Genomic DNA, 57,125 nt, shown 5'->3' on the forward strand with positions numbered 1-57,125 from the left:
TCGAGTAGAGCGCGAGCGTCTGCTCCAGCGCCTTGTAGACGCCGATCTCCATCAACAGCAGCGCGACGACGACGTTGAACACCAGCCACACCACGCGGCCGGGATGCGAGTGGGTGAGGCGGGAGAAGAAGTTCGACCAGGCGATCGAGCCGGCATAGGCGTTGGTGACGTTGATCTTGACCTGCGACAGGATCACGAACGTGCCGGTCAGCGCCATCGCGAGATCCGGCTGCGACAGCACGTAGCGGAAGGCTTCGAGATACATGTTGGCGGGCTCGGCCGCGTGTTCGGCCGAGACGCCGTGGCTGAGCGCGAAGAAGGCCAGGAACGAGCCCGCCAGCAGTTTCAGCGCGCCGAGCACGATCCACCCGGGACCGGCGCTCAGCAGGGCGATCCACCAGGCCTTGCGCGAGGTGCGGCGGTCGCGCGGCAGGAAGCGCAGGAAGTCGACCTGCTCGCCGATCTGCGCCACCAGCGCGAACACGACGGAGGCCGCGGTGCCGAACAGCAGGAGATCGAGGTTGCCTGCGGGATCGCCGTGATCGCCGGCGAATTTGCGCCACTCGGTGAACGAATGCGGATTGGCCCAGGCGATCGCCGCGAACGGCATGATGTGGAGGATGATCCACAACGGCTGGGTCCAGAGCTGGAAGCGGCTGATCAGCGTGATGCCGTAGATCACGAGCGGAATGATTACGACTGCGCTGATCAAATAGCCGATCGGCCGGGGAATGCCGAAGCACATGTCCAGTGCGCTGGCCAGGATCACGGCCTCGATCGCGAAGAAGATGAAGGTGAAGGAGGCGTAGATCAGCGAGGTGATGGTCGAACCGATATAGCCGAAGCCGGCGCCGCGGGTCAGCAGATCGATATCGATGCCGCATTTTGCGGCGTGGTAGGCGATCGGCAGCCCGCAAAGGAAGATGATGACGCTGACGACCAGGATCGCGGCGGAGGCGTTCATCGCGCCATAGTTCAGCGTGATGGTGCCCCCGATCGCCTCCAGCGCAAGGAAGGAGATCGCGCCGAGCGCGGTGTTGGCGACGCGGGCGGCGGACCAGCGCCTGGCGCTCTTGGCGGTGAAGCGCAGCGCGTAGTCTTCCAGCGTCTGGTTGGCGACCCATTGATTGTATTGGCGCCTGACGCGGTCTATCCGCTGCCGCCCTGCCACTCGTTCTTACTCCTGGTCCACGATGCTCTGATCGCGGGCAAATCCCGTACCAAAAACCTACGTCGCTATTTTGCGGTGCAGTATACGCGATCTCACGTATCAGTGCGGTGCACAAAAGTAAGCAATCCTCGCCTCATCAATAAGCGTTCTCGAACCAGATGGGGTGCTCATGTCAGACGAAACAAAACCAGGACTGCAGTCTCCGCTTCGGCGCAAGCTCTTGATGGGAATGGCCGCTTTGCCGGCCGTTTCGATGCTGGGCCGTCCGGCATTTGCCGATGTTCCTGCAACCTCCGCGGTCAACACCACGGGTCTTGCAGTCACCGATAGCGAAGTCACGGTCGGTATCCTGCACTCGGTGACCGGCACCATGGCGATCTCCGAGACCGGATCGGTCGAGGCCGAGAAGCTCGCGATCGAGCAGATCAACGCCGCCGGCGGCGTGCTCGGCCGCAAGATCAAGTTCATCCAGGAAGACGGCGCGAGCGACTGGCCGACCTTCGCGGAAAAGGCGAAGAAGCTCCTGGTCAACGACAAATGCGCCGCCGTGATGGGCTGCTGGACCTCGGCCTCGCGCAAGGCGGTGCTGCCGGTGTTCGAGCAGTACAACGGCATGCTCTACTATCCGACCTTCTATGAAGGCCTCGAGCAGTCCAAGAACGTCATCTACACCGGCCAGGAGGCGACGCAGCAGATCATCGCCGGCCTCGACTGGGTCAACAAGACCAAGGGCGCCAAGAGCTTCTATCTGCTCGGCTCGGACTACATCTGGCCGCGCACCTCGAACAAGATCGCGCGCAAGCATATCGAGAACCACCTGCAGGGCTGCAAGGTGGTCGGCGAGGAATACTTCCCGCTCGGCTCGACCCAGTTCAACTCGGTCATCAACAAGATCAAGCTGACCAAGCCTGACGTGATCTACGCGATCATCGTCGGCGGCTCGAACGTCGCGTTCTACAAGCAGCTGAAGGCGGCCGGCATCGACCTGTCGAAGCAGACGCTGCTGACGATCTCGGTCACCGAGGACGAGATCGACGGTATCGGCGGCGAAAACATCGCCGGCGCCTACGCCTGTATGAAGTACTTCCAGTCGCTCGACAACGCCAACAACAAGGCGTTCGTGCCCGCCTTCAAGAAGATGTGGGGCGAGAAGACCGTGATCGGCGACGTGACGCAAGCCGCCTATCTCGGCCCGTGGCTGTGGAAGTTGACGGTGGAGAAGGCAGGCTCCTTCGACATCGACAAGATCGCGGCGGCGTCGCCCGGCGTCGAGTTCAAGGGCGCGCCGGAAGGCTACGTCCGGATCCACGAGAACCATCACTTGTGGTCAAAGACCCGCGTCGGACGCGCCAAGGCCGATGGCCAGTATGAGCTGATCTACGAGACCGCCGATCTCGTCGAGCCGGATCCGTTCCCCAAGGGTTACCAGTGAGGCGGCGCGCCTAGCGCGCCACCCTCAACCTCAACGCATCGCGGCGTGGACGTTACCCGCCCACGCCGCGGATCGGACGCCGCTGCGTCGCGGCGCACGCCGGTGGACTGCCCTTGGACTGGAGGATCAGATGTTCGGCGACTATTCGATCGGTGATCTCGGCGCCATCCTTGCGATGCAGGGATTCGCCGGGCTCATCCTGTTCTCCGTCTACGTGCTGATGGCGCTGGGGCTTGCCATCATCTTCGGCCAGATGGGCGTTATCAACATGGCCCATGGCGAGTTCATGATCCTCGGCGCCTACGTCACCTGGATGACGTCGAACACGGTGCAGCACATCGCGCCCTGGCTGTTTCCCGGCTACTTCTTCATCGCGATGATCCTGGCGTTCATCGCGTCCGGCGCGCTCGGCATGCTGGTCGAGTGGGCGCTGATACGGCATCTCTACAAGCGTCCGCTCGACACGCTGCTGGCGACCTGGGGTCTCAGCCTGATCCTGCAACAGGCCTATCGCTCGATCTTCGGCGCGCGCGAGGTCGGCGTCGAGCTGCCGGAGTGGATGATGGGTTCCTGGCAGGCGACCGACTCGATCCAGATCCCGATCAACGGCATGTTCGTGATGGCGCTGACCATCCTGATCACGATCGCGGTTGCCTACGTGCTGTTCTGGTCGAGCTGGGGCAAGCAGGTGCGCGCAGTGGTGCAGAACCGCGTGATGGCCGGCGCCGTCGGCATCAACACCGAGAAGGTCGACCGCTACACCTTTGCGCTCGGCTGCGGCATCGCCGGCGTCGCAGGCTCGGCCTTCACCATGATCGGGTCGACCGGGCCGACCGCCGGCCAGCTCTACATCGTCGATACCTTCCTGGTGGTCGTGTTCGGCGGCGCCGCGTCGCTGTTCGGCACCATTGCCTCGGCCTTCTCGATCTCGCAGACCCAGTCGACGCTGGAATTCTTCCTGTCGGGATCGATGGCCAAGGTGATCACGCTGCTCACGATCGTCGCGATCCTGATGGTGCGTCCGCAGGGGCTCTTCGCGCTCAAGGTCCGCAAATAAGAACAACAGGCAGGTCATGATCATCAACTCGCGCTTTTTCAATCGCTCTGAACTGATCGGCTTTTTTGCGCTCGCGGTGCTGTTGTTTGTCATCCTGCCGCTGTCGCTGGATATCTTCCGCCTCAACCTGGTCGCCAAATACCTGACCTACGCCTTCGTCGGCATCGGCCTCGTGCTGTGCTGGGGCTATGGCGGCATCTTGAGCCTGGGGCAGGGCGTGTTCTTCGGCCTCGGCGGCTACTGCATGGCGATGTACCTCAAGCTCGAGGCGTCCTCGGTTGCCAACACCAAGATCCAGTCGACGCCGGGCATTCCCGACTTCATGGACTGGAACCAGATCACGCAGCTTCCGCTGTTCTGGAAGCCGTTCCACAGTTTTCCGCTCACGGTGCTGGCGATCTTGCTGGTTCCCGCCTTCTTTGCGCTGATCATCGGCGCGGCGATGTTCAAGCGCCGGGTCGGCGGCGTGTATTTTGCGATCATCACGCAGGCCATCGCCGCGATCCTCACCATTCTGATCGTGGGACAGCAGGGCTACACCGGCGGCATCAACGGCATCACCGATCTGCGCACACTGCACGGTTGGGACATCCGCACGGATCACGCCAAATTCATTCTGTACTTTGTCGAGGTTGTGTTGCTGTTCGGTTGCATCGTCGCCGCGCAGTTCATCCGCCTGACAAAACTCGGGCGCATCCTGGTGGCGATGAGGGAGCAGGAGGACCGCGTGCGCTTCTCCGGTTACAGCGTCGCCAATTTCAAGATCTTCGCGTTCTGCGCCGCGGCGGTGTTTGCCGCGATCGGCGGCGCCATGTTCACGCTCGAGGTCGGCTTCATGTCGCCGTCCTTTGTCGGCATTGTGCCGTCGATCGAGATGGTGATCTACACCGCGGTCGGTGGCCGGATGTCGATCTTCGGTGCGGTCTGGGGCGCGCTGCTGGTCAATTTCGCCAAGACCAGCCTCTCGGAGTCCTTCCCGCAGCTCTGGCTGTTCGGCCTCGGCGCGCTGTTCATCGCGGTCGTGCTGGCGTTCCCGAACGGGCTCTCCGGCATCTGGGCGGACCACGTCCAGCCGCGCATCGAGCGCCTGCTGGCATCGCGAAGATCAAAATCGGCGGCGCTTGTCGCCGACGGCGCACCGGCTGAGTGAGGAGGAACCATCATGCTCGTCGGTCATCAGCCCAAGGACTTCCTGCTCGCGGTCTCCGGCCTCACCGTGTCCTTTGACGGCTTCAAGGCGGTGAACGATCTCTCCTTCTATGTCGAGGAGAACGAGATCCGCGTCATCATCGGCCCGAACGGCGCCGGCAAGACCACGGTGCTCGACCTGATCTGCGGCAAGACCAGGGCCACATCAGGCTCGATCCAGTTCCGCGGCCAGGAGCTGACCAGGCTGCGCGAGAACGAAATCGTGCAGGCCGGCGTCGGCCGCAAGTTCCAGACGCCGTCGGTGTTCGAGGATCTCATCGTGTTCGAGAACCTCGAAATCTCCTATCCGCGCGGCCGCACCGTGTTCGGCTCGCTGGCCTTCCAGCGCGATGATGCGGTCAAGCAGCGGGTCGAGGAGGTCGCCGAGATGATCTTCCTGAAGGATCGCCTCAACACCTATGCCGACCAGCTGAGCCACGGCCAGAAGCAGTGGCTCGAGATCGGCATGCTGCTGATCCAGGACCCGGACTTGCTGATGCTCGACGAGCCGGTCGCCGGCATGAGCGTGTCCGAGCGCGCCAAGACCGCCGAGCTGCTCAACCGCATCATCAAGGACCGCTCGGTGCTGGTGATCGAGCACGACATGAAGTTCGTCGAGGACATCGCCCACAAGGTCACCGTGCTGCACCAGGGACAGATCCTGTCCGAGGGAACCATGGAGCACGTCAAGAACGATCCCAAGGTCATTGAAGTTTACCTGGGCCACTAGCCCATGATCCCGGAAAGTGGCGTCCGGTTTCCGGACAAGATCATGGGCACGAACTAAGGAGCGCGTCGATGCTGGCAATCAATGATCTTCACGTCGCCTATGGCCAGAGCGAGGTGCTGCACGGCCTCAACGTCTCAGTCGCGCCCAACGAGATCGTTGCGATCATGGGCCGCAACGGCATGGGCAAGACCACGCTGATGAAGTCCCTGATGGGCATCCTGCCGGCCAAGAGCGGCAAGGTGACGATGGACGGCACCGAGCTCGGCACCATGAAGAGCTACGAGCGGGTCGCGAAGGGCCTCGCCTATGTACCGCAGGGCCGCATGATCTTCTCAACCATGACGGTGAAGGAGAACATCGAGACCGGGCTCGTGGTGTCAGGCGGTTCCGAGGTCCCCGGCGATATCTACGAACTGTTCCCGGTGCTGCTCGAGATGAAGGGCCGCCGCGGCGGCAATCTCTCGGGTGGGCAACAGCAGCAGCTCGCGATCGCCCGGGCACTTGCGACCAAGCCGAAGGTGCTGCTGCTGGACGAGCCGACCGAGGGCATCCAGCCGTCGATCATCAAGGACATGGCGCGCACCTTGAAGCGGATCCGCGACGAGCGGGGGCTATCGATCGTCGTCTCCGAGCAGGTGCTGAGCTTCGCGCTCGACATCGCTGACCGCGTGCTCGTCATCGAGAACGGCGAGATCGTCCGCGACGATCCGCGCGACAGCGTCGATGCCGCACAGATCTCGAAATATCTGTCTGTCTAACCAGTAACCCAAGGGGAGCAAGCGATGCCAGATACACTGATCAAGGTTGATCTCAGCAAGTCCGCCTATGAAAACGACAAGATCCACAACCGCTGGCATCCGGAGGTTCCGATCGTCGAGTGGGTCAGCCCGGGCGACGATTTCATCATCGAGACCGTCGACTGGACCGGCGGCTTCATCAAGAATAACGACTCGGCCGACGACGTTCGCGACATCGACCTGTCGATCGTGCACTTCCTGTCGGGCCCGATCGGCGTCAAGGGTGCCGAGCCCGGCGACCTCCTGGTTGTTGACCTGCTCGACGTCGGTCCGCTCAAGGAGAGCCTGTGGGGCTTCAACGGTTTCTTCTCCAAGCAGAATGGCGGCGGCTTCCTGACCGACCATTTCCCGCTGGCGCAGAAGTCGATCTGGGACATCAAGGGTCTCTACACGTCGTCGCGCCACATCCCCGGTGTGAACTTCGCCGGACTGATCCATCCCGGCCTGATCGGGTGCTTGCCCGATGCGAAGATGCTGGCGGCCTGGAACAAGCGCGAGGCCGAGCTGATCGCGACCAACCCGACCCGCGTGCCGGGCCTCGCCAATCCGCCGTTCGCGCCGACCGCCCATGCCGGCCAGGCCAAGGGCGATGCCAAGGCCAAGATCGGTCTCGAAGGCGCGCGCACCGTGCCGCCGCGCGAGCATGGCGGCAATTGCGACATCAAGGACCTTTCGCGCGGCTCGAAGATCTATTTCCCGGTCTATGTGCCGGGCGGCGGGCTCTCGATGGGCGACCTGCATTTCAGCCAGGGCGACGGCGAGATCACCTTCTGTGGCGCCATCGAAATGGCCGGCTGGTTGCATATCAAGGTCGATATCATCAAGGACGGCGTAGCGAAGTACGGCATCAAGAACCCCGTGTTCAAGCCGTCGCCGATCACGCCGAACTACAAGGACTATTTGATCTTCGAGGGCATCTCGGTCGACGAGGCCGGCAAGCAGCACTATCTCGACGTCCACATCGCCTATCGCCAGGCCTGCCTGAACGCGATCGAGTACCTGAAGAAGTTCGGCTACTCCGGCGCCCAGGCCTATTCGATCCTCGGCACCGCGCCGTGTCAGGGCCACATCTCCGGCGTGGTCGACGTGCCCAATGCCTGCGCCACGCTGTGGCTGCCGACGGAAATCTTCGACTTCGACGTGATGCCGTCGTCGGCGGGACCGATCAAGCACATCAAGGGTGACATCCAGATGCCGATCTCGCCCGACAAGTGATCCTTCAAGTGATCCCTGCGCGAAGGATGCGGGACGGCTGCGTATTGGCCGCCTCGCATCCATCGCCGGATGTCACGCACGACTGCGCAAGGATTAAGGAAATGCCGATCTACGAATATCTCTGCAACGACTGCGGTCCCTTCACCGACATGCGGCCGATGGCCGAATGCGACCTGCCGCAGGACTGTCCGCAATGCGAGACGACGTCGCCGCGCGTGATACTGACCGCGCCGGCGTTCTTCTGCATGCCCTCGGACAAGCGCAAGGCGCACGCCACCAATGAGCAGAGCCGGCACGCGCCGAAGACGCTCGATCAGTACAAGGCCGCGCACGGGCCGGGCTGCGGCTGCTGTTCCACCACGGGCAAGAACAAGCCGGCACGGCTGATGACCAAGACCAAGAGCGGGGCAAAGGGCTTTCCGACCGCGCGTCCCTGGATGATCAGCCACTGACGGCGTGGCTGGTCGTCAGGCCTGCTCGGCGACCTTCAACGCTTCGGTGCGGATCTCCTCGACCAGCCGTTCCTTCAGGGCGACGAATTCCGGCGTGGTCTTGATCTTGTAGGAGCGGGGATGCGGCAGATCGACCGTAATCTCGGCCTTGATGCGGCCGGGGCGCGCGCTCATGACGATCACGCGGCTGCCGAGGAAGATCGCTTCCTCGATGTCGTGCGTCACGAACAGCACGGTCTTCTGGTCGCGTTCCCAGATCCCGAGCAGCATCTCCTGCATCAATGCCCGCGTCTGGTTGTCGAGCGCGCCGAACGGCTCGTCGAGCAGCAGGATCTTCGGATCATTGGCCAGCGCCCGGGCAATCGCCGTGCGTTGCTGCATGCCGCCCGACAACTGCTTGGGCCAGTGATTTTCGAAGCCGGATAGCCCGACCCGGCGAATGAAGGCGTCGGCTATCTCGTGGCGCTCGGCTTGCGGAACACCGCGCTCGCGCAGGCCGAAGGCGATGTTCTCGCGCACGGTCAGCCAGGGAAACAGCGTGTAGGATTGGAACACCATGCCGCGATCGGCGCCGGGGTCCGTGACCTCGCGGCCATCGAGCGTGACCCGCCCGCTGGTCGGCCGGTCGAGCCCGGCGATGATCCTGAGCAGGGTGGATTTTCCGCAACCCGACGGCCCGAGAATGGTGACGAAGTCGTTGTCGCCAACATCGAGGCTTGTCGGCTCGAGCGCTTTGGTCGGCGCATGGCCGGCGCGGGCGGGGAAGGTTCGCGAGACCTGATCGATCCTGAGCGCGGTCATGCAAGCTTCCACGGGAACAGCCAGGCGTTGAAGGCCTTGAACAGGAAGTCGGAGATCAGGCCGATCAGCCCGATGACGATGATGCCGAAGATGATCTGGCCGGTGTTGAGCAGTGCCTGGCTGTCGGTGATCATGTGCCCGATGCCCGACGACGAGCCGATCAATTCGGCGACGATGACGTAGGTCCAGGCCCAGCCCAGCACCAGCCGGAGGATCTCGGCAATCTCGGGGGCTGCGGAGGGCAGCAGCACGCGGCGGATGATGCCGCGGTCGCGGGCGCCGAGCGTGTAGGCGGCTTCGACCAGGTCGCGTCTTGTGGCGCCGACGGTCACCGCCACCATCAGGATGATCTGAAACACCGCGCCGATGAAGATCACGAGCAGCTTTTGCAGCTCGCCGATGCCCGCCCACAGGATCAACAGCGGGATGAAGGCGGAGGCCGGCAGATAGCGCGCAAAGGACACGAAGGGTTCGAGGAAGGCTTCGATCGGCTTGTAGGCGCCCATCAGCACGCCGAGCGGCACCGCGATCGCGGCGGCAAGGGCAAAGCCGCCGACGACCCGCCAGATCGTCATCCCGATATCGAACAGGAAGCCTTGCTTGGCGATCAGCTCATAGCCCTCCTGCACCATGGTCAGGGGATTGGCGAGGAATGTCTTCGACACGTGGCCGCCGAACGTGGCCCAGGACCACAGGGCGACGAACAGCACGAAGAACGCGAGGCCGTAGGCCACGCGCTGCTTCGATGTCGTGGGCTCGAGAGGACGCATCACGGTATCCAGGCGAATCTCATGCGCCAGTCCCGCCTGCAGTGCCGCGAGGCGGGGCCGGCCGAAATGATTGTTGCGTTACTTGATGAAGCTTGCGTCGTAGATGTCGTCGACCTTCGGCGCAGCCTTGATGATGCCGACCTCGAGCAGCAGCTCGGCTGCATCCTTGTTGAAGGTGAGGAAGTCGCCGGCGAAGAATTTCTGGTTGGCGGCCTTGTCCTGCCAGCGCAGGTATTTTGCCGAGTTGCCGAACTGCTCGCCGGACTGCTTCACGTCTGCGCCCATGATCTCGTAGGCCTTGGCCTGATCCTTGGCGATCATGTCCAGCGCCTCGAAATAGCTGTCGGCGAGCGCCTGGGCCGCCTTCGGATTGTCGGTCAGGAATTTTGGCGTGCAGCCGAACGTATCCATCACCATCGGATAGTCGAGCGTGGTCGCGATGATCTTGCCCTTGTCGGGCGCCGCGCGCACGGTCGACAGATAAGGCTCGTAGGTCATCGCGGCATCGTTCTGACCGGAGACGAAGGCCTGCGCGGCGGCAGCCGGCTCCAGATTCACCACGGTGACATCCTTCACCGTGAGGCCATTCTTCTTCAGCATCCAGGCCAGCGCGAAATAGGGCGAGGTGCCTGGCGCGGAGGCGGCGACGGTCTTGCCCTTCAGGTCCTTGATCGCGACGACGTCGTTGCGCACGGCCATGCCGTCGGCGCCATAGCTCTTGTCGAGCTGGAAGATCTGCTTGGTCGCGACGCCATTGGCATTCCAGGAGATCCAGGTCTCGACCGTCGTGGCGGCGCACTGGATGTCGCCCGAGGCAATCGCGAGATGCCGGTCCTTCTGCGGGATCTTCTTCAGCGTCACGTCGAGGCCGTTCTTCTTGAAGATGCCGGCCTCCTTGGCGAGCGTCAGCGGTGCGAAGCCGGTCCATCCGGAGATGCCGACGCCGACCTTGACGTCATCGGCGAGCGCGGCGGTGGACGCGAGCAAAGCTGCGACTGCGGGCAATAGCTTGAAGGAACGCATGATTGTCGACTCCTTGAACGACGGATTGAAGCCTGTTGATCTCTTCACGTCAGTGATCTCCTCACGTCAGTGATCTCTTCACGTCAGTCGCGGCGGATTGCCGCATGAGACGCGTCTGTGAATAGTTGCCCATGATGCATTGCATGAATTATGCCGCGCAAGATGTTCTCAGCCTCCCGTGAAGCGAGCTACCAGCCGGTGCGTCTCGCCCGGATAGTGCAGCCGCACCGCGGTCAGCGTCCGTGCGCTGCGCCAGGTATAGCGATCGATCACGAGGCAGGGCGCGCCGACCGCGATGTCGAGTGCCTTGGCCGTGCGATCGTCGGCAACGACGGCGCTGATTGTGTGCTCAGCCTCGGTCCACGGCACATGATGCAGCAGCCATGATCCCGGCGGTTCGCGTGCAAAGTCGGCCGTTGCGGCCTCCGGCACGGTGGCGAGATCGATCAGCCTGTCCTCGACGGCGAACGGCACATTGTCGGCGCTGTGCCGGCAGGCGATCGCGACCACCTTGCCGGCCTTGCTTGCACCGAGCCGGGCGCGATCAGCCGATGTGGCGGTGCGCCGCCGGCAATCGATCAGCTGATAGCCATAGCTGCGCCCGAGCGCGGTGATCTCGGCTCTGATGTCGGCGATCTTGAGCACCGCCGACAGATGCTGCGGACGGCGCACGAAGGAACCGGCGCGGCGGCGGCGCTCGATCAGGTCGGCCTGCGCCAGCTCCGACAGCGCCTTGCTCACCGTCATTCGCGAGCAGTGATAGCGCGCCATCAATTGATGCTCGAAGGGGATGCGATGACCCGGCGGCCATTCGCCGGTCAGGATCCGCGTCTCGATGTCGAGCCGGATCCGCTTGTAGAGCGTCGGCTTGCCGGCCGTATCAGGGCGGGCCCGATCGGAGGCGAGACTCATGCCACGAGCCTCCGGATGCTTGCATTGAATTGCTCGCGCGCCCTGGCACGCAGCCGGTGCCGTCCGCCCGCGACCACCTTGTCGCCGCCGGCCCAGACGCAGTCGATCGCGTCGGCTCCGGCCGCAAACAGCCAGCCGTCGAGAACGGCATCGTCTGACCGTCCGGCCAGGGACGGATGCGCGGTGTCGAGGGTGACGATGTCGGCCCGCGCGCCGGGGACCAGCCCAGTCCTGGTTTGTGCCAGCGCCTGCGCACCGCCTGCGAGCGCGTGATCGAGCAGCGCGCGGCCGGTGGATGCGCCGGGACGCCCGGAGAGCACATTGCGCTCCCGGTGCTTCAGTCGCTGGCCGTACTCGAGCTGACGCAGCTCGTCGGCGACTCCGACCAGCACGTTGGAATCGGTTCCGATGCCGAACCGGCCGCCTGCGGCGAGGAATTCGCGCGCCGAAAAGATGCCGTCGCCGAGACTCGCTTCGGTGACCGGGCAGAGGCCGGCCACTGCGCCGCAGCGGGCGAGCGCAACGACTTCCTGATCCGTCATGTGGGTCGCGTGAATCAGGCACCAGCGCTGATTGACGGGCGCATGTTCGAGCAGCCATTCCACCGGCCGCTGCCCGGACCAGGCGAGGCAATCCTCGACCTCGCGCACCTGCTCGGCAGCGTGGATATGGATTGGGTCTGGCCCGGCGAGCGGGATGATCGCCGCAAGTTCATCGGGTGACACCGCACGAAGGCTATGTGGCGCGATGCCGATATTGGCGCCGGGCAATTTTCGGATCACCTCGCGCGAGGCTGCCATCAGCGCGGCGAACTGATCGACCGAGCAGATGAAGCGACGCTGACCCGCATGCGGCGCTGCGCCGCCAAAAGTGCTGTGGGCATAGAAGCTCGGCAGCAGCGTCAGCCCGATGCCGGAGGCCTCAGTGGCTTCAGCAATGCGCACTGCCATCTCGGCAGGATTGGCATAAGGCGAGCCGTCGCGATCATGATGCAGATAGTGAAACTCGCCGACGCGGGTAAAGCCCCGCTCGAGCATCTCGACATAGAGCAGGGTCGCTACGGCCGCGACGTCGTCCGGCGTCATTTCCAACGCAAAGCGATACATCGTCTCACGCCAGGTCCAGAACGTATCGGTGGTGTCGCCGCGCAGCTCGGCGAGGCCGGCCATGCCGCGCTGAAAGGCGTGGCTGTGCAGGCTCGCCAATCCCGGAACCGCCACTTGGTGACGTTCGTCGCCGGCGGTCGCCGCCACGCCCGGCGTCACCGAAGCGATCGTGCCGCTGGCGACGGCGACCTGCACGTCACTGGCCCAGCCCGAAGGCAGCAGCGCGAATGCGAAATGCAGTCGTGTCATTTTTCCACGCCGGCTGGACAGAACCGGCACACGATTATATGTCTAGACATATAAGTCAAGCATCCCACCTCGAGGGGACGATCGCATGGCAGAGCGTTTCGACCGCATCTGGCACAACGCCCGGCTCGCCCCGATGCGCGGCGATCGCGCCGATCTCGGCGAGATCGAGCGGGGCCTGATCGCGGCGCGTGACGGCCGCATCGTCTATGCGGGCGCGCAATCGGATTTTCCTGTGGATGCGGACGCCATTCAACGGATCGATTGCGGCGGCCGCTGGATCACGCCCGGGCTGGTCGATTGCCACACCCATCTCGTCTTTGGCGGCAACCGCGCGCATGAGTTCGAGCTTCGCCTAAAGGGCGCGAGCTATGAGGAGATCGCGCGCGCGGGCGGCGGCATCGTCTCGACCGTGGCGGCGACGCGCAAGGCGACCGAGGCGGAGCTTGTCGCCGGCGCACTGCCGCGGCTCGACGCGCTGGTCGGCGAGGGCGCAACCACCGTCGAGATCAAGTCCGGCTATGGCCTGAATGCCGAGACCGAGATGCGGCAGCTGGCCGCCGCACGCAGTCTCGGCCAGCTGCGGCAGGTTGCGATCCGCACGTCCTTTCTCGGTGCGCATGCGCTGCCGCCCGAAGCCGATGGCGACAAGGATCGCTACATCGATCTGGTCTGCAACGAGATGCTGCCGGCCGTGGCCAAGGCCGGTCTTGCCGATGCCGTTGACGGCTTCATGGAGGGCATTGCATTTTCCGGAGAGCAGACGGCGCGGGTGTTCGAGGCGGCGCGTACGCTCGGACTACCCGTGAAGCTGCATGCGGATCAACTGTCAAATCTTGGCGGTGCAGCGCTCGCCGCAAGATTCTCCGCGCTATCAGCCGATCATCTGGAGCACACCGATGAAGCCGGCGTCGCCGCGATGGCAAAGGCGGGGACCGTCGCGGTCCTGCTGCCCGGCGCGTTCTACTTCATTCGTGAAACGCAGAAGCCGCCGGTCGAGCTATTCCGCGCCCACGGCGTGCAGATGGCGCTGGCGACCGACTGCAATCCCGGCAGCTCGCCGCTCACCTCGCTCTTGCTCGCGATGAACATGGGCGCAACGCTGTTCCGGATGACGGTCGCTGAATGTCTCGCCGGCGTGACGCGGGAAGGAGCGCGCGCGCTCGGCATGCTCGCCGAGACCGGCACGCTCGAAGCCGGCAAATGGTGCGATTTCGCGATCTGGGACATCGAGCGCCCGGCCGAACTGGTTTACCGCATTGGCTTCAACCCGCTGCACAGCCGGGTGTGGAGGGGACAATGAGTGACCGCGATGCGCCTGTCGTCGTGACACCCGGAACCGTCGGCCTGGACGTGCTGGCGCGAGTGCTTGCGGGCGCGACCATCGTGCTCGATCCGTCGTGTTGGCCGCGCGTCGAGGCGGCTGCGGAGATCGTGGCGAAGGCCGCGCGTATCGATGTTCCCGTCTACGGCATCAATACCGGCTTCGGGAAGCTGGCGTCGACGCGCATCGCGCCTGATCAAACAGCACTGCTTCAGCGCAACCTCATCCTGTCGCATTGCTGCGGGGTCGGGCCAGCGACGCCCGAGCCGATCGTCCGCCTGATGATGGCGCTGAAAGTGATCTCGCTCGGCCGCGGCGCGTCCGGCGTGCGCCGCGACGTCATCGAGCAGTTGCAGGGCATGCTGGCGCGCGGCGTTGATCCGCTGGTGCCGCAGCAGGGCTCCGTCGGGGCCTCCGGCGATCTGGCGCCGCTCGCCCATATGACCGCGGTCATGATCGGGGAAGGGCAGGCAGTCGTGGACGGCAAGGTCGTGCCGGGCCGCGAGGCACTTGCGGCCGCCGGTCTCGCGCCGCTGACGCTTGGTCCCAAAGAGGGGCTTGCGCTGATCAACGGCACACAGTTTTCGACCGCGTATGCGATTTCCGGCCTGCTGCGCGCGCATCGTCTGGCGCGTGCCGCGCTGGTGACCGGTGCGCTGTCAGTTGACGCGGCGATGGCGTCCACGGTGCCGTTCCGCCCGGAAATCCAGGCATTGCGCGGCCATGACGGGCAGATCGCCGCGGCAGCTGCCTTGACTGCGCTGCTCGACGGCAGCGACATCAGGCAATCGCACCTCGAAGGCGATGAGCGGGTGCAGGACCCTTATTGTCTGCGCTGCCAGCCGCAGGTCGCGGGCGCGGTGCTCGATCTGCTCGCGCAAGCCGCGCGCGGGCTGACCATCGAGGCCAACGCCGTGACCGACAACCCGCTGGTCCTGGTTGAGACCGGCGAGATCGTCTCGGGCGGCAATTTTCATGCTGAGCCGGTGGCGTTCGCAGCCGACCAGATCGCGCTCGGTCTGGCTGAGATCGGCGCGACCAGCGAGCGGCGGATCGCGACCCTCGTCGACCCAGCCCTGAACTTCGGTCTGCCGCCGTTCCTGACGCCCGAGCCCGGCATCAATTCCGGCTTTATGATCGCCGAGGTGACGGCGGCGGCGCTCTATGCCGAGAACAAGCAGCGCGCAATGCCGTGCTCAATCGACTCCACGCCGACCAGCGCCAATCAGGAGGATCACGTCTCGATGGCCGCGCACGCCGCGCGCCGGCTGTCCGACATGGCCGACAACCTTGCCGCCATCCTCGGCATCGAGCTCCTGGTCGCCGCGCAAGGCATCACCTTGCGCGCACCACATTCGACAAGTGCGCCGCTCGCGGCCGTCATCGCCGCGTTGCGCGAGCACGTTCCGGCGCTCGCTGCTGATCGCTACATGGCCGACGATCTCGCCAAGGCTGCGGCGCTGATCGAGGCCGATACGTTACCGGCCACGGCGATCGCCGCCCTTTCAGCTGATCCGTTTCCAAGACTTGCCTAGAAGACTTGCCTAGAAGACTTGCTTAGCCCACAGGAACATCCGTCATGAACCGCCGACTGGATAACGAACGTGTCATCCGTGCTCCCCGCGGCCCCGAGATCAGCGCGAAGAGCTGGCTGACGGAAGCACCGCTGCGCATGCTGATGAACAATCTGGATCCAGATGTCGCCGAGCGTCCGAGCGAGCTTGTGGTCTATGGCGGCATCGGACGTGCGGCGCGCGACTGGGAGAGCTTTGACCGGATTGCCGCCTCCCTGCGCAAGCTCGAAGGCGACCAGACGCTGCTGGTGCAATCCGGCAAGCCGGTCGGCATCTTCCGCACCCATGCGGATGCGCCGCGCGTCCTGATCGCGAATTCGAACCTGGTGCCGCATTGGGCAACGCTCGATCATTTCAACGAGCTCGACCGGCAGGGCCTGATGATGTTCGGCCAGATGACGGCGGGGTCATGGATCTATATCGGCAGCCAGGGGATCGTGCAGGGGACCTACGAGACGTTTGTCGAGGTCGGGCGCCGGCATTATGGCGGCAGTCTCGCCGGCAAATGGATCCTCACGGCGGGCCTCGGCGGCATGGGCGGCGCGCAGCCGCTCGCCGCGACGATGGCGGGCGCCTCGATGCTGGCGGTGGAATGCCAGCCGAGCCGCATTGAGATGCGCTTGCGCACGGGTTACCTCGACCGCCAGGCGACGACGCTCGATGAAGCGCTGGCGATCATCGCTGACGCGGCCAAGAGCCAAAAGCCGGTTTCGGTCGGCCTGCTCGGCAACGCGGCCGAGATCTTTCCCGAACTGGTGCGCCGCGGCGTGCGGCCGGACATCGTGACCGACCAGACCAGCGCGCACGATCCGATCAACGGCTATCTGCCGAAGGGGTGGACGCTTGCCGAGTGGGAAGCCAGGCGCGCCGCCGATCCGAAGGCCGTGGAAAGCGCAGCCAAGACCTCGATGGTCGATCACGTCCAGGCCATGCTGGATTTCCACGCGCAGGGAATCCCGACGCTCGACTACGGCAACAATATTCGCCAGATGGCGAAGGACATGGGCCTGAAGCAGGCGTTCGATTTTCCGGGCTTCGTTCCGGCCTATATCCGTCCGCTGTTTTGCCGCGGTGTGGGACCGTTTCGCTGGGCGGCGCTGTCAGGGGATCCCGAGGACATCTTCAAGACCGATGCCAAGGTCAAGGAACTGATGCCCAACGACAGCCATCTGCACAATTGGCTAGACATGGCCAAGGCGCGCATCAAGTTTCAGGGGCTGCCGGCGCGAATTTGCTGGGTCGGCCTCGGCGACCGCCATCGTCTCGGCCTTGCCTTCAACGAGATGGTGGCGCGCGGCGAACTCAAGGCGCCGATCGTGATCGGCCGCGACCATCTCGACAGCGGCTCGGTGGCGAGCCCGAACCGCGAGACCGAGGCGATGCGCGATGGCTCGGACGCGGTGTCGGATTGGCCGTTGCTCAACGCTCTGCTCAACTGTGCGAGCGGCGCGACCTGGGTGTCACTGCACCATGGCGGCGGCGTCGGCATCGGCTACTCGCAGCACGCCGGCATGGTGATCGTTGCCGACGGCACGCCGGAGGCGGCGCGCCGCCTCGAGCGCGTGCTGTGGAACGATCCGGCGACCGGCGTCATGCGTCACGCCGACGCCGGCTATGAGACCGCGGTCGAATGCGCCCGGGCCAATGGGCTTGATCTGCCGAGCTTGCGCGCCTGAGTCGACGTTGGCGCGAAGCGGGGTTCTCGCCAAGCATTTCAATCCGCCGAGAGCGGTTCGCCGGTCAGCGACCAGCTCTCGCCATCGAATGTCGCAATCCGCAGCGTCCGGAACGGCGTGTAGTCGCCGGGCCGGGTGCTGATCGAGATGCCCGGCAGCATCATCGGCAGCCGCTCGCCGTTCAACGAGGTCGCCTCCTTGATCAGGTTCTCGCGGGTCAATTGATTGCCGCATTTGCGCAATGCCAACTCCACTGCATGCACGTTCATGTAGGCGACCAGCACGGAATAGTCGTCCGGATTGGCCGAAGGTGCGTATTTTTTCAGGAAATCCTTGTAGGCGTTGACTTCGTCGTCCTTGGCCCAGGCCGGATCGCCCGGCTGCTTGAGAAACTGCGTGGTCACCAGTCCTTTCGACGCTTCGAGGCCCGCCGGCTTCAGGATGGTGTCGACCGACGCCGTCGAGCCGCCGATCACATGCAGCGGCTTCCAGCCGAGCTCATAGACCTTGCGGATCGATTGCGCGGCGGCCTTCGACGACGACTGCTCGATCAGGGTGTCGACGCCGGCGGCCTTGAGCTGGACGATCTGCGAGTCGATCGTCGGGTCGGCGAGTTCGTAGGAGGCCTGGGCGACGATTAACTCGGCCTTGGGGCCGAGGCCGGCGCGGAGGCCCTTGAGGTAATCCTTGCCGTAGTCGTCATTCTGGTAAAGCACGCCGATCCTGGCGTCGGGTTTTGCGGCCAATATGTACTTGGCGACGACGCGGCCTTCGGTTTCGAAGTCCGGATAGAGCGGGATGGTCCACGGGAACGCCTTGGGATCGTTGAAGCGGCGTCCGCCGGCGGTGATGAAGAGCTGTGGCACCTGCTTGCCGTTGAGGTATTTCTGGATCGCGACGTTGGGCGCGGTGCCGATCGTGCCGACCTCGGCCAATACGCCGACGTCCTCGATCAGCTTGCGCGATTGCTCGACCGCCTTCGGCGCGCTGTAGGCATTGTCGAGCTGCGTGAAGTTGATCTTGCGGCCGTTAATGCCTCCTCGTGCGTTCAACATCTCGAAATAGCCGACCACGGCGCGCCCGGCGCCCGCGCCGAAAGCGGAGGCGGGGCCGCTCAGCGGCGTCGACTGGCCGAGCTTGATCTCGGTGTCGCTGGCGCCGGGACCATAGGCCTTCTGCGCGTCGGCAGGTGCCGCCAGCAGGCCGGACAGCGCGACGGCCGCCAGCGCCCGGGTGATGATGGGGTTCAAGGTCGTTCCTCCCTGCAATTCGTTTCTTGTTGCAATCGATCTGCGCTAGCGCAGCAGCTCGCGGGCGATCACCACGCGCTGGATCTGGTTGGTGCCTTCAAAAATCTGGGTCAGCTTGGCGTCGCGCATCATGCGCTCGACCGGATAGTCCATGGTGTAGCCGTAGCCGCCGAAGATCTGGACGGCGTCGGTCGTCACCTTCATCGCCATGTCGCTGCCGACGCATTTGGCCATGCTGGCGAGCACATTGAGGCGCTTCCAGTCCCCGGCATCGCCGGCGCGGGCGCATTCATAGACCAGTGCGCGGGCAGCCTCGATCTGCATGGCCATGTCGGCGAGCATGAACTGCACGCCCTGGAACTCGGCGATCGGCTTCTTGAACTGCTTGCGCTCCTTGGCGTAGGCGATGCAGGCATCGAGCGCGCCCTGCGCCAGGCCGACCGACTGGGCGCCGATGGTAGGGCGGTTGAGGTCGAGCGCGCGCATCGACGCGCGAAAACCCTTGCCTTCCTCGCCGACGAGATTCTCGGCCGGGACCCGGACATTGTCGAAGAAGATCGGCGTGTTGGGGGCGCCGCGAAACCCCATCTTGCGCTCATGGCGGCCGAACGAGACGCCCGGCATCTTTTTCGGCTCGACGATGAAGGCGCTGATGCCATCAGCGCCGGCGCCGTCACTGGTCCGCGCCATCACCACGATATAGTCGGCGACGACGCCGTAGCTGCACCATTGCTTGCGGCCGTTGAGGACGTAGCTGTCGCCGTCCTTCCGGGCGCGGGTGTTGAGCGCGGCGACATCGGAGCCGGCCTGCGGCTCGGAAATCGCGATCGCGGTGACGATGCCGCCCTCGGCGATGATGGGCAGATATTTCCGGCGCTGCTCTTCCGAGCCGAAATGCAGCAGCGGCATGATGAACATGGTGTTGAGTGCCGCTATCGACGCGCAAGCGGGCGAGACCTTCGAGATCTCCTCCCGCGCGATGCAGGCCATGGTCAGATTGCCGTTCGGGCCGCCATAACGCTCCGGCACCCAGAGCTGCATCAGTCCCATCTCGCCGAACAGCTTGACCAGCTCAAGCGGGAAGCGGTCGGTCTCGTCGATCTCGGCGGCGATCGGCGCCACGTGCCTGGCGACCATCCTGCGCACGTTGTCACGGAATGCGACCTGCTCCTCGGAAAAACTCATACGGAACTCCCCGTTTTGTTTTCTTTGCCGGAAGCCAAAAAGGGACTTCCATTGAATGGGTGATCCATTTAATAATTCACCGCATGAGCACCAAGTCAAGCCCTCGCGCGCCGCAGCGCCCTCGTACCGCCTCGCCGAACCGGCGGGAGCGGGCCACCGATCTTCGTGCCGCGGGCTCCGCGGCCGCGCCGACCTTCAAGCCGATCCACACCAGGCGGACGTTCGAGGAGATCTGTGAGCGCATTCGCGAGCAGCTGGCGCTCGGCGTGCTGAAGCCCGGCGACAAGCTGCCGGCCGAGCGTGAGCTGGCGCAGCAGCTCGGCGTCAGCAGGAACGTGCTGCGCGAGGCGCTGCGCAGCCTCGAGATGGCCGGCGTGCTGCGGCTGCAGAAGGGCGTCAAGGGCGGCGCCTTCATCCAACAGGGCGATACGCGCCGCATGAACGAGGTCATGCGCGACATGCTGAGCCTCGGCACGATTTCGGTGCGGGAGTTGTCGGAGGCGAGGGTTCATGTGCTCGACCTCGTGGTGCAGCTGGCCTGTGCGAATGCGCGGCGCGTCGACCTCGACGCGCTCGAAGCCAATATTGAGCGGACGGAGCTCGCTACGAAGGAGGGCCGGCTGCTCGATCGGGTCGAGTGTTCGCGCGAGTTCTACAAGCTGCTCGCGGCGTCGACCGGCAACAAGGTGATCGCGATGATCGTGGATTCCGTCACCGAGATCCATATGCGCTTCGTCTATGCCAAGGTCGCCTCGAGCGGGGTCGCGATGGCGCGGCTCGCAGAGAAGCGGCGGCAATTCCTGGCGGCGCTGAGCGAGCGCGACGTGGCGCTGGCGAGCCGGCTGCTGCGGTCGCACCTCGAATCCGTGCAGCGCATGCTGGAGCAGGATCCGGGCGCGATGTCGCTTCACGTTGCCTTGGCGGACGTGCAGCCGGGGATGCGCCGGTAGCGCGCCGGGCCGGCAGAACAAATCAACGCTCAAACAGCAATAACAAGGGAGGAAAACGTGTCCAATTACGCCAAGTATGAATGTCTGACGGTCGAGGTTGTGGACAAGGTCGCAACCGTGACCTTGAACCGTCCGCAGGCCCGCAATGCCATCAATCAGAAGCTGATCCGCGAACTGCGGACGATTTGGGACGATCTTGCTGACGACCATGCCGTCAATGCCGTGGTGCTGACCGGCGCCGGCGACTTCTTCAGCGTCGGCGGCGACGTGAAGGCGATGTCGGAGCGGCCGGGCGGCGACGTACTCGAAGAGGGCGAGGTGCACGATCCCATGATCAGCCGGCGCGGCGTCACCCGCCAGCTCGAGCTCGACAAGCCGATCATCGCGGCGATCAACGGCGACGCCATCGGACTTGCTGCGACTCATGCATTGCTCTGTGACATCACGGTGATGGCCGAGGACGCCCGGATCGGTGACACCCACGTCTCGCGTGTCGGTCTGGTCGCGGGCGACGGCGGCACGGTGATCTGGCCGCTGTTGATCGGCATCAACAAGGCCAAGGAATTCTTGATCCGCGGCACGCTGCTGAAGGGCAGGGAGGCGGAGCGGATTGGGCTGGTCAATCACGTCGCGCCGCGCGCGGAGGTGCTGGCCAAGGCCCGCGAGATCGCGGTCGAGCTCGCGAACGGTCCGACCTGGGCCATTCGCTGGACCAAGCTGTCGATCAACCAGATCGTCAAGGAGCGCGTCAATATGCTGCTGGAGGCCTCGATGGCGCTCGAGCAGGTGACATTCGAGACCGCCGACCACAAGGAAGCGACCATGTCGTTCAAGGAGAAGCGCAAGCCCAGGTTCGGCCAGGTATAGCCTGGGCGATGGTCGCGACCGAACCGTCGGGAGACGACGTCACAGGGATGCTGCGTGACTCCTTGCGTGGCTTCCTGGATGAGCATTGGCGCACACGTGGCCAGGCTGCCTCTGCCTCACCGGAGGACGTCGCGGCGATCTGGCGCAGGCTCGTCGGGCAGGGCGTCGCAGCGCTCGGCGCCGAGGGTGGCGAAGGTGGGCTCGCCGAGATACTCGTCGTCATGGCGGAGCTTGGCCGCGCCGGATGTCCGGCGCCGATGTGGTCCGCGGCGCTCGCCAATCTTGCGGTGTCCGGGTCGCAGATCGCTGCTGCCGTCGACTTGCTGGAGCGGCTGCATTCCGGCAAGGCGATTGTTGCCTTCTCATTCGCCGCGCTGGATCCCGATCCCGGCGCGGGCTCGATCCAGGTTGCGGGCCTCAACGCAACAGGAGTGCTCCGCTTCGTCGAGGCTGCGGCAAGCGCGACGCATCTCCTGGTCGCTCTCGATCAGTCTCGTTTCGCGCTGATCGACCTCGGCGCTCCCGGCGTCGCGTGCGTCGCGACCCGGGCGATGGGCGCGTCAGCGCTCTACGAGATCAGGCTGAGCGCTGCGCCGGCCACGCTGATTCCGCTCGGTCCGGTCGATGCCGGCGATCTCCGCCGCAAGGGCAAGGTGGCGTTGATCGCGCGCGCTTATGGTGCCGCCCGGCGCGCGTTCGATCTGGCGGTGGACTATGCCAAGGAAAGGCATCAGTTCGGGCAACCGATCGGAAAATTCCAGGCCATTCAGCACAAGCTGGCAAACGGCCTGATCGCGCTCGAGGGCGTCAGGTTGATCCTGGAGCATACCGCCAGATTGCATGATGCTGGCGACGACGACTGGCGCTACTTTGCCGATTGCGCATCGGCATTCTCGGGCGATGCGTTGCGGCGGGTTTCGCTGGAGACCCAGCATATTTTCGGTGCGATCGGCTATGCCGAGGAGCACGAGGCGCCGGCCCATTTCAAGCGGGTGCACCTCGATACGATCGCGCTTGGCGGCGCGGCGGATGCGAAACGCCGGCTGGCGGCACGGCTGCTGGACGCGCGCGGCGCTGGGCTGCCGCAATACGACCTCGGGTCGGCCGGCAATGCGTTGCGCGAGCAGGTCCGGCTTTGGCTCGAGCAAAATTGGACCGGAAGCCGGAAGAATGCGTTCGACCAGAGGCCATTCGCCAAGCGCGAGTTCGATGCGAGCTTCGCCCGCGACATCGGTGAGACCGGGTGGATCGGCCTCGGATGGCCGCAACAATTCGGCGGCCAGGCGCGCTCTCCGCTGGAGCAGATCGCCTTCATGGAGACGATGGAGCGGGGCGAGGCACCGCGGATCGGCGCGGCGATCCAGGCCAACGCGCTGATGATGTTCGGCACGCCGGAGCAGCAGCAACAATACCTTCCGGAAATCCTGCGCGGCGAAGCCATGCACGGCATGGGTTACAGCGAGCCGCAGGCGGGCTCCGATCTGGCCGCACTGCGCACCAGCGCTATCCGGGACGGCGGCCACTGGGTGATCAACGGCCAGAAGATCTGGACCACCACCTGGTGGGGCAAGTACATGTTCCTCGCCGCGCGGACCGACAAGGATGCGAGGCCGCCGCACGCCGGGATCAGCATGTTCATCGTGCCGATGGATGCGCCGGGCATCACGATTCGTCCGTCGGTTACGATGTATGACGGCACGTTCGCCAACATCTTCTACGACAACGTCCGCATTCCCGCCGAAAACCTCGTTGGCGAGGTCAATGGCGGCTGGAAAGTGCTGGCTGGTGCGCTGGCCTTCGAGCGGGGGTTGGTTGGTGGCGGAATCGTTCTGAAGGTCGCCCATGCTTTCGAACGATTGCGTGCGCATGTCATCGGCGATCGGTCCCTGGCGGATGACCCGATCGTCCGCAACAGGATCGCGACCTTGGCGTCCGAAATCGAGATCGGTCGTCTCTTGATGATGCATTGCGCCGAGCTCGCCGCCGATGGTGTGACGCCGCCGGAATATGGCGCTATCAGCAAGGTGTTCTCCGCTGAGCTGATGGAGCGCTTCGGCGAGGCTGCGCTCGACATTTTCGGCATGCGTGCCGCGCTGTCCGAGCAGATGCCGGGCGCGATCGACAATGGCCGCTTCGAGCAAAACCTGCGGCATTCGCTGATGTGGGTGATCAGCATCGGGACCAACGAAATTCAGCGCAGCCTGATCGCGCAGCGCGCGCTCGGATTGCCGAGGTAGGAGAAATCGGATGCAGAAGGATAGCGACGGGGCGCCGCTTGCCGGTGTGCGCGTGCTGGATTTTTCCATCATGGTGGCGGGGCCCTATTGCGCGCGGCTGCTTGCCGACGTCGGCGCCGAGGTCATCAAGATCGAGCCGCCTGAGGGCGACGACATGCGGTTGCGGACGCCGCTGCGCGAAGGCCACAGCACCTATTTCGGCCAGCTCAATGCCGGCAAGCGCAGCCTGGCGCTGGACTTGAAGAACGCCGATGCCATCAAGCTCGTGCATCGCATGGTCGCGGAGGCGGACATCGTCGTCGAGAATTTCCGTCCGGGGGTCATGGACCGCCTCGGCCTTGGCTACGAAGCGCTTCGCGAGATCAATCCACGGCTGATCTATTGCTCGATCTCGGGCTATGGACAGACAGGCCCCGCTGCCGAGCGTGCGGCCTATGCCATGATCGTGCATGCCGAGAGCGGATTCGATACCTCGCTGATGCGCTATGCCGGCGACCGGGAGCGACCGGCGGCCGGGGCGATCTTTGTCGCCGATATCCTCGGCGGCATTTTCGGCTATTCCGCGATCCAGACTGCGATGGTCCAGCGTGCGCGCACCGGCAAAGGGCAGCGCGTCGACGTGGCATTGATGGATTGCATGCTGAACCTCTTGGTCTACGAGCTTCAGGAGGCGCAATTCCCGATCCACTCACCGCGTCCGACCTATGGCCCCGTGCGCACGCGCGATGGCGATATCCTGATCGCCCCGGTCACGCCGCGCAACTTTGCGGCGCTGTGCGAGGTGACAGGGCAGGATGAGCTCGTGAACGACCCGCGCTTTGCGAGCATTCCGGCGCGCGGCGCCAACTGGACCGCCATGATGCAGGTGATCGAGCAATGGACCGAGCGCCACACCATCGCCGAATGCGTTGCGGCGCTGGACCGCGCCGGCGTTCCCTGCGCCGAATATCGCGCACCCGGTGCAGCGCTGAGCGATCCTCATTTGCGCCAGCGCGGCGTATTCGGGACGGTTGCGGACGGTGCCGGCGAATTCGTCGGCGTCAATGCGCCATGGCAGATGTCCGGGGCCGATACGCCGATCGGGCGTCAGGTTCCCGGGATCGGTGCGCAGCGGGACGACGTGTTGTCCCAGCTTCTTGGATTGTCGCCCGACGAGATCGCAGCACTCGCCGCTGCGGGCACATTTGGCAAGGCGCCGGCCTAGGCCGGCAGGGACCGGCGATTTCAGGTCTCGGACGGCGCGTCCGGCGGCGGAGCCTTCGCGATCGCCAGCAGGCATTTCAGGAAGTGCGAGCGGTCTTCCTTGCGCAAGGGAGCCAGCATGATCTCTTGCAGCGCAGCTGCGGCCGGAATGACGGCGAGAAGCGCTTCCTCGCCCTTGGCCGTGATCTGCACCTGAAGCGAGCGGCGGTCGTCCGGATTGTCCTTCTTCGCGACCAGCCGGCGCGCAACCATCCGCTTCAGCATTTCGCTGAGCGTGTTGCGGTCGCAGCTGATCCGCTCCGCCAGCACGGACGGGGTAAGCGGGCCCAATTGGTACAGCGCCATCAGCACGCCAAACTGCCGCGGCGTGATGTCGCTCTGGCGCGTCATGCTTTGGTAAAGCCCGTCGTAGCGGGCCTCCAGCAGCCGCAGCAGAAATCCGACGCCGCCTTCCAGTTGCCAGTTGCGCGCAACATCTGCGGCCGAGCTCGTCTTCATTGCCTTGTCGGCTGCCATGCCGTCGTTGGACTCCGATTTGCGAATTCGCGTTAGCCGTTAGCAGCTTGGCTTGACGTCCTCAACCCTGCGGTGAACCGCCGCCCGAGTCAGTTCGCAGGGCGATGCAATGGCCCTTGTCAGCCATTCGGCAATGTAGTACGTATACGTATCAAATGCGATGCGAAGACATCGTCTGGGGAGGTCGGTCTTGGACCTGCGTGAGCTGCTCTCTATTCCCTATCTGCTGGAGGCCGAGGCGGTCGAAACCGAGCCGGGGCAGTGGCGGGTTCGTCTCGCCTATCCCGAGCTCCCGGGGTGTACGGCCGAAGCGGACGTCGTCGAGTACGCTCTACGGGAGCTTGAGCGGCGACGCATCGAACTGATCGTCGGCCTCGTGGAGGAGGGCAAGCAGCCTCCCGTTCCAAGAAGGCCGCTCACTGCATCCGATCCGCTTTGGTCCGCTCAGGATCTCGGACTGTCTGACCGCGTCGCCGCGCTTCTCGGCGGTGCGGCGGGCCCGACCAAACGCAATTGAAGGAGGCACACCCATGCTCTCGCGCGAAGACAATGAACGCCTAGTGAGGGTCGGCAAGGGCACGTCGCTCGGCGATCTCTTCCGCCTGTACTGGATCCCCTTCCTGCCGTCGGCGGACCTCGCCAGGGACGGGCAGCCGAAGCGTATCCGGTTGCTCGGCGAGGATCTGGTCGCCTTCCGCGACACCGAGGGGCGTGTCGGGTTGGTCGACCAGGCGTGCCCGCATCGCGGCGCGCCGCTGATCTTTGGCCGAAACGAGGATTGCGGGCTGCGCTGCGTCTATCACGGCTGGAAGTTCGACGTCACCGGCGCGGTGATGGACATGCCGGCTGAGCCGGTGCGCAGCCGCCTCAAGGAACGGGTGCGGATCAAGGCCTATCCCTGCAAGGAACGCAACGGAATGATCTGGACTTATATGGGTCCCGACCAGGCCGAACTTCCGCCGCTGCCGAACCTCGAATGGAATCTGGTGCCGGCAGAGCAGGTGCACATTTCGGTTCGCGTTCAGGAGTGCAACTGGCTGCAAGCGGTCGAAGGCGAGATCGACTCGGCGCATGCGCCGCTGCTGCATGGACGGCTCGATGCCCAGGGCACGACGAGCGCCTGGATCCAGAAACGCGACCTGCGCCCGACCTTCGAATGCATCAAGCAGGACTTTGGCATGAGCATCGCGGCGCGGCGCAACTACGACGCCAACACGCTGTATTGGCGCGTCAACCAGTTCATGCTGCCGTTCTATACGCTGGTGCCGCCGCTGTCGCCCTTCCCGGATCTGAGCGGGCACGCCTGGGTGCCGATCGATGACGAGAACACGCTCTGCATCATGTTCTCCTATCATCCGTCGGAGCCGCTGCTGGAGAAGACGCGGCAGGTCTTTGCCGAAGGACACAAGGGCCGCGAAAGCGGCCACGCCAGCCGCCACGCCCTGGTGCAGCACCCGGTGACGGTCCCATACGCGGGCTACTGGACCAAATACAATCCGCAGAACGGCTTTCAGTTCGACCACGAGGCGCAGCGGACCACCTGGTTCTCGGGCCTGCCGGGTCTGTGGGTGCAGGACGGCGCCTGCCAGAGCGGCGTCTCGCCGATCTTCGATCGCTCCAAGGAGACGCTCTGCTCGAGCGACACCGGCATCGCGATGACGCGGCGCTTCATTCTCGAAGCGCTTGGTGCCTATCGCGATCACGCGATCAAGCCCAAGGGCGTCTCGGACCCCGACGTGTTCATGGTGCGGGCGGTGTCGTTGCGGCTGCCGCCGGAGGATTCCTGGGTCGATGTCGCCGCGCCGTTTATGCGGGCGAAGCTTGGCGCCGATTTCGGCTACGAGCTGTGAGCGCATCCCGCCATGGCTGACGCGACGCAGGACGTGCTCGTCAAGCGCATCGGCTATGAGGCTGAGCGGATCAATTCCTACGAGCTGATCGCCCGGGCGAGCGGCGAGCTCGTGCCGTTTACGGCCGGCAGCCACATCGATCTGCATTTGCCGAACGGCATGATCCGCAGCTACTCGCTGGTCAACGACCAGCGCGAACGGCAGCGCTATGTCATCGCGGTCAGCAGGGATGGTGAGAGCCGGGGCGGCTCCAGCTTCGTCCACGACTGCATCAAGGCGGGAGATATCCTCAGGGTATCTCGACCACGAAACAACTTCTCGCTTCGCGAAGAGGCCGAGCACTCGATCCTGATCGCGGGCGGCATCGGCATCACGCCGCTATTGTCCATGATGCGACGGCTGGAGGCGCTGGGACGCCGCTGGGAGCTGTTCTACGCCGCAAGGACCCGCGCCGCCGCCGCGTTTCTTGACGAGCTCGCTGCGCTTCGACCGGATGTCCATTTGAACATGCATGTCGATTTCGATGACGAGCGATCGGGACGCGTCTTCGACATCCCGGCCATCGTCAAGAACGCACCGGCTCACGCGCATCTTTACTGCTGCGGCCCGGTGCCGATGCTCGAAGCATTCGAGGCGGCGACCGCCGATCGTCCGGCCGGTCACGTGCATGTCGAGTATTTCCAGGCGCGCGAAGCTCCGGCCACAGAAGGCAGCTTCGACGTCAGGCTCGCGCGGAGCAATCGCACCATTGCGGTCGATGCCGGCAAGACGATCCTCGATGCGCTGCTCGATGCCGGAATTGCGGTGAACTACGCCTGCGCTGAGGGGGTCTGTGGCACCTGCGAGACGGGCGTGCTCGAGGGCATCCCCGATCATCGCGACCAGTTCCTGAGCGAGGAAGAGCACGCGACGAACAAGAGCATCATGATCTGCTGCTCGGGTGCCAGGTCCCGCACCTTGGTGCTCGATCTCTGAAAGCAACGACGTAGGGGTGAAAACAGTGAAATATCTTTCGCGTATAGTCGGAATATCGCTGCTGGCCGTTTGGGCCAGTTCTTCCGCATCGGTGGACGCTGCGCGCACCTTGAAGATCGGCGTGCTCAACGACGCGTCCGGTCCTTACTCGGACAATGCCGGCGAAGGGTCGGTCACATCAGCGAAAATGGCCGCCGAGGATTTCATGCGGCTTCATCCTGATATCAAGGTCGAGATCGTTTCGGCCGATCACCAGAACAAGGCGGACGTCGGAGCTGCGATTGCGCGCCGCTGGATCGACCAGGAGAAGGTCGATGCGGTCGCCGACGTGCCGAACTCGGCCGTTGGGCTCGCCGTCAACGAGGTCGTTCGCGGCACCAAGGCGGCGCTGATCGCATCGAGCGCGGCGTCCTCGGACCTGACCGGGAAATTCTGCTCGCCCAACACGGTCCAGTGGACGTTCGACACCTGGGCGGCCTCGCATACGATCGGCGCCTACCTCGTCCGTCACGGCGGCAAGAAGTGGTACTTCATCGCGACCGACAATGCGCTCGGCAAGTCGATGGTGCGCGACGGCACGGCGGTGATCGGCATTGGCGGCGGCACCGTGCTCGGGTCGGTCAATGTGCCCATCAACAATGCCGACTATGCCTCGTTCATTCTGCAGGCCGAAGGTTCGGGCGCGGATGTGATCGCGTTCGCAACGGCAGGCGGCGACACGGTCAGCCTGATCAAGCAATCCGCAGAATTCGGGCTGAAGCAGAGCGGGCGGACCTTCGCGGCGCTGCTGACCACCACCAACGATGTCGAATCCAGCGGGCTTGCGGTCGGGGAAGGGCTGATCATCACCCAGCCGTTCTACTGGAACCTCAACGATGCCAGCCGGGCCTGGTCGGCCAGGTTCAGCGAGCGGCAACATGGACAGTCGCCGACCGCGTTCCATGCCGGCGTCTATTCTTCGGTGCTGGCCTATCTGAACGCGGCGCTCGCGGCAGGCGCCAACGATGCCCAGGCCGTGATCCGCAAGCTGAAGGAGACGCCGATCGATGACGCCTTGTTCGGGCCGGTTGTCGTTCGCGCGGACGGCCGCGCCATTCACAACATGTACATCTTCAAGGTGAAGAGCTCGACTACGTCGAAGAGCAAGTGGGATCTGCTGGAGCAGGTCGGCGTGCTGTCGGGGCCCGAGGCGTTTCGGCCGCTTGATCAGGGCGGCTGCTCGCTCGTCGAACCATCGAAGAGCAATTGAACGTTTGCGGCGAACTAGATCAATACCTCTCAAACCGTCGGATGTCCTGATGTTGGATCAGCTTGAAGCCGAATTCCCCGAGCACACGCCGCGTGCGTCCAATGCGCCAAGGGCGCTTCAGGGCATTCGAGTCGCCGATTTCTCCCATTTCATCGCGGGACCGTTTGCCACCATGATCCTGGCCGACATGGGCGCCGAGGTGATCAAGATCGAGGCGCCCGGCCGCGGCGACGATTTGCGTCGCTATCCTCCGCTGCATCCCGGTCTCAAGCACGGCGCGCCGTTCCTCTGGACCAACCGCAACAAGCGCAGCGTCGCGCTCGATCTCAAATCCCCCGAAGGCCTGAAGGTTGCGCGTGAGTTGATCGCTACGGCCGACGTCGTCGTCGAGAATTTCTCGGCCGGGGTCATGGCGCGGCTGGGGCTCGATTACGAGAGCTGCCGCAAGATCAAACCCGAGGTCATCTATTGCGCCGTATCAGCCTATGGACGTGACGGGGCGTTTTCGGACCGGCTCGGTTTTGATCCGATCGCGCAGGTCGAGAGCGGCTTTGTGTCGATGAACGGCTATGCCGACCGCGAGGGCGTGCGGGCGCTGTCGCCGGTGATGGATATCAGCACCGCGATGATGGCGAGCAATGCGATCCTCGGCGCCCTGTTCGCGCGCGAGCGCAGTGGGCAGGGCCAGGCCATCGAGGTATCGTTGTTCGAGAATGCGGTCCTGATGACCGGGTACGCGACCATGCAGTCGCTGTTCAACGATGCCGATCCGAAGCGAAGCGGAAACACCAGTCCCGACACCTGCCCATCGGGCGTGTTTTTGGCCAGCGATTGCTCGTTCTACATCAATTGCGGCAATGACAAGATCTTCCAGCGCTTGATGTCGCAGGTCCTCGGGCGCGAAGACCTCGCCGTGGCCGATATCTATGCGACGGGCCCTGACCGGATCCGCCGGCGTGAGGAATTGTTCGCGATCCTTGGTGACGCGTTCGGCAAGCAGCCATGGTCACACTGGCAATCGCGGATGCGGGCGGCCGGTGTCCCCTGCGGCCAGCTGCGCACCGTCGGCGAGGCGATCCGCTCACCCGAAGCGAGGGAGCGGGCCATCGTCACCCGGATTCCGCACGAGACGGTCGGCTGGGTACCGAATGTGAACCTGCCGATCCGTTATTCGCGGACGCCGATCGTCGATCCGGTTGCTGCGCCGGCGGTCGGACAGCATACCGAAGGCGTGCTACGCGAGCTGCTCGGCTATGACGAGGCACAGATCGCGCGTCTCGCCGCGAGCGGAGCTTTCGGCAGCCAGCCGTCGCAAGAGGATGCCAAAGAGGACGTCAAAGCGTGACGGCGCGAGCGCGAGACGAGCGGACGCTGCGGGGGCGTGTGGCCGTGATCGGGATCGGCGAAACCGAATATTATCGCCACGGCGCCTCTCCCGATCCCGAATTCAAGCTTGCGCTGAAAGCCATTCTGGCGGCTTGCACGGACGCCGGGCTCGATCCCCGCGACATCGATGGCTTTTCCTCCTACAGCGACGATCGCAGCGAGGCGTCACGGCTAGCGGCGGCGCTCGGCACGCACCGTTTGCGGACGGCGACGATGCAATGGGGCGGCGGAGGCGGCGGCTGCTGCGCGGCGGTTGCCAATGCGGCGGCCGCGATTGTCGCGGGCCTGGCCGATTGCGTCGTGGTGTTCCGATCGCTGGCGCAGGGTCAATATGGCCGCTTCGGGCAGGCGGCCGGGATCCACACCGTGTCGGGCGAACGCTCCTATTTGATGCCCTACGGGGTGCTGGCGCCGCCTCAGCGCTTTGCGATGCGCGTCCAGCGCTACATGCACGAGCACGGCGTCCGGCAGGACGCCATGCGAGCGATTGCGCTCGCCTCCTATCATCATGCCCAGGCCAACCCGCGTGCCGTGATGTATGGCAAGCCGCTCGATCCCGGGAAATACGATGCCTCGCGCTGGATCGTGGAGCCGTTTCATCTCTACGACTGCTGCATGGAGAATGACGGCGCGGCGGCCCTGGTGCTGGTATCGGCCGAGCGCGCCGGCGATTTCAGGTGCAAGCCGGCCTATCTGCTCGGTGCGGCCTTTGGCTCCGGACATCGTGCGGCCGCGACGGCGCACAACGCGCCGCTCTATGCCACCGCGAGTTTCGACACAGTGGCGCCTGATCTTTACCGGATGGCCGGGGTAGGGCCGTCCGATGTCGGCGTCGTCCAGGCGTATGAGAATTTCACCGGCGGCGTCGTGATGGCGCTGGCAGAGCATGGCTTCTTCCGCCCGGAGGACGCCAACGACTTCCTGACATTCGAGAGTCTGATCGCGCCGTCCGGACGGCTGCCGCTCAACACCAGCGGCGGCAATCTCGCCGAGTGCTACATGCACGGCTTTGAGCTCGTGCTGGAGGCCGTTCGGCAGGTGCGCGGAACGTCGACGAGCCAAGCCCGCCGCAGCGACGTCGCAATGGTCATTGGAGGTCCAATGGTGTCACCAGCGAGCAACCTCATTTTGGGTTCGGAGGCCACCTTATGAGTAATCCGAGCGCAGGCTATCTTCCGGCGGGCCTGCCAATTCCGGTCGCAGAGCCCGATGGTCTGTCTGCGCCCTATTGGCAAGGATTGCGTCAGGGCAAGCTGCTGGTTCAACGCTGCAGCCACTGCAATACGTGGCAATTCGGACCCGAATGGCTCTGCCATCGCTGCCAAGCCTTCGACCCGGCATGGACGGAGGTCGAGCCGCGCAGCCGGATCTTCAGCTGGGAGCGCGTGTGGCATCCCTCGCACGCGGCGCTGAAAGGGCATGGACCTTACATTGCGGTGCTTGTCGAGCTGCCTCACGCCGGGGGAATCCGCATGGTCGGCAATCTGCTCGGCGATCCCGCGCAGAAGGTCATGATCGGCGCTGATGTCGATGGGGTCTTCGAACATCACCTGGACTCGAATCCCCCATATTCCTTGCTGCAATGGCGCCAGCAACAGGTTTCCTCGACGTGACTGTCGCGTCTGCCCTCGATGCGGGAAATCGATCGCAGGTCTACCGGAGATAGATGGTTCTCGAACCGTTGCACCTATGATCAGGTCTTAAGACATCCACTTGCCCGGTTTCGCGTCAGCTCCGCTGACAGGATGAGCGGCCGGGGTCCTTGTCTCGCGGCAGATGTCATGCAATCTTGCGCCGCCGGCAAAGCTGTTCGAGAGCAACAAGAACAATAATCCCTCTCGTCCCTCCAACTCTGTTGAGGGCCTGATCATGTCGAACCTTACCCAAACGACGTCCGCTCCGTGGCGGATAGGAGTGCTGTTCTCGCGGACCGGTTTCATGTCGGTGATCGAGGAGACCCAGTATCAGGGCACGCAACTCGCGATCGAGGAGGTTAATGAGGCCGGCGGGGTCTGCGGCCGCGAGCTGGTTCCCGTTGCCTACGATCCCGGCTCGGATTCCGCCGCCTATGGCCATTACGCCAAGCGGCTGATGGTCGAGGACCAGGTCAGCACGATCTTCGGCTGCTACACCTCGTCGAGCCGCAAGGCCGTGCTGCCGGTGGTCGAACGGCTCAACGGCCTGCTCTGGTATCCGACGCTTTACGAAGGGTTCGAGGCGTCGCCCAACGTCATCTACACCGGCGCCTCGCCGAACCAGAACAGCCTCGCGCTGTGCCGCTATCTGATGGATACGTTCGGAACGCGGTTCTACTTCGTGGGCTCGGACTATATCTATCCGCGCGAATCCAACCGCGTGATGCGCGAATTGCTCAAGGCCAATGGCGGATCGGTGGTCGGCGAGCGTTATGTCAATGTCTATGCGCGCTGGCAGGACTTTGTGCCGATCATCCAGGACATCAAGCGCGTCAGGCCCGACGTGATCTTCTCGACTGTCGTCGGCGAAGGCACCGTGTTTCTCTATCAAGCCTACGCCAATGTCGGGCTCGATCCGAAGCAGGTGCCGATCGCCAGCCTGACCACGACGGAAGCCGAAATTGCGGCCATGGGCTTCGACGTCGGCGCGGGGCACGTCACGGCGGCATCTTATTTCCAGGGCGTCGAGGGCAGCGCCAACAGCGCATTTGTGCAGCGCTTCAAGAAGCGGTTCGGCGCCGACGTCTCGACCAACATGTGCGCCGAATCGTCCTATTTTCAGCTCCATCTGTTCGCGAAGGCGCTCGAACAGGTCAATTCGCTCGACACGGAAGTGCTGCGCTCCATGGTGTTCGGCACCAGCTTTGATGCGCCGCAAGGGGCGGTGACAGTCAACCCGATGTCGGGGCATACTGATCTGTGGACCCGGATCGGGCGTGCCAATCGCAACGGGCAGTTCGATATCGTCAGCCAGTCGAAGGAGCCGGTGCATGCCGATCCGTTCCTGATCGGATACGGTCGTGCAACGCAAACAGGAAGCGTCCAATGAACGAAATGTCGCGTAAGCCGACGCTGAGCCGAGACGTCGGCGGGCGCAAGACCATGGTTCAGGAACTTGCCGATCTGTCGGCGGTGGTGGTCGCGCCGGTCGACGATCAGGTCGGCATGTTGCTGCGCGAACTGCAGCGGTTCCGGATGCGGGTGCGGCAGGTCTGGCCGATGCCGGAAAGCGTGCCCGCCGATGCCGACGTGGTGTACTGCGAATATTCACCGGATCTGGCGCGGCGACTGCCATGGATTCCGGGCGATGCGCGCTCGGCGCTGGTCGTGATCCTGCCGGCGACAGAGACCGTTCATGCCGACGCGCTGTGTCATGCGACGCCGAACGCCATTTTGCCGCGGCCGTTCACGCAGAATGCGGTGTTGTCGAGCCTCGTGCTGGCGCGCAGTCAATTTGGTTATGAGCGGCGGCTCCGCAGCAAGATCGAGAAGCTTGACGACAATCTGCGTTCGATGCGCACGGTGGAACGCGCCAAGGCCATTCTGATGGCGACGCGGCAGATGCCGGAAACCGAAGCCTATGGCTTCATCAGACGACAGGCGATGGATCGTCGTGTGTCGGCAAGCGCAGTCGCCGCGGCGATTGTTGACTCGTTCGAACTGCTTGGCTACGATCATCAACAGTAAGCCCCAATAGCGGGGCCGGCGGCGACAGCGCCGCCTTCGACACAACCGGCAACAAAGCCCTCCCAATGCTCGCGTAAGCGCGCATCGGGAGGGCTTTTTGTTTTTTTCAGTCCTGAAGGGAGCTAGGGATGAGCATTTCACGGCGGACTTTGCTGAGGAATACCGCGGCGCTTGGCGCGTTTGCCGGCGCCGGACTGCCGCACATCTGGATCAAGAACGCCGACCTCGCTTACGCCGCCGGCGGCGAAATCAAGGTCGGCGTGCTGTTCTCGCTGACGGGAACGACCGCGATCATCGAGGAATCGCTCAACAAGGCTACGCTGCTCGCGATCGAGGAAATCAACGCCGCCGGCGGCATCAAGGGCAGCAAGATCGTGCCGATCGTCGAGGATCCTGCGTCCGATCCCGCGACCTTCTCGGAGAAGGCCCGCAAGCTCGTCGTCGGCGACAAATGCGTCAGCGTGTTCGGCTCCTACACTTCGGCGAGCCGCAAGGCGGTACTCCCGGTGTTCGAGCGGCAGAACAATCTCTATTGGTATCCGACGCTCTATGAAGGCCGCGAGTGTTCGAAGAACGTGATCTACACCGGGGCGGTGCCGAACCAGCAGCAGGACGAGTTCGTGCCCTGGCTGGTCAAGAAGTTCGGCAAGAAGTTCTATCTGATCGGCTCCAACTACATCTATCCGAAGGAAGAGAATAACTACTGCAAGAAGCTGCTCGAGAAGCTTGGTGGCGAGGTCGTCGCGGAAGAATATGTGCCGCTCGGCCATTCCGAATTCTCTTCCGTCATCAACAAGATCCGCTCGACCCAGCCGAACGTGATCTTCTCGACTGTGGTTGGCGATTCCGTGGTCGCGCTGCATCGCCAGTATCGCGCTGCCGGCCTCGATCCCGAGAAGATGCCGATGGCGAGCCTCACCACGTCCGAGAATGAGGTCGCGGCGATGGGCGGTGAGGCTGCCGCCGGCCACTTCACCTCGGCGCCGTACTTCATGGTGCACAAGTCGCCGGAGAACGAGAAGTTCGTCGCGGCCTACAAGAAGCGCTGGGGCGCCGACAAGGTCACGCATTTCGTGTCGGAGGCCTGCTACTTCCAGACCTATTTGTTCAAACAGGCGGTCGAGAAGCTTGCGACCAGCGACCTGACGCCGCCGAACATTCGCGACGCGGTCAAGGGCGAGGGAATGATTGCGCCGCAGGGCAAGGTCCAGATCGAGCCGGAGAACCTTCACACCTGGCTATGGCCGAAGATCGCCCAGGCGAAGTCGAACGGCCAGTTCGAGATTCTCGTCGAATCCAAGGAATGGCTGAAGCCGGTGCCTTACGCGGCCTATCCCGGGCAGTCCTGCACCGAGAAGGGCCTGGTCGAGAAGAGCTGACAACCGGGGCTGACCAAGGCCGTCGGCGTGCGGCGCCGGCGGCCGGCGTCCCGCAGCAAATGCGCCTCTCGCATGCATGCGTGCGAGGGGCAGGCGCACCAAACGAACATTGAAGAGCGGATCCCGACGTGGACCAATTCATCGAACAAATCGTCACGGGCCTGAGCATCGGGTCGATCCTGCTGCTGGTCGCGCTGGGACTGTCGATCATCTACGGCTCGATGGGCATCATCAATCTCGCCCATGGCGAGTTCGTGATGCTCGGTGCGTACGCGGCCTGGGTGTTTCACACCTATTTCGGGTGGAGCCTGCTGACGAGCCTGGTCCCGATCTTCCTCGTGGTTGCCGCGTTCGGCTGGGTCATTGAGCGCTACGTCCTGAGCCTGCTCAACAACCGGCCGCTGGATACGATTCTTGCGACCTGGGGCGTCGGCATCATGCTGCAGCAGGCGGTGCGGCTGATGGTCGGCAGCGAGTTGCGCTACGTGCAGCTGCCGCCGGCGCTGTCCGACAGCATGAACGTGTTCGGTATCCCGATATCGTCGTATCGGGTGTTCCTGTTCGTGGTGTCGATCGCGCTGTTCATGGCGACCTGGTTGCTGATGAACCGCACCACGGTCGGGATGAAGCTGCGCGCGATCATCCAGGACCGCTCGGTCGCCGCCTCGTTCGGCATCAACGCCAAGCGGGTCTATGCGCTGACGTTTGCCTATGGCGCCGGGCTTGCGGGCCTGGCCGGCGCACTGGTGTCGCCGCTCAAGAGCGTGTCGCCCGATATGGGCACCGGCTATGTGGTCGATGCCTTCATGGTGGTCGTGCTCGGCGGCGTGCAGAGCCTCGCCGGCACCGTGGCGAGCGCCTTCATTCTCGGCGAACTCTCCGGCGGCATTGCCTTCCTGCAGAACGACACGGTGGCGAAGGCAATCGTGCTGCTCGCCATCGTCGTGCTCATCCGTTTCCGCCCCGAAGGGCTTTTCACCGCACGCGTGCGGGCCTGAGACAGATCGCTCATTCATGCCGTCGAATGTGACTACCTCCAGCGGATTGCAGCGCCTGATCGCGCAGCTTGCCCCGCTGCTCATTGTCTGCGCGCTCGTGATCGCGCTGCCGGTGCTGCTCAACAATGACTTCCTGCTCAACAAGGTCGCGCGCTATCTGGTGCTTGGCATCCTCACGGTGTCGCTCGGGCTGTCCTGGGGCTTCGGCGGCATCCTGAACCTCGGCCAGGCGATGAGCTTCGGGCTCGGCTCCTACGCCATGGCGATGGCGCTGAAGCTCAAGACCGTCCCCGTGCATACGGGGGCGAGCGGACTGCCGGACTTCATGGTCTGGAACAATGTCGCGCACCTGCCATGGTTCTGGGAGCCGTTCCGCTCGCTGACCTTCGCCATCGCGGCGGGCCTGCTCGTGCCGGCACTGGTTGCGGCGGCGCTCGGCTGGTTCATGTTCCGCGGACGTGTGACCGGCGTCTACGTCTCGATCATCACGCTCGCCACCATGGTGGTGATCAATCTCGTGATCATCGACCAGCAGAGCTATACCGGCGGCTTCAACGGGATCACCGATCTCGCCCAGCTCGAGATCTTCGGCGTCGCGTTCGATGCTTATGGCCGCGCGACCTACTATCTCGTGGCCGGCTGCGTGCTGCTCAGCCTGCTCGTCGCCTTTGCCTTCACGAAGTCCAGGGCCGGCCTGATCGTGCAGGCGATCCGCGACCATGAGAGCCGGGTGCGTTACTTCGGCTACGACGTCGCGCTCTACCAGATCTTCGTGTTCGCGCTGTCGGCCGCGATCGCGGGGCTTGCCGGCATGCTCTACACGGTGGTGATGGAGTTTGCCTCGCCGACCTTCCTTGGCGTGCAGATTTCGCTGTCGGTGGTGGTGTGGTGCGCGGTCGGCGGCCGGCAGAGCCTGGTCGGTGCGTTCCTCGGCGCGGTGCTGGTGGCGGGCATGCAGGGGGCGCTGTCGGAATCTGCGGCTTTCCTGGAAACCTGGACGCTGGTGATGGGCGCGCTGTTCGTGCTCGTGGTGCTGTTCCTGCCGAAGGGGCTCGCCGGCCTCGCCCAGGTCGTCGTGCGCTGGATCGTGCAACGCCGGCAGGCCACCGGCCGTGGTGTTGCGCAAGGCGTCGGCCAGACGGAGGGCAGCACATGACTTCCCATCTCGAACTCCGCGACATCTCGGTCAGCTTCAATGGCTTCAGGGCGATCAATGGCCTCAACATGAGCGTCCGCAAGGGCGAACTGCGTTGCCTGATCGGGCCGAACGGCGCGGGCAAGACCACGGCGCTGGACATCATCTGCGGCAAGGTCAAGCCGAGCGGCGGCACCGTCAGCTTTGACGGCACCGCGCTGCAGGATCTCGAGGAATACGAGATCGCCCGCGCCGGCGTTGGCCGCAAGTTCCAGGTGCCGAGCGTGTTCCGCGAGCTCTCGGTCTCCGAGAACCTTGAAGTGGCCCGGGCCCACCACACCTCCGTGTTCGGCAATCTTCGCTGGAATGTCGGCAATTCCGGGCGCCCGGACGTTGAACGTCTTGCCGAACTGGTCGGGCTCACCGAGCAGCTCGACCGGCCCGCCGCCTATCTGTCGCACGGCCAGACCCAATGGCTCGAGATCGGCATGCTGGTCGCCCAGGACGCCGAGCTGATCCTGATGGACGAGCCCACCGCGGGCATGACGGCACAGGAAACTCGCAAGACCGCCGAACTGTTCGCGCGGCTGAAGGGCAAGCACACGCTGATCGTGGTCGAGCATGACATGGGTTTCGTCAAGGCGATCGGCGACATCATCTCGGTGATGCATATGGGCCAGATGCTGGCCGAGGGCACCGCGGCGGAGGTCGAGGCGCATCCCGAAGTGCGCCGCGCTTACCTCGGATCGGGAGGCATCAGCCATGCTTGAGCTGACCGACGTCGACGCCTTTTACGGCAACAGCCGCGCCCTGCAGGGCATCAACCTGATGGTCGGCAATGGCGAGTTCCTCTCGGTGCTCGGCCGCAACGGCGTCGGCAAGACCACGCTGATGCGCAGCATCCTCGGCCTGATGGACCGCGTCACCGGACGGCTGTCGCTCGACGGCGCCGACATCTCGCCATTGCGGACCTATCAGCGCGCCAAGGCCGGCATCGCCTATGTGCCGCAGGGACGCGGCATTCTGCCGCGCTTCACTGTGCGGGAGAACCTGACGCTCGGGACCTTCGCTGCGAAATCGGCCAACGGCATCGAGGAGTGGGTGCTCGAGCTGTTTCCGGTTCTCAAGGACTTTCTCAATCGCTACGGCGGCAATCTCTCCGGCGGCCAGCAGCAGCAGCTTGCGATCGCGCGCGCGCTGCTCGCCCAGCCCAAGGTCATCCTGCTGGACGAACCGACCGAGGGCATCCAGCCGAACATCGTCGAGCAGATCGAGGACGTGATCGTCCGCCTCAACCGCGAGCGCGGCATCACAGTCGTGCTGGTCGAACAGAATGTCGCGTTCGCGCGGCGTGCGTCTCACCGCTTCGCGCTGCTCGAAAAGGGACGCGTCGTCGCCAAGGGCGCGATCGGTGAGCTCACCGATGATCTCATCCAGCTGCACATGGCTGTGTAGCGGGAACTATGGTTCAAGAAAGGGAGTCGAGACATGTTGCATGGAGACATATCGAGCAGCAAGGACACGGTCGGCGTCGCCGTGGTCAATTACAAGATGCCACGCCTGCACACCAAGGCGCAGGTGCTGGATAACGCGCGCAACATCGCCAACATGGTCGAGGGCATGAAGCTCGGCCTGCCGGGCATGGACCTGGTGATCTTCCCGGAATACTCGACCCACGGCATCATGTACGACTCCAAGGAGATGTACGAGACGGCATCGTCGGTGCCCGGCGAGGAGACCCGCATCTTCGCGGACGCCTGCCGCAAGGCGAAGGTCTGGGGCGTGTTCTCGCTGACCGGCGAGCGCCACGAGGAGCATCCCAACAAGGCGCCGTACAACACTCTGATCCTGATGAACGACAAGGGCGAGATCGTCCAGAAGTATCGCAAGATCATGCCATGGGTGCCGATCGAGGGCTGGTATCCCGGCGACTGCACCTACGTCTCGGAAGGGCCGAAGGGGCTGAAGATCAGTCTGATCATCTGCGACGACGGCAACTATCCGGAGATCTGGCGTGACTGCGCCATGCGCGGCGCCGAGTTGATCGTCCGCTGCCAGGGTTACATGTATCCGGCCAAGGAGCAGCAGATCCAGATCTCGAAGTCGATGGCCTGGGCCAACAATTGCTACGTCGCGGTCGCCAACGCCTCGGGCTTCGACGGCGTCTATTCCTATTTCGGCCATTCCGCGATCATCGGTTTCGACGGCCGCACGCTCGGCGAGTGCGGCACCGAGGACAACGGCATCCAGTACGCCCAGCTCTCGGTATCGCTGATCCGCGACGCCCGCCGCAACATGCAGTCGCAGAACCATCTCTTCAAGCTGATGCACCGCGGCTATACCGGCCTGATCAACTCCGGTGATGGTGATCGCGGCCACGCGGTCTGCCCCTACACCTTCTACAAGAACTGGATCACGGACCCCGAGGGCACGCGGGAAATGGTCGAGGCCATGACCCGCCCGACTGTCGGCACCGACGAGTGTCCGATCGAGGGCATTCCGAACCAGAAAGTCGCGCATCGCTAGGCGACATCGACGATCGGCGCCGGCGCTGTGTTTCGCGCCGGCGTGGTTCGAGGCAACGGCGGGCATTTCCACACAGGGGAAGCGGGGGCGATATCATGAGCAGTCAATCCAATAGCGGGCTGGTTCATCAGACCGAGGGCCAGATCGACGACCTTCTCGGTCACGAGTTCGAGCACGAGCCGGTGCCGATGGGCGCCCGGCGCAGCGCCTTCTCGGTGACCATGGTGTGGCTGGGCTTTCCGATGATCATCACCGGCGCGATGACCGGATCGCTGCTCGTGCTGGGCATGGGGTTCAAGAATGCGCTGGTAGCGATGATCGTCGGCAATTTGATCATGTTCGCCTATGTGGGCGCGCTCGGCCTGATCGGCACCCGGCGCGGCATGAACTTCGCGCTGATCGCGAGCATTGTGTTCGGCAAGAAGGGCTATGTGCTGGCGTCGGGTCTGCTGTCGACGCTGCTGCTCGGCTGGTACGCCGTGCAGACCGGCATCACGGGCGCCTTGATCTCCTCGACCTACGGCCTCAATTACGTGGCCATGACCATCGTTGCCGGCGTGCTCTATATCGGAATCACCTTCGTCGGCGTGAAGGGCTTGCACTATATCGGGCTGGCGTCGGTGCCGCTGTTCGTCGTGCTCGGCCTTTGGGTCGCGGCCGACGCCGCCTCGACCACGACATCAGCGGCGATCTTTGGCTATGCCGGCAATAATGGCGTGGCCAGCATGTCGATGGGCGTCGGTCTCACGGTGGTGCTCGCGCTGTTCATCGACGCCGGCACGGTGACTGCGGACTTCAACCGCTGGGCGCCGAGTGCGCGATCATCACTGTTTGCCACATTCAGCGCGTTTCCGTTTGCCAATCTGGTGGCGATGCTGGTTGGCGGCGTGATGACCGCGGCGCTCGCCGTGCCAAACGCCAATCCGTTCGGCGTCGACAACATGTTCGGCTACATGAACGGCAAGCAGCTCACCTGGCTCAGCATCCTCGCGTTCATCTTCCTCTACGCCAATCTTGGCTCGGTCTGCTCGCACTGCCTGTATAATGCGGCCACCGGCTGGTCGCGCATTCTGGGCACCAACATGCGCTTGATGGCCGTGATACTTGGCGCCATCGGCATCGTCGTTGCGGCTGGCAATGTCTGGGCGTTCTTCATCCAATGGCTGTCGCTGCTCGGCATCCTCGTGCCGCCGATCGGTGCGATCATCCTGGTCGACCAGTACCTGTTGCGCGCCGGTGCGCGGGCGGACGTGGACTGGCGTGCGAAGCCGTTCATTGCCTGGGGCATCGGGTCGCTGTGCGCCTTTGCAGTTGAAAACCTGATGCCGGGGCTGTCCACTGCGATCTCGGCCGCGCTGGTCGCCGGCATCGTGTACGGGGCGATCGCACGGGTGGAGCCGTCCGCCGAAAAGGTGGCGCGTCCCGCATAAGCGACAGGCTCGATTAAGCAAAAAGGATGCATCAATGAGCGTCGACTATCAGATCTACGATCTCGGCAATCTGACCTTGCAGCGCGGCGCGACCATCCGCGACTGCAAGCTCGCCTACAAGACGTTTGGCCAGCTCAACGCGGCCAAGGACAACGTGATCGTCTATCCGACCTGGTACTCCGGCCAGCACTACGACAATGAATGGCTGATCGGGCCGGGCATGGCACTCGATCCGGCAAAATACTTCATCATCATACCCAACATGCTCGGCAACGGCCTGTCGTCATCGCCGAGCAACACACCGGAGCCGTACAACGGGCCGCGTTTTCCGCAGGTGACGGCCTATGACAATGTGCGCGCCCAGCACCGGCTGGTGACCGAGCAATTCGGTATCAAGCACATCCGTCTGGTGGTCGGTTGGTCGATGGGGGCACTGCAGACCTTCCATTGGGGCGCGCTCTACCCCGATATGATGGACCTGCTGGCGCCGTTCTGCGGCTCGGCCAAATGCTCGCGCCACAACTACGTGTTCCTCGAGGGCGTGAAGGCGGCGCTCACTGCGGATGCCGCGTGGAAGGAGGGCTGGTACACCGACAAGCCGGCCCGCGGCCTGCGCGCAGCCGCGCGGGTCTATGCCGGCTGGGGCTTTTCGCAGGCCTTTTATCGCGAGCAGCTCGACATCAAGACGCTGGGCTATTCGTCGCTGGAGGATTTCCTGGTGGCGTTCTGGGAGGGCTTCTTCTTGCCGAAGGATCCCAACAACCTGCTCACCATGCTGTGGACCTGGCAGAACGGTGACATCAGCGCCAACGAGATCTACAAGGGCGACTTCAAGGCCGCGCTCAGGGCGATCAAGGCCAAGGCCTATGTCATGCCGGGGCAGACCGATCTTTACTTCCCGCCCGAGGACAGCGAGATCGAAGTGGCGAACATGCCGAACGCCAAGTTCGTGCCGGTGCCGTCGATCTGGGGGCATTTCGCGGGCGGGCCGGGAACCAACCCGGTCGATGTCGCCTTCATCGACACCAAGCTCAAGGAATTGCTCGCATCGTGAAATCGAACGGTTGCCTGCGCGATCATGGGAGGGGTGAGCTTGTCCAATCCCGCTCTGCTGCTTGACCAGTACCGCATCCGGGAGGAGCCGTATTACCGGCCGCTCAAGGATGAGGTCGAACTGTTCGGTGCAGCCTATGCGAACCGCATGCCGGTGATGCTGAAAGGCCCCACCGGCTGCGGCAAGACTCGGTTCATCGAATACATGGCGTGGCGGCTCGGCCGCCCGCTCATCACGGTCGCCTGTCACGAGGACATGACGGCGGCGGATCTGGTGGGGCGATGGCTGCTCGATGCACAGGGTACGGTGTGGAGCGACGGGCCGCTCACCACCGCCGTGCGCCTTGGCGCGATCTGCTACCTCGACGAGATCGTCGAGGCACGCCAGGACACCACCGTCGTGATCCATCCATTGACCGATGATCGTCGTGTCCTGCCGCTGGAAAAGCGTGGCGAACTGATCCACGCCCATTCCGACTTTCAGCTCGTGATCTCCTACAATCCGGGTTACCAGAGCGCGATCAAGGATCTCAAGGAATCCACCAAACAACGTTTTGCGGCGCTGGATTTCGGGTATCCCGACCGGTCGGCGGAGACCGAGGTGGTGTCGCGCGAGGCCGGCATCGAGCCGAACCTCGCCGATCTCCTGGTCAAGATCGCCCAGCACAGTCGCAACCTGAAGGGCCAAGGTCTCGACGAGGGCGCCTCGACCCGGATGCTGGTCAATGCCGGCCGGCTGATCGGATGCGGCATCAGCCTCGAAAAGGCGTGCGAGACCACGATTGTCGTTCCCTTGACAGATGATGCGGACACCAGGAACACGTTGCGCGACGTGATCTCGGCCTCTGCGTGAATGGAAGCCGGCAGGTGGCGGTCGCGCAAATCAGTTCGCTCGATGGCTTCCGGTCCGGACGCCGGCTTGCGGCACTGTTGCGCGGTCACGACGAGATCGCCGCGGCAGTGCAGGCGGCGCGCGCCACATTGCAGCCCGTCGTTTCGTTCGATCATCTCGCGGCCTGGGACGAGGCTGTGCACGGCCTGTTCGCGGTCAATCTCGGCGCAGCCGTGGTGCTCGGCTATCTCAGGCTATCGGAACGGTGGCCGGTGCAGCGACCGGCCGACGACCTGGTCGCGATCGGCCGTGCGGTCAGCGACATCGGCCGCAGCGCCGGAAGCCGCGTCGCTCACGCACTGCTGACTGAGCTGTCCAAGGTGCTGCCGCGGCTTGCGGGTGCTGGAGAGCTCACCGCGGTTCTCGCTGCGTTCGGTCAACTCGCAGATACCGGGCCGGAGTCGGCCGGCCTTGCGATCGTTCGGCTGGAGCTGTTTCTGGCGCAGTCCGGCGGCGAGGCGTTCTCCGCCTGGGTCTCCGCCGGCTTGCGCGCGAGCGGCGGCCGCGCGGCGCGGCGGCGGGCCTATTTCGCGCTCGAGGATCCGCTGTCGGCGCGGCTGTTCGCAGCCGGGCGGACAGGGGATGATTTTTCGCGGCTGGAGAAGCGTCTCGCGGCGACAACACTAGCGTTGTGGAACAGAAAATCACGTTTCCGCAAATTGGCCGTTGCACCGACGCCGGTGCCGCGGCGGACCTCGCTCGCCGCCGGCTTCATCGGCCTGCCGGAGACGTTTCCCGGCTTCGAAGGCGAGGGGGCGGACGCGCTCTATCTCGCAGCGGTCGCGCACGCCGGGGCGCATCTGGTGCATTCCACCGTCCGCTTTCCGGTCGGGCGATTGAAGGCGCTGCAGATCGCGCTGGTCTCGCTGATCGAGGATGCCCGGGTCGAGACGCTGGCGCTTCGTGAACTGCCCGGCCTGCGCCGGCTGTGGCTGCCATTTCACACCGCGACGCCATCCGGCCAGGCGACGGCGGCCGGGCTGATGACGCGGCTGGCGCGGGCGCTGATCGACCCGGATTATCAGGATTCGGATGCATGGGTCACCAAGGGACAGCAGCTGTTTGCCGCCGCCGCCGACCGCTGGACCGATCCTGCCATCAGCCGCGAGATCGGCGGACTTCTGGGCAATGACATCGGGCAGATGCGGCTGCAGTTCAACGCCAAGAGCTATGTCGTCGAACCCACCTACCGCGACGACAATCTGGCGCTTTGGGATTTTGGCGATCAGCCGGACAGCCCGGCCGAGACCATCGAGCTCGCGGTCGATTCCGTGCGGATCGAGCGGCGCGATGATCCAGCCGCACAGTCGGCCGACGACGACGCCAAGCCGGACGAGGCGCTGCGTGCGAGGGCCGGCGCGGCCACGCTGCTGGACGGATTTCCGGCCGCAACCTATCCGGAATGGGACTATGCCGCGCGCGCCGAGCGGGCGGACTGGACCACCATTCTGGAGGCTGATGCCGCCGTTTCCGCGAAGCCGTTCGATCTGCCGGCGGACACGGACACGATGCGCTGGGTCACGCGCTTGACCCGCGATGCGTCGATTGGCCGCCGCATCCGCCACAAGGGCCAGCGCGACGGCGAGGCGCTCGACATCGATGCGGCAGTCGCCGTGACGATCGAGCGACGTGCCGGCAACACTGGCGAGCCCAGGGTCTATCAGCGCGATGCGCCGGGACCGCGCGATCTCGCCATCCTGCTGCTGATGGATCTGTCGCAATCGACCGCCGACCGCGATCGCCGCGGCCGGACAGTTCTCGACGTCGAGCGTAAGGCAGCCGCGATCATGGCGACGGCGGTCGAGGCCGCCAATGACTCGATCGCGGTGCATGGCTTCAGCTCCGACGGCCGCGAACGCGTGCGTTATCTGCGCATCAAGGACTTCGAGGAGCCGATGGACGCTGTGGTACGGTCGCGCCTCGCGGGCGTTGCCAGCAGCCATTCCACCCGGCTTGGTGCGGCCTTGCGCCATGCGGGCGGCTACCTCGCGGGACGACGTGCGTTCCGCAAGGTGCTGCTGCTCCTGACCGATGGCGAGCCCTCCGACATCGACGTGCCAGACCCGCAATATCTCGTTGAGGACGCGCGCCGTGCCGCGCAGCAGCTGCGGCGGCGCAGCACCGACATCTTTGCCTTCGGCATCGGTGAAGGCAGATTTCCCCAGCTCGATCGCATTTTCGGCGAACGCTATGCGCTTCGCGTGCCGCGCATCGAGGTGTTGCCGCAACGGGTGATGCAGCTTTATGCGGAACTGAAGAAGTAGTCCTGGCAGCTAGCCTATTGCCCGCGGCAGGGAGCCCTTTGCCGTGATCTCCGCGGAAATGTCCTCGATTGTCTTGCGCTGTTCCATGGCGGCCCGCCGGATCAGCGCAAAGGCGGCCGGCTCGGCCAGCGCATGGGTGTGCATGACCTGAAGCACGGCGGCGAGCACGATGCGACGGGATCGAAGCCGCTGCTCGAGCTTGAGCACCTGCTGCTTCAGCTCGTTGGTGCGCTCGTTCCGCTCGAAGGCCATCACGAGGGCGGCATAGATGCCCGCCGAGCGCAGCGGCTTGACCAGGAATGATGCCGGATCGAGGTCGAGCACCAGCTTCAGCCGGCTCGGCGTCTCCGTACCGATCAGGGCGATGACCGGGCTCTGTCCAAGCGACGCACGCTGCGCCGGTGAGGTGAGCGGCAGGAACTCGTCGTCGACCAGCGTCACGTCCGGTCGGCAATCGATCTTGGCGCCGGGCTCCCATGTGACAATCTCGATCCCGAGACGCTCGAACTGGCGCCTGACGATCGAGGCATCGCGCTCGTCCTTGATGGCGACCAGCGCCTTGCGTCCGCGCAGCGAAAATGAAGACGGTTTGCTCATTTCACAACCCGCAAATGCGGCGCATTCGGCGACGCTGCATCCCTTGCGGGGCTGGCGGCGACGTCGAGCTGCGTCAGATAAGGATCAGGCTTAACCGGAGCCTCAGCTTCCCAGAAGATGTCAAACTGTCCCTCGGCGTTGGAGACGGCCAGCCGCGGCGTCAGGACGCAGTGGTTATTGCTATCATCGATCCAGACCGGACCCTGTGGCGAATTGTAGCGATGGCCGGCAGCGGCGCGCCGCACCTCGCCGATATCAGAGGTGCCGGCGCGCTGCAGCGCGCGGGCCAAGAGATAGACCGCGACATAGGCGGATTGTCCGTCCACCGAGGGGCTGCTGTGTTCGCCGTAACGGGCCTTCCAGCGTGCGACGAAAGCCTTGTTCTCAGGCAGGCGAATGCTTTCGAAATAGGCCGATGATGTGATGCATCCGGCCGATGCAGGGCCTGCGATCTTGAGCTCCGGCTCGCACAGGCTGCAGCTCAGCATGGGAATGCTGAGGTTGGCCGCAGTGGTTGCGGCATGAAAGGCACGGATGAAATCATAGCTCGAACTGCCGACCAGCGTGTTGAAGACAACCGGCGGCCGGCGCCGCACGATCTCGTCGACGATGTGCGTGACCGCGCTTTCACCGAGTTCGAGCAGGCGTTCGGCGAGAATGCGACCTCCCGCCGCCGTCACAAGCTCGCGGGTGACGCGATTGGTTTCCCAGGTCCAGACATAGTTGGAGCCGACGCAGAAGATCTCGCGCGACAGATTGTCGAGCACGTAGCGCACCAGCGGCAGTACGTTGTGATTGGGCGAGGCGCCGACATAGATGACGTTGTCGGAGCATTCGAAGCCCTCATAGCGGGCAGGATACCAGAGCAGTCGGTCGGTGCGCTCGACGATCGGAAGCACCTGTTTGCGCGAGGCCGATGTGTAGCAGCCGATGATGTGCTCGACCCCGACATTGCGAATGAGGTCGTCGCAGACCGTATGGTATTCCGCAATCACCCCGCGGGGATCGCGGACATGCGCTGACATCGAGAAATCGAAGCCATCCTGCTCGTTGATCTCGTCGACCGCCATCATCGCGCTCTTGAGGATCTCGCGCCCCATGGCCTGATAGGGCCCGTGCTGCGAGCAGATGATGCCAACTGGTATGGACGGCTTTGTCATCGACGACTTTCACTGAATTCACGAAGCAAACCATCTTCGCAGAGGTCGGGGCAAGAGGTCATGCCGTTTTGCTGCGCATGCACCTCGCGAAATTTGTGCAGCCAGCCTCGTTGACAACGCGCTGCACACTTCCTTAGAATTTTCTCCTACAGGGCTTCCTGTCGAACTTGCGTGCGTCGATTTGGCCGATGACGTCCCGGTCGCCGTGCAGAGTGCTCCGTTCGATCCCGGGCCCGATGCGATAGTTCATAGCCGCGGCATTTGAGCCATTCGTCACCTTCGTTTCGGAGGGGCGGGTGGCTTTTTGCTTTTGCCGCTAAACAAATTGGCGACACGTCCGTGTCGCCAAGCCGGAGGCGCATGCGCGGTGATGGGCAGTGCCTGCGCTTGCGTCATGTCAAGTGCGGGGATGCGAGACGATGACGGAACTTCACTATCTCGGGCTGATTGAGGTCGGGCAGCAAATCCAGGCCAAGAAGCTCTCGCCGGTCGAAGTGACCAAGGCGATGCTCGGGCGGATCGAGCAGCTCGACGGCAAGCTCAAGAGCTACGCCTTTGTGATGGCCGATGTGGCGCTTGCGGAAGCGGCGGGGGCCGAAAAGGACATCGCGTCCGGCAAGGTCAAGGGGCCGCTGCACGGCGTGCCGATCGCGATCAAGGACCTGTGCTGGGTCAAGGGCGCGCCGGCCGCGCATGGCATGACCATCCATCGCGATTTCCGGCCGAGCGAGGACGCCACGGTGGTCGCGCGGCTGAAGGATGCCGGCGCCATCATCCTCGGCAAGCTGCAGCAGACCGAGGGCGCCTATGCCGACCATCACCCGAAGATCGATCCGCCGAAGAACCCGTGGAGCGCCGATCTGTGGTCGGGTGCGTCCTCAAGCGGTTCCGGCGTCGCTACCGCGGCGGGCCTTTGCTTCGGTTCGCTTGGAACCGACACCGGCGGGTCGATCCGCTTTCCTTCGGCTGCCAACGGCATCACCGGGCTGAAGCCGACCTGGGGACGTGTCAGCCGCTACGGCGCCTTTGAACTTGCGGCCACGCTGGATCACATCGGACCGATGGCACGCAGCGCGGCCGATTGCGGCGCGATGCTCTCCGTGATCGCCGGCCAGGACCCCAAGGACACCACGTCGGTGCCGTTATCCGTGCCGGACTATCTCGCTGGTCTCACCGGAGACCTGCGCGGCGTGACGATCGGCGTCGATCGGCGCTGGACCAGCGAGGGCACCGACGAAGCAGCGAGCAAGGTGCTCACCGAAGGTCTGCGGGTTGCGGCCGATCTCGGCGCCAAGATCAAGGAGATCACGTTCCCCGATCCCAAGGCCGTGATCGAGGACTGGTTCCCGCTGTGCGGCATCGAAGTGGCCGTTGCGCACGAGGAGACCTATCCGGCACGCAAGGACGAGTACGGTCCGGGGCTGGCAGGCCTGCTCGATCTCGGCCGGGCGCAATCCGGCATGGACTATCAGAAGATCGTGCTGCGGCGCGAAGCGTTCCGCGGCGCCGTGCGGCTGCTGTTCGAGACGGTCGATCTGATCGCCGTCCCGGCGCAGGCGTTTGCCGCGCCGACGCTGGCCAAGATGGCCGCGCTCGGCGAGGACGCGTCGCTGATTGCCGGGCTGCTTCGCTTCACCTGTCCGTTCGACATGACCGGAAGCCCGACCGTGACGCTTCCCGGCGGTTTCGCGCCGAGCGGCGGCCCCGTCGCCTTCCAATTCGTCGGCCGTCACTTCGACGAGGCAAGTCTCGTCCGCGCAGGCGATGCCTTCCAGCGCGTCACCGACTGGCACAAGCGCCATCCCGCGATCTGAGTTGAGGAGCCGTTGGCATGACCGAAGACTGGTTGAAGAGTTCCATCATGGCAAAGCGGGCCGTCGCCAAGGGCGCGACCGGCACGACCCATAGTTTGACGATCGAGCAACAGGGCGGCTTCCATTACGTCTATGGACCCTATGCCAAGCCGACGCTGTCGATCGATCCGGGCGGGGTGGTCGTCGTCGAGACCGAAGACGCCTTCGGCGGCGTGCTCACCAGCGAGACCGACAGCCCCACCGCGAAGCTGAACTTTCCTTACCTGAACCCGCAATGCGGGCCGATCGCGGTCAAGGGCGCCAAAAAGGGCGATTGCCTCGCCGTCTATATCCGCGACGTCGAGACCCGCGGCGCACAGCCAGCAGGCACCACCTGCATCATTCCGGAGTTCGGCGGTCTGGTCGGGACCGCATCCACGGCGTTGCTCAATCCGCCATTGCCCGAGCGCGTCAAGAAGCTGCATGTCGACCGCAACGGGGTGCGCTGGAGCGACAAGATCACGCTGCCCTACGAGCCCTTCATCGGTACCATCGGCGTGTCGCCCGAAATCGAGGCAATCTCCTCGCTGCAGCCCGACTATCACGGCGGCAACATGGACCTGCCCGACGTCGCGCCGGGTGCGATCATCTATTTGCCGGTGCATACCGAGGGCGGGCTGCTCTATGTCGGTGACTGCCACGCCACGCAAGGCGATGGCGAGCTCTCGGGTGTCGCGCTCGAGCAGCGCGCGACCGTCACGCTGCAGGTCGATCTGATCAAGAACTGGAGCTTTGCCTGGCCGCGGCTCGAGACCCGCGACTTCATCATGACGATCGGCAGCGCACGGCCGCTCGAAGATGCGGCGCGTATCGCCTATCGCGAGCTGGTGCGGTGGATGAGTGCGGACTACGGCTTCGACGAGATCGACGCCTACATGCTGCTCAGCCAGGCCGGCCGCATGCGGCTCGGCAACATGGTCGACCCCAAATACACGATGGGGGCGTCGATCCTGAAGAATTACCTCAAGGCGTGACTTCCAACATCCTTCAACGAGAGGACATCGCGATGATTTCGGGGCGTGTAGTCGGAATAGCTTTGCTTGGTGCCGTGATGGCGACGGCAGCAATAGGTAGCGCCCGTGCGGCCGAGCCGCCGTTGAAGATCGGCTTGCTGGAGGACGTCTCCGGCGACCTCGCATTCATGGGTATGCCCAAGCTGCACGGATCGCAGCTGGCGGTCGAGGAGATCAACAAGAGCGGCGGCATTCTCGGGCGGCAGATCGAGTTGATCCATCTCGACCCGCAGGGCGACAATGCCCGCTACCAGGAATTCGGCCGCCGCCTGCTCAATCGCGACAAGGTCGACGTCTTGATCGGCGGCATCACCTCCGCCTCGCGCGAGGCATTGCGTCCGATCGTCGATCGCACCACGACGCCGTACTTCTATACCAACCAGTATGAAGGCGGGGTCTGCGATGCCAGCATGATCAGCATGGGCGCGGTGCCGGAGCAGCAGTTCTCGACCCTGATCCCCTGGATGGTCCAGAAGTTCGGCAAGAAGGTCTACGTCATCGCCGCGGACTACAATTTCGGTCAGATCTCCGCGGAGTGGAACCGCAAGATCATGAAGGATCTCGGCGGCGAGGTCGTGGGCGAGGAATTCATCCCGCTCGGCGTGTCGCAGTTCGCGCAGACGATCCAGAACATCCAGAAGGCGAAGCCGGACTGGTTGCTGACGATCAATGTCGGCGCCGCGCAGGATTCGTTCTTCGAGCAGGCGGCTGCTGCCAACCTCAATCTGCCGATGGGGTCTTCGATCAAGGTCATGCTCGGCTTCGAGCACAAGCGGTTCAAGCCGCCGGCGCTCAACAACATGCATGCGACCGCCAACTGGTTCGAGGAGATCGACACCCCCGAAGCCAACGACTTCAAAAAACGCTGGCACGCCAAGTTCCCCGATGAGCTCTACATCAACGACATGGGCTACAACGCCTACAATGCGCTCTACATGTACAAGACGCTGGTCGAGAAGGCGAAGTCGACCAAGCTCGAGGATATGCGCAAGGTGATCGCAAGCGGAGATGCCTGCATCGATGCTCCCGAGGGCAAGGTCTGCATCGATCCGAAGAGCCAGCATACGTCGCACCGCATGCGCCTGATCTCGGTCGGGCCCAAGCATGAGGTGACCGTCGAGAAGGACTACGGGACGATCCAGCCGTACTGGTTGGGCGAGATCGGCTGCGATCTCACCAAGAAGAACGACAAGGACCAGTACACGCCGAGTCATCTTCCCAACAAATCGTGACGCGAACGGGCATGATTCTTGCTCGTGTTGTGCATCACGACTTCGAACCGAGCCGGCGCCGCAATGATGCGGCGCCGTGATCACGGAGACCGGAATGTCGGCTGAACTCTTCTCGTTATTCTATCAGTTCGCCGACGTCTTCGCGTTCCTGATCCTGTCGGCGGCGGGGCTTGCCATTGTGTTCGGCATGATGGGCGTCATCAATATGGCGCATGGCGAATTCATCATGTGCGGCGCCTATGTGACGGTGGGGCTCGTGAATCTTGGCGTGCCGCTTCCGATCGCCCAGATCCTGGCTGCGCTGACCGCTGGGATTATCGGCATGATCGTCGAGTTCCTGATCGTCCGGCGCTTCTACAAGCGTCCGCTCGATTCCCTGCTTGCCACCTGGGGTCTCAGCCTGATCGTGACGCAGTCGATGCTGCTGATCGTTGGATCCGCGGTGCGCGGCATCGGCACGCCGGAAGGAGCCTTTGCGATCGGAGGCTACACGTTCTCGACCTACCGTCTTGTGCTGTTCGGTTGTGCAGTGGCGGTGCTGGCCGGCCTCTACATCATCTTCATGAAGACCCGCTTCGGTGTGATCGCGCGCGCGACGATGCAGAACGCGGCCATGGCGAAGGCGCTCGGCGCGCGCACGGGGCGCATCTATTCCATCAGCTTCGGGATCGGCACGGCGCTCGCCGGACTCTGCGGCGCGCTTTACGCGCCCACCATGACGCTGATCCCGACCATGGGCGCGACCTTCGTGGTCGAGAGTTTTGTCACCGTCGTGATCGGCGGCGCCAATGTCCTGCTCGGAACCGCGCCGGCCGCGGTGTTCCTGGCGATAATCAGGATGGCGTTGAATGCAAGTTATGGCCAGATCATCGGGCAGATCGGCATGCTGTTTGCCGTCATCCTGATCATACGTGTCCTACCTGAGGGACTATCCAGCGTGCTGGTTCGCCGTGGCCGCTAGACGGGAATTTTGGATGTTCAAGCTGCTCGACGGTCCGCAGACTCTCGGACGAGGCAAGATCTTCTGGTCCTGTTTCCTGGCCGTGCTGGCCGGCGCGCTGATCTATCCGCTGTTTGCCGATTCCTATGATGTCGGCAACTTCGCCTACTTCCTGATCTGGATTTTCATGGCGCTCGGCCTCTGTCTGATGTGGGGGTACGGCGGCATGCTGTCGTTCGGCCAGACCTTCTTCTTCGGCATCGCCGGCTACGGCTACGGCGTACTTGCCATCAACATGGGCGGAGGAACGGCGACGATCGCCGCGCTCGTTCTCTCCGTTCTGATCGCGATGATCGCGGCCGGGATCCTCGGCTATTTCATGATCTGGGGCGGCATCAGCGGGATCTTCTTCGGCATCGTGACGCTGTCGGCGACGCTGGTGCTTGCGTTCTTCCTTGGGCAGACGGCCGGACCGGAATGGCATATCGGTCCGGCCCGGCTGAACGGCTTCAACGGCATGAAGGGAATGGACCCGCTCACCGTCCGTGACTTCACCATCGAAGGATCGGCGCTCTATTACGTCATGATCGCGCTGATCGTGGTCGTCTATATCGCACTGCGCATGCTGGTGAACTCGAGCATCGGCAACGTGATCGTGGCGACGCGGGAAAATCCGCAGCGCGCCGAGATGCTCGGTTACGACGTCCGCAAGTATCAGCTGCTGACATTCGTGATCGGCAGCGGCCTCGCAGGCCTGAGCGGCGCGCTGTACACGTCCTGGGGGCAGTTCATCACGCCGTCCAGCATCGGCCTGCCGGCGGCCGCGATGCCGATCGTGTGGGTGGCGTTCTCCGGGCGCAACGATTTGACCGCGACCCTGGTTGGTTCGTTCCTGCTGCTGTTCGGTTTCCAGACCATCACGGTCTACAGTCAGCAAGCGGCGCTGGTGCTGATGGGCGTGCTCCTGCTCGCCACCGTGATGTTGGCGCCGCAGGGATTTGTGCTCGGTATCGGTAAGCTCGTCGTCGATTGGTGGTCGCGCCGCCGGCGGCGCGACGAAGGCCCCGCGCTGGCGGACGCCGGCCGTCTGCAATCGGATGAGACCTGAATCATGGCACTGGTCGATGTGAAAGGCGTATCCAAGCGGTTCGGTGGATTGACCGCCGTCTCCGACGTCGACCTGACGGTCAATGTCGGCGAGGTCCATTGCCTGATCGGGCCCAACGGGGCCGGGAAGAGCACGCTGTTCAAGCTGATCGTCGGCCTCTACCCGCCGACCGCGGGCAGCATCTTCTTCGACTCCATCGATATCACCAATGAGCGTCCCTACGCGCGGGTGCAACGTGGCATGAGCATCAAGATGCAGGCGCCGAGCGTGTTCAAGGAGCTGCCAGTGCGACAGAACATCCAGATCGCGCTTCAGGAACGGCTGTCGGGCGCTGAACGCAGCGCCGAGGAGGAACGGCTGCTGTCGCTGCTCAATCTGGCTGATGATAGCGGCAAGCTCGCCGGCGCGCTGTCGCATGGCCAGCAGCAATGGCTCGAGATCGGCATGGCGCTGGCGTTGCAGCCGCAACTCCTGCTGCTCGACGAGCCGACCGCCGGCATGTCGCCGGAGGAGACCTACAAGACGGGCGAACTGATCAAGTCGTTCAATGCCGAGGGCATGACGGTGCTGGTCGTCGAGCACGACATGGCGTTCGTGCGTCAGGTCGCGCAACGTGTCACTGTTCTGCATCTTGGCAAGATCTTTGCGCGCGGCAGTCTGGAAGCCATCCTCGAAGACGAGAAGGTCGCGGAAATCTATTTGGGTAAGACCCATGCCCACTGATCGCATTCTGGACGTGTCGGGACTTTGGGCGGGCTACGGCGCGACGCCGATCCTGCAGGGTGTCAGCATGTCGGTCTCGCGTGGCGAGATCGTTGGCGTGATCGGCCGCAACGGCGTCGGCAAGTCGACCCTGATGCGATGCCTGATCGGCCTGCTGCAGACCTGGCGTGGCACTATCACCTTCATGGATCAGGACGTGACGCAGCTCGAGGCCGACGCGCGGGCGCGCGCCGGCTTCGGCTACATCCCGCAGGGCCGCGACGTCTTTCCGCAGATGAGCGTCGAGGAGAATTTGCAGGTCGGTGAGCTGATCGGCGGACCCGACGGCAAGAAGCTGCCGGAGCTCGTCTATACGTATTTTCCGCGCCTGAAGGAGCGCCGGCGGCAGATCGCAGGCACCATGTCGGGCGGCGAGCAGCAGCAGCTTGCGATTGGCCGCGCGCTGATCGGCAATCCGTCGCTGATGATTCTCGACGAGCCCTCCGAGGGCGTCCAGCCGTCGATCGTGCAGCACATTTGCGAGGCTTTGAAGTCGTTCAGGGACGAGCTTGGGACGACGATCATCTTCGTCGAGCAGAATCTCGACACCATCCTGGCCATCGCCCAGCGCTGCTACATCATGGAAAAGGGCAAGATCACCCGATCGCTGGCCGGCGAGGAGGTCAATGCCGACAACGTTCGCGCGCAGCTGTTGCTTTGATCGGCCGGCTACGCGGCAAGAAAATGCGTTAGATAATCGATAATAAATGGAGGGAATGAACATGGATCTGGGACTCAAGGGAGCAAAGGTTCTCGTCACCGGCAGCACCAAGGGCATCGGCAGGGCGATCGCCGACACGTTCGCGGCCGAAGGCGCCAATGTTGGAATCTGCGCGCGCAACCAGGGTGACGTCGACGCCGCGGTCACTGCGATCAAGGCCAAGGGCGTTGCCGCGTTCGGCAGCGCTGTCGACGTCTCGAACGGGCCGGCGCTGAAGGCCTGGGTCGCCGACATGGCCTCCAAGCTCGGCGGCATCGATGTCGTGGTCGCCAATGTCAGCGCGCTGTCGATCGGGCAGGACGAGGAGAGCTGGGAGAAGGAATTCTCCACCGACATGATGGGGACGGTGCGGCTCGTCAACGCCGCGATGCCGTATCTTGAGAAGAGCGGCGCCGCCGCGATCGTCACGATCGCCAGCGTGTCGGGGCGCGAGGTCGATTTTGCCAGCGGTCCTTACGGGACCTTCAAGGCCGCGATCATCCACTACACGCAGGGCCTCGCCTACCAGCTTGCCGCGAAGGGCATCCGGGCCAATTCGGTGTCGCCTGGCAACACCTATTTCGAGGGCGGCGTCTGGAACATGATCAAGGACGGTAATCCCGAACTGTACAAGACCGCGCTGGCGCTCAACCCGACCGGCCGGATGGGCACGCCGCAGGAGATGGCGAACGCCGCCGTGTTCCTGGCGAGCAAGGCGGCGAGCTTCATCACCGGGACCAACCTCGTCGTGGATGGTGCCTTGACGCGCGGTGTCCAGTTCTAGCCGGGGCCACAACGACATGTCAGCGGATCCATTGTACTACAAGTCCATCACCGAGATCTCCGAGCTGTTCCGCCGCAAGGAGGCGAAGCCCTCGGAGGTCACGGAGGCGATCCTGGGCCGGATCGCGAAGCTGGATGGCCAGTTTCATGGCTTCGCGCTCGTGCTTGCGGAGCGGGCGATGGCCCAGGCCAAGCAATACGATGCGGAGGTCGCCAAGGGCATCTGGCGCGGCCCGCTGCATGGCGTTCCGATCGGTTTGAAGGACCTCTGCTACACGAAGTTTGCGCCGACGGCGGCCGGCACGACGATCCACGCCAGGTTCGTGCCGTCCTTCAATGCCACGATCGTCGACCGGCTCGAACTTGCCGGCGCGGTGACGCTCGGCAAGCTCAAGATGACGGAGGGCGCCTATACCAGCCACCATCCCGCCGACCAGGCGCCGCTCAATCCGTGGAACGTGAACTATTGGGTCGGCTCTTCGTCGACCGGATCCGG

The 57,125-nt window shown here is 64.0% G+C and carries 53 protein-coding genes (2 of these 53 running past the window's edge); 42 read left to right on the forward strand and 11 right to left on the reverse strand.

All coding sequences use genetic code 11. The features are described from left to right. Positions 1-1,171: the start of a hybrid sensor histidine kinase/response regulator gene (locus tag G6P99_RS17755; RefSeq protein ID WP_029080657.1), read on the reverse strand. The gene continues 2,198 nt to the left of window position 1, outside the view; 1,171 of the gene's 3,369 nt are visible here — the first part of the coding sequence; the start codon lies at positions 1,169-1,171; its stop codon lies off the left edge, out of view. A gap of 169 nt (positions 1,172-1,340) precedes the next feature. Here G6P99_RS17755 and urtA point away from each other — a divergent pair, with 169 nt between their 5' ends. The 7 genes from urtA to G6P99_RS17790 all read left to right on the forward strand — a co-directional run bounded on the left by urtA (position 1,341) and on the right by G6P99_RS17790 (position 8,042). Then, complete coding sequence (urtA, locus tag G6P99_RS17760) at positions 1,341-2,603, forward strand: urea ABC transporter substrate-binding protein (protein WP_029080656.1); 1,263 nt, start codon at positions 1,341-1,343, stop codon at positions 2,601-2,603. Positions 2,604-2,733: 130 nt separating this feature from the next. Next, positions 2,734-3,660 (forward strand): urea ABC transporter permease subunit UrtB, encoded by a 927-nt coding sequence (gene urtB / locus G6P99_RS17765; protein ID WP_029080655.1) that lies wholly within the window; start codon positions 2,734-2,736, stop codon positions 3,658-3,660. Positions 3,661-3,676: 16 nt separating this feature from the next. Beyond that, entirely contained in the window at positions 3,677-4,810 is a 1,134-nt protein-coding gene (urtC, locus tag G6P99_RS17770) for an urea ABC transporter permease subunit UrtC (RefSeq protein WP_165128821.1), read from the forward strand. Between the two features lie 12 nt (positions 4,811-4,822). Continuing rightward, complete coding sequence (urtD, locus tag G6P99_RS17775) at positions 4,823-5,578, forward strand: urea ABC transporter ATP-binding protein UrtD (RefSeq protein ID WP_165128823.1); 756 nt, start codon at positions 4,823-4,825, stop codon at positions 5,576-5,578. Positions 5,579-5,646: 68 nt separating this feature from the next. Beyond that, positions 5,647-6,336, forward strand: a complete 690-nt coding sequence (gene urtE, locus G6P99_RS17780) for an urea ABC transporter ATP-binding subunit UrtE (RefSeq protein ID WP_029080652.1) — start codon at positions 5,647-5,649, stop codon at positions 6,334-6,336. A 24-nt stretch (positions 6,337-6,360) separates the two neighbouring features. Continuing rightward, a complete protein-coding gene (gene fmdA / locus G6P99_RS17785) occupies positions 6,361-7,590 on the forward strand; it encodes a formamidase (RefSeq protein ID WP_029080651.1) in 1,230 nt (409 codons plus the stop codon). Positions 7,591-7,691: 101 nt separating this feature from the next. Continuing rightward, positions 7,692-8,042 carry an FmdB family zinc ribbon protein gene (locus G6P99_RS17790; RefSeq protein ID WP_029080650.1) on the forward strand — a complete coding sequence of 117 codons (351 nt, stop codon included), beginning with the start codon at positions 7,692-7,694 and terminating at the stop codon, positions 8,040-8,042. A gap of 15 nt (positions 8,043-8,057) precedes the next feature. Here G6P99_RS17790 and G6P99_RS17795 read toward each other — a convergent pair whose 3' ends face one another. The 5 genes from G6P99_RS17795 to G6P99_RS17815 all read right to left on the reverse strand — a co-directional run bounded on the left by G6P99_RS17795 (position 8,058) and on the right by G6P99_RS17815 (position 12,903). Beyond that, positions 8,058-8,843, reverse strand: a complete 786-nt coding sequence (locus G6P99_RS17795) for an ABC transporter ATP-binding protein (RefSeq protein ID WP_165128825.1) — start codon at positions 8,841-8,843, stop codon at positions 8,058-8,060. Continuing rightward, positions 8,840-9,613, reverse strand: coding sequence for an ABC transporter permease (locus G6P99_RS17800; protein WP_029080648.1), 774 nt, complete (start codon positions 9,611-9,613; stop codon positions 8,840-8,842). Before G6P99_RS17800 ends, G6P99_RS17795 begins: the two co-directional genes overlap by 4 nt. A 78-nt stretch (positions 9,614-9,691) precedes the next feature. Continuing rightward, entirely contained in the window at positions 9,692-10,636 is a 945-nt protein-coding gene (locus G6P99_RS17805) for an ABC transporter substrate-binding protein (protein ID WP_029080647.1), read from the reverse strand. A gap of 168 nt (positions 10,637-10,804) precedes the next feature. Continuing rightward, positions 10,805-11,548: a histidine utilization repressor gene (gene hutC / locus G6P99_RS17810; protein ID WP_029080646.1), complete on the reverse strand. Its 744-nt coding sequence runs from the start codon at positions 11,546-11,548 to the stop codon at positions 10,805-10,807. Continuing rightward, the gene (locus tag G6P99_RS17815) at positions 11,545-12,903 is read right to left on the reverse strand and encodes a formimidoylglutamate deiminase (protein WP_165128835.1); all 1,359 of its coding nucleotides are present in this window, start codon (positions 12,901-12,903) and stop codon (positions 11,545-11,547) included. The genes hutC and G6P99_RS17815 overlap by 4 nt, the downstream gene beginning before the upstream one ends. An 85-nt stretch (positions 12,904-12,988) precedes the next feature. Here G6P99_RS17815 and hutI point away from each other — a divergent pair, with 85 nt between their 5' ends. From hutI to hutU, 3 genes are read left to right on the forward strand one after another with little or no spacing between them, the layout of a single operon-like run. Next, positions 12,989-14,203 carry an imidazolonepropionase gene (gene hutI, locus G6P99_RS17820; RefSeq protein WP_029080644.1) on the forward strand — a complete coding sequence of 405 codons (1,215 nt, stop codon included), beginning with the start codon at positions 12,989-12,991 and terminating at the stop codon, positions 14,201-14,203. Further along, complete coding sequence (gene hutH / locus G6P99_RS17825; RefSeq protein WP_029080643.1) at positions 14,200-15,759, forward strand: histidine ammonia-lyase; 1,560 nt, start codon at positions 14,200-14,202, stop codon at positions 15,757-15,759. The genes hutI and hutH overlap by 4 nt, the downstream gene beginning before the upstream one ends. A 44-nt stretch (positions 15,760-15,803) precedes the next feature. Next, a complete protein-coding gene (gene hutU, locus G6P99_RS17830; RefSeq protein WP_029080642.1) occupies positions 15,804-17,474 on the forward strand; it encodes a urocanate hydratase in 1,671 nt (556 codons plus the stop codon). A 38-nt stretch (positions 17,475-17,512) separates the two neighbouring features. Here the strand turns inward: hutU and G6P99_RS17835 are convergent, their stop codons facing one another. Next, complete coding sequence (locus G6P99_RS17835; protein WP_029080641.1) at positions 17,513-18,715, reverse strand: ABC transporter substrate-binding protein; 1,203 nt, start codon at positions 18,713-18,715, stop codon at positions 17,513-17,515. A gap of 54 nt (positions 18,716-18,769) precedes the next feature. Then, positions 18,770-19,909 carry an acyl-CoA dehydrogenase family protein gene (locus tag G6P99_RS17840; RefSeq protein WP_029080640.1) on the reverse strand — a complete coding sequence of 380 codons (1,140 nt, stop codon included), beginning with the start codon at positions 19,907-19,909 and terminating at the stop codon, positions 18,770-18,772. 83 nt (positions 19,910-19,992) lie between these two features. Here G6P99_RS17840 and G6P99_RS17845 point away from each other — a divergent pair, with 83 nt between their 5' ends. From G6P99_RS17845 to G6P99_RS17860, 4 genes are read left to right on the forward strand one after another with little or no spacing between them, the layout of a single operon-like run. Next, positions 19,993-20,859: a FadR/GntR family transcriptional regulator gene (locus G6P99_RS17845; RefSeq protein WP_051346190.1), complete on the forward strand. Its 867-nt coding sequence runs from the start codon at positions 19,993-19,995 to the stop codon at positions 20,857-20,859. 57 nt (positions 20,860-20,916) lie between these two features. After that, entirely contained in the window at positions 20,917-21,726 is an 810-nt protein-coding gene (locus G6P99_RS17850) for an enoyl-CoA hydratase/isomerase family protein (RefSeq protein ID WP_029080639.1), read from the forward strand. A gap of 8 nt (positions 21,727-21,734) precedes the next feature. After that, a complete protein-coding gene (locus G6P99_RS17855; RefSeq protein ID WP_029080638.1) occupies positions 21,735-23,963 on the forward strand; it encodes an acyl-CoA dehydrogenase family protein in 2,229 nt (742 codons plus the stop codon). Between the two features lie 10 nt (positions 23,964-23,973). Further along, a complete protein-coding gene (locus G6P99_RS17860; RefSeq protein ID WP_029080637.1) occupies positions 23,974-25,167 on the forward strand; it encodes a CaiB/BaiF CoA transferase family protein in 1,194 nt (397 codons plus the stop codon). Positions 25,168-25,187: 20 nt separating this feature from the next. Here the strand turns inward: G6P99_RS17860 and G6P99_RS17865 are convergent, their stop codons facing one another. Continuing rightward, complete coding sequence (locus G6P99_RS17865; protein ID WP_029080636.1) at positions 25,188-25,682, reverse strand: MarR family winged helix-turn-helix transcriptional regulator; 495 nt, start codon at positions 25,680-25,682, stop codon at positions 25,188-25,190. A gap of 190 nt (positions 25,683-25,872) precedes the next feature. Between G6P99_RS17865 and G6P99_RS17870 the strand changes: the two genes are divergently transcribed. The 19 genes from G6P99_RS17870 (at position 25,873) to G6P99_RS17960 (ending at position 46,481) form a co-directional block, all read left to right on the forward strand. Beyond that, positions 25,873-26,199, forward strand: coding sequence for a hypothetical protein (locus G6P99_RS17870; protein ID WP_165128837.1), 327 nt, complete (start codon positions 25,873-25,875; stop codon positions 26,197-26,199). A 13-nt stretch (positions 26,200-26,212) separates the two neighbouring features. Then, positions 26,213-27,532 carry a Rieske 2Fe-2S domain-containing protein gene (locus G6P99_RS17875; RefSeq protein ID WP_165128847.1) on the forward strand — a complete coding sequence of 440 codons (1,320 nt, stop codon included), beginning with the start codon at positions 26,213-26,215 and terminating at the stop codon, positions 27,530-27,532. A 12-nt stretch (positions 27,533-27,544) separates the two neighbouring features. After that, on the forward strand, positions 27,545-28,507 hold the full coding sequence (locus G6P99_RS17880) for a PDR/VanB family oxidoreductase (protein ID WP_165128849.1): 963 nt from the start codon (positions 27,545-27,547) through the stop codon (positions 28,505-28,507). 25 nt (positions 28,508-28,532) lie between these two features. Continuing rightward, positions 28,533-29,756, forward strand: a complete 1,224-nt coding sequence (locus G6P99_RS17885) for an ABC transporter substrate-binding protein (RefSeq protein WP_165128852.1) — start codon at positions 28,533-28,535, stop codon at positions 29,754-29,756. 49 nt (positions 29,757-29,805) lie between these two features. Next, on the forward strand, positions 29,806-31,101 hold the full coding sequence (locus G6P99_RS17890) for a CaiB/BaiF CoA transferase family protein (RefSeq protein ID WP_029080632.1): 1,296 nt from the start codon (positions 29,806-29,808) through the stop codon (positions 31,099-31,101). Beyond that, positions 31,098-32,294, forward strand: coding sequence for a thiolase C-terminal domain-containing protein (locus G6P99_RS17895; protein ID WP_029080631.1), 1,197 nt, complete (start codon positions 31,098-31,100; stop codon positions 32,292-32,294). Before G6P99_RS17890 ends, G6P99_RS17895 begins: the two co-directional genes overlap by 4 nt. Next, positions 32,291-32,755, forward strand: coding sequence for a Zn-ribbon domain-containing OB-fold protein (locus G6P99_RS17900; RefSeq protein ID WP_029080630.1), 465 nt, complete (start codon positions 32,291-32,293; stop codon positions 32,753-32,755). The genes G6P99_RS17895 and G6P99_RS17900 overlap by 4 nt, the downstream gene beginning before the upstream one ends. Before the next feature lie 256 nt (positions 32,756-33,011). Further along, on the forward strand, positions 33,012-34,166 hold the full coding sequence (locus tag G6P99_RS17905) for a transporter substrate-binding domain-containing protein (RefSeq protein WP_029080629.1): 1,155 nt from the start codon (positions 33,012-33,014) through the stop codon (positions 34,164-34,166). Next, a complete protein-coding gene (locus G6P99_RS17910) occupies positions 34,163-34,804 on the forward strand; it encodes an ANTAR domain-containing response regulator (RefSeq protein ID WP_029080628.1) in 642 nt (213 codons plus the stop codon). The genes G6P99_RS17905 and G6P99_RS17910 overlap by 4 nt, the downstream gene beginning before the upstream one ends. Positions 34,805-34,932: 128 nt before the next feature. After that, positions 34,933-36,183, forward strand: coding sequence for a transporter substrate-binding domain-containing protein (locus G6P99_RS17915; RefSeq protein ID WP_035976739.1), 1,251 nt, complete (start codon positions 34,933-34,935; stop codon positions 36,181-36,183). Between the two features lie 128 nt (positions 36,184-36,311). After that, positions 36,312-37,181, forward strand: coding sequence for an urea ABC transporter permease subunit UrtB (gene urtB, locus G6P99_RS17920; RefSeq protein ID WP_029080626.1), 870 nt, complete (start codon positions 36,312-36,314; stop codon positions 37,179-37,181). Positions 37,182-37,197: 16 nt separating this feature from the next. Beyond that, positions 37,198-38,337 carry an urea ABC transporter permease subunit UrtC gene (urtC, locus tag G6P99_RS17925; RefSeq protein ID WP_029080625.1) on the forward strand — a complete coding sequence of 380 codons (1,140 nt, stop codon included), beginning with the start codon at positions 37,198-37,200 and terminating at the stop codon, positions 38,335-38,337. Then, entirely contained in the window at positions 38,334-39,086 is a 753-nt protein-coding gene (gene urtD / locus G6P99_RS17930; protein WP_029080624.1) for an urea ABC transporter ATP-binding protein UrtD, read from the forward strand. Before urtC (G6P99_RS17925) ends, urtD (G6P99_RS17930) begins: the two co-directional genes overlap by 4 nt. Further along, complete coding sequence (urtE, locus tag G6P99_RS17935) at positions 39,079-39,771, forward strand: urea ABC transporter ATP-binding subunit UrtE (RefSeq protein ID WP_029080623.1); 693 nt, start codon at positions 39,079-39,081, stop codon at positions 39,769-39,771. The genes urtD (G6P99_RS17930) and urtE (G6P99_RS17935) overlap by 8 nt, the downstream gene beginning before the upstream one ends. A gap of 33 nt (positions 39,772-39,804) precedes the next feature. Then, positions 39,805-40,842: an aliphatic amidase gene (locus G6P99_RS17940; RefSeq protein WP_029080622.1), complete on the forward strand. Its 1,038-nt coding sequence runs from the start codon at positions 39,805-39,807 to the stop codon at positions 40,840-40,842. A 95-nt stretch (positions 40,843-40,937) separates the two neighbouring features. Next, positions 40,938-42,272 (forward strand): purine-cytosine permease family protein, encoded by a 1,335-nt coding sequence (locus G6P99_RS17945; protein ID WP_029080621.1) that lies wholly within the window; start codon positions 40,938-40,940, stop codon positions 42,270-42,272. Between the two features lie 34 nt (positions 42,273-42,306). Next, positions 42,307-43,326, forward strand: a complete 1,020-nt coding sequence (locus G6P99_RS17950) for an alpha/beta fold hydrolase (protein WP_029080620.1) — start codon at positions 42,307-42,309, stop codon at positions 43,324-43,326. A gap of 39 nt (positions 43,327-43,365) precedes the next feature. Next, positions 43,366-44,178: a CbbQ/NirQ/NorQ/GpvN family protein gene (locus G6P99_RS17955; protein ID WP_029080619.1), complete on the forward strand. Its 813-nt coding sequence runs from the start codon at positions 43,366-43,368 to the stop codon at positions 44,176-44,178. Positions 44,179-44,192: 14 nt separating this feature from the next. Next, entirely contained in the window at positions 44,193-46,481 is a 2,289-nt protein-coding gene (locus G6P99_RS17960; RefSeq protein ID WP_165128854.1) for a nitric oxide reductase activation protein NorD, read from the forward strand. Between the two features lie 9 nt (positions 46,482-46,490). Here G6P99_RS17960 and G6P99_RS17965 read toward each other — a convergent pair whose 3' ends face one another. Beyond that, complete coding sequence (locus G6P99_RS17965) at positions 46,491-47,078, reverse strand: ANTAR domain-containing response regulator (protein WP_029080617.1); 588 nt, start codon at positions 47,076-47,078, stop codon at positions 46,491-46,493. Further along, positions 47,075-48,238: a transporter substrate-binding domain-containing protein gene (locus G6P99_RS17970; RefSeq protein ID WP_029080616.1), complete on the reverse strand. Its 1,164-nt coding sequence runs from the start codon at positions 48,236-48,238 to the stop codon at positions 47,075-47,077. The genes G6P99_RS17965 and G6P99_RS17970 overlap by 4 nt, the downstream gene beginning before the upstream one ends. A gap of 419 nt (positions 48,239-48,657) precedes the next feature. Between G6P99_RS17970 and G6P99_RS17975 the strand changes: the two genes are divergently transcribed. The 9 genes from G6P99_RS17975 to G6P99_RS18015 form a co-directional block, all read left to right on the forward strand. Further along, on the forward strand, positions 48,658-50,052 hold the full coding sequence (locus G6P99_RS17975) for an amidase (protein WP_029080615.1): 1,395 nt from the start codon (positions 48,658-48,660) through the stop codon (positions 50,050-50,052). Between the two features lie 17 nt (positions 50,053-50,069). Next, positions 50,070-51,065, forward strand: coding sequence for an acetamidase/formamidase family protein (locus tag G6P99_RS17980; protein WP_029080614.1), 996 nt, complete (start codon positions 50,070-50,072; stop codon positions 51,063-51,065). A 32-nt stretch (positions 51,066-51,097) separates the two neighbouring features. Then, a complete protein-coding gene (locus G6P99_RS17985; RefSeq protein ID WP_029080613.1) occupies positions 51,098-52,336 on the forward strand; it encodes an urea ABC transporter substrate-binding protein in 1,239 nt (412 codons plus the stop codon). Positions 52,337-52,430: 94 nt separating this feature from the next. Then, entirely contained in the window at positions 52,431-53,297 is an 867-nt protein-coding gene (locus G6P99_RS17990; RefSeq protein WP_029080612.1) for an ABC transporter permease subunit, read from the forward strand. Between the two features lie 13 nt (positions 53,298-53,310). After that, the gene (locus G6P99_RS17995) at positions 53,311-54,384 is read left to right on the forward strand and encodes a branched-chain amino acid ABC transporter permease (RefSeq protein WP_029080611.1); all 1,074 of its coding nucleotides are present in this window, start codon (positions 53,311-53,313) and stop codon (positions 54,382-54,384) included. Between the two features lie 3 nt (positions 54,385-54,387). Further along, positions 54,388-55,107 (forward strand): ABC transporter ATP-binding protein, encoded by a 720-nt coding sequence (locus tag G6P99_RS18000; RefSeq protein ID WP_165128856.1) that lies wholly within the window; start codon positions 54,388-54,390, stop codon positions 55,105-55,107. Continuing rightward, complete coding sequence (locus G6P99_RS18005; RefSeq protein ID WP_084518436.1) at positions 55,097-55,807, forward strand: ABC transporter ATP-binding protein; 711 nt, start codon at positions 55,097-55,099, stop codon at positions 55,805-55,807. Before G6P99_RS18000 ends, G6P99_RS18005 begins: the two co-directional genes overlap by 11 nt. A gap of 61 nt (positions 55,808-55,868) precedes the next feature. After that, a complete protein-coding gene (locus G6P99_RS18010) occupies positions 55,869-56,630 on the forward strand; it encodes an SDR family NAD(P)-dependent oxidoreductase (RefSeq protein WP_029080608.1) in 762 nt (253 codons plus the stop codon). A 16-nt stretch (positions 56,631-56,646) separates the two neighbouring features. Beyond that, positions 56,647-57,125: the start of an amidase gene (locus G6P99_RS18015; RefSeq protein ID WP_029080607.1), read on the forward strand. Its footprint extends 925 nt past the window's final position; the window shows 479 of its 1,404 coding nt (coding positions 1-479); its start codon is at positions 56,647-56,649; its stop codon lies off the right edge, out of view.

The organism is Bradyrhizobium sp. 6(2017) (assembly GCF_011058295.2).
Classification (GTDB): Bacteria; Pseudomonadota; Alphaproteobacteria; order Rhizobiales; family Xanthobacteraceae; genus Bradyrhizobium; species Bradyrhizobium septentrionale.

What these genes read in the sequence shown, in the direction of transcription:
- urtA (WP_029080656.1), top strand. Translation starts at nt 1,341, where the DNA reads ATGTCAGACGAAACAAAACCAGGACTGCAGTCTCCGCTTCGGCGCAAG.
- urtB (WP_029080655.1), top strand. Translation starts at nt 2,734, where the DNA reads ATGTTCGGCGACTATTCGATCGGTGATCTCGGCGCCATCCTTGCGATG.
- urtC (WP_165128821.1), top strand. Translation starts at nt 3,677, where the DNA reads ATGATCATCAACTCGCGCTTTTTCAATCGCTCTGAACTGATCGGCTTT.
- urtD (WP_165128823.1), top strand. Translation starts at nt 4,823, where the DNA reads ATGCTCGTCGGTCATCAGCCCAAGGACTTCCTGCTCGCGGTCTCCGGC.
- urtE (WP_029080652.1), top strand. Translation starts at nt 5,647, where the DNA reads ATGCTGGCAATCAATGATCTTCACGTCGCCTATGGCCAGAGCGAGGTG.
- fmdA (WP_029080651.1), top strand. Translation starts at nt 6,361, where the DNA reads ATGCCAGATACACTGATCAAGGTTGATCTCAGCAAGTCCGCCTATGAA.
- G6P99_RS17790 (WP_029080650.1), top strand. Translation starts at nt 7,692, where the DNA reads ATGCCGATCTACGAATATCTCTGCAACGACTGCGGTCCCTTCACCGAC.
- G6P99_RS17795 (WP_165128825.1), bottom strand. Translation starts at nt 8,843, where the DNA reads ATGACCGCGCTCAGGATCGATCAGGTCTCGCGAACCTTCCCCGCCCGC.
- G6P99_RS17800 (WP_029080648.1), bottom strand. Translation starts at nt 9,613, where the DNA reads ATGCGTCCTCTCGAGCCCACGACATCGAAGCAGCGCGTGGCCTACGGC.
- G6P99_RS17805 (WP_029080647.1), bottom strand. Translation starts at nt 10,636, where the DNA reads ATGCGTTCCTTCAAGCTATTGCCCGCAGTCGCAGCTTTGCTCGCGTCC.
- hutC (WP_029080646.1), bottom strand. Translation starts at nt 11,548, where the DNA reads ATGAGTCTCGCCTCCGATCGGGCCCGCCCTGATACGGCCGGCAAGCCG.
- G6P99_RS17815 (WP_165128835.1), bottom strand. Translation starts at nt 12,903, where the DNA reads ATGACACGACTGCATTTCGCATTCGCGCTGCTGCCTTCGGGCTGGGCC.
- hutI (WP_029080644.1), top strand. Translation starts at nt 12,989, where the DNA reads ATGGCAGAGCGTTTCGACCGCATCTGGCACAACGCCCGGCTCGCCCCG.
- hutH (WP_029080643.1), top strand. Translation starts at nt 14,200, where the DNA reads ATGAGTGACCGCGATGCGCCTGTCGTCGTGACACCCGGAACCGTCGGC.
- hutU (WP_029080642.1), top strand. Translation starts at nt 15,804, where the DNA reads ATGAACCGCCGACTGGATAACGAACGTGTCATCCGTGCTCCCCGCGGC.
- G6P99_RS17840 (WP_029080640.1), bottom strand. Translation starts at nt 19,909, where the DNA reads ATGAGTTTTTCCGAGGAGCAGGTCGCATTCCGTGACAACGTGCGCAGG.
- G6P99_RS17845 (WP_051346190.1), top strand. Translation starts at nt 19,993, where the DNA reads ATGAGCACCAAGTCAAGCCCTCGCGCGCCGCAGCGCCCTCGTACCGCC.
- G6P99_RS17855 (WP_029080638.1), top strand. Translation starts at nt 21,735, where the DNA reads ATGGTCGCGACCGAACCGTCGGGAGACGACGTCACAGGGATGCTGCGT.
- G6P99_RS17860 (WP_029080637.1), top strand. Translation starts at nt 23,974, where the DNA reads ATGCAGAAGGATAGCGACGGGGCGCCGCTTGCCGGTGTGCGCGTGCTG.
- G6P99_RS17865 (WP_029080636.1), bottom strand. Translation starts at nt 25,682, where the DNA reads ATGGCAGCCGACAAGGCAATGAAGACGAGCTCGGCCGCAGATGTTGCG.
- G6P99_RS17875 (WP_165128847.1), top strand. Translation starts at nt 26,213, where the DNA reads ATGCTCTCGCGCGAAGACAATGAACGCCTAGTGAGGGTCGGCAAGGGC.
- G6P99_RS17880 (WP_165128849.1), top strand. Translation starts at nt 27,545, where the DNA reads ATGGCTGACGCGACGCAGGACGTGCTCGTCAAGCGCATCGGCTATGAG.
- G6P99_RS17890 (WP_029080632.1), top strand. Translation starts at nt 29,806, where the DNA reads ATGTTGGATCAGCTTGAAGCCGAATTCCCCGAGCACACGCCGCGTGCG.
- G6P99_RS17900 (WP_029080630.1), top strand. Translation starts at nt 32,291, where the DNA reads ATGAGTAATCCGAGCGCAGGCTATCTTCCGGCGGGCCTGCCAATTCCG.
- G6P99_RS17905 (WP_029080629.1), top strand. Translation starts at nt 33,012, where the DNA reads ATGTCGAACCTTACCCAAACGACGTCCGCTCCGTGGCGGATAGGAGTG.
- G6P99_RS17910 (WP_029080628.1), top strand. Translation starts at nt 34,163, where the DNA reads ATGAACGAAATGTCGCGTAAGCCGACGCTGAGCCGAGACGTCGGCGGG.
- G6P99_RS17915 (WP_035976739.1), top strand. Translation starts at nt 34,933, where the DNA reads ATGAGCATTTCACGGCGGACTTTGCTGAGGAATACCGCGGCGCTTGGC.
- urtC (WP_029080625.1), top strand. Translation starts at nt 37,198, where the DNA reads ATGCCGTCGAATGTGACTACCTCCAGCGGATTGCAGCGCCTGATCGCG.
- urtD (WP_029080624.1), top strand. Translation starts at nt 38,334, where the DNA reads ATGACTTCCCATCTCGAACTCCGCGACATCTCGGTCAGCTTCAATGGC.
- urtE (WP_029080623.1), top strand. Translation starts at nt 39,079, where the DNA reads ATGCTTGAGCTGACCGACGTCGACGCCTTTTACGGCAACAGCCGCGCC.
- G6P99_RS17940 (WP_029080622.1), top strand. Translation starts at nt 39,805, where the DNA reads ATGTTGCATGGAGACATATCGAGCAGCAAGGACACGGTCGGCGTCGCC.
- G6P99_RS17945 (WP_029080621.1), top strand. Translation starts at nt 40,938, where the DNA reads ATGAGCAGTCAATCCAATAGCGGGCTGGTTCATCAGACCGAGGGCCAG.
- G6P99_RS17950 (WP_029080620.1), top strand. Translation starts at nt 42,307, where the DNA reads ATGAGCGTCGACTATCAGATCTACGATCTCGGCAATCTGACCTTGCAG.
- G6P99_RS17965 (WP_029080617.1), bottom strand. Translation starts at nt 47,078, where the DNA reads ATGAGCAAACCGTCTTCATTTTCGCTGCGCGGACGCAAGGCGCTGGTC.
- G6P99_RS17970 (WP_029080616.1), bottom strand. Translation starts at nt 48,238, where the DNA reads ATGACAAAGCCGTCCATACCAGTTGGCATCATCTGCTCGCAGCACGGG.
- G6P99_RS17975 (WP_029080615.1), top strand. Translation starts at nt 48,658, where the DNA reads ATGACGGAACTTCACTATCTCGGGCTGATTGAGGTCGGGCAGCAAATC.
- G6P99_RS17980 (WP_029080614.1), top strand. Translation starts at nt 50,070, where the DNA reads ATGACCGAAGACTGGTTGAAGAGTTCCATCATGGCAAAGCGGGCCGTC.
- G6P99_RS17985 (WP_029080613.1), top strand. Translation starts at nt 51,098, where the DNA reads ATGATTTCGGGGCGTGTAGTCGGAATAGCTTTGCTTGGTGCCGTGATG.
- G6P99_RS17990 (WP_029080612.1), top strand. Translation starts at nt 52,431, where the DNA reads ATGTCGGCTGAACTCTTCTCGTTATTCTATCAGTTCGCCGACGTCTTC.
- G6P99_RS17995 (WP_029080611.1), top strand. Translation starts at nt 53,311, where the DNA reads ATGTTCAAGCTGCTCGACGGTCCGCAGACTCTCGGACGAGGCAAGATC.
- G6P99_RS18000 (WP_165128856.1), top strand. Translation starts at nt 54,388, where the DNA reads ATGGCACTGGTCGATGTGAAAGGCGTATCCAAGCGGTTCGGTGGATTG.
- G6P99_RS18005 (WP_084518436.1), top strand. Translation starts at nt 55,097, where the DNA reads ATGCCCACTGATCGCATTCTGGACGTGTCGGGACTTTGGGCGGGCTAC.
- G6P99_RS18010 (WP_029080608.1), top strand. Translation starts at nt 55,869, where the DNA reads ATGGATCTGGGACTCAAGGGAGCAAAGGTTCTCGTCACCGGCAGCACC.